Source organism: Streptomyces sp. NPDC060366 (genome assembly GCF_042725135.1).
Taxonomy (GTDB): Bacteria; Actinomycetota; Actinomycetes; order Streptomycetales; family Streptomycetaceae; genus Streptomyces.
This window is the reverse complement of the sequence record NZ_JBHXDC010000002.1, coordinates 204,312-250,082: the sequence shown is the minus strand read 5'-3', so window position 1 is coordinate 250,082 and position 45,771 is coordinate 204,312. Positions and strand designations below refer to the sequence as shown.

Annotated in this window: 32 protein-coding genes, 1 tRNA gene and 1 pseudogene; 17 read left to right on the top strand and 17 right to left on the bottom strand. The window is 70.5% G+C overall.

The features are described 5' to 3' along the window. The first annotated feature begins 222 nt into the window (after positions 1-222). Positions 223-612, top strand: a complete 390-nt coding sequence (locus ACFWHU_RS05845) for a ribonuclease domain-containing protein (RefSeq protein ID WP_385801900.1) — start codon at positions 223-225, stop codon at positions 610-612. Between the two features lie 43 nt (positions 613-655). Then, complete coding sequence (locus tag ACFWHU_RS05840) at positions 656-1,042, top strand: barstar family protein (RefSeq protein WP_385801902.1); 387 nt, start codon at positions 656-658, stop codon at positions 1,040-1,042. A 55-nt stretch (positions 1,043-1,097) separates the two neighbouring features. On the opposite strand, the gene ACFWHU_RS05835 is transcribed toward ACFWHU_RS05840, so the two are convergent. Both ACFWHU_RS05835 and ACFWHU_RS05830 read right to left on the bottom strand, forming a co-directional pair. Next, positions 1,098-2,636 carry an ankyrin repeat domain-containing protein gene (locus tag ACFWHU_RS05835; RefSeq protein ID WP_387224100.1) on the bottom strand — a complete coding sequence of 513 codons (1,539 nt, stop codon included), beginning with the start codon at positions 2,634-2,636 and terminating at the stop codon, positions 1,098-1,100. A gap of 94 nt (positions 2,637-2,730) precedes the next feature. After that, positions 2,731-3,642: a hypothetical protein gene (locus ACFWHU_RS05830; protein ID WP_385801906.1), complete on the bottom strand. Its 912-nt coding sequence runs from the start codon at positions 3,640-3,642 to the stop codon at positions 2,731-2,733. A gap of 310 nt (positions 3,643-3,952) precedes the next feature. Between ACFWHU_RS05830 and ACFWHU_RS05825 the strand changes: the two genes are divergently transcribed. The 3 genes from ACFWHU_RS05825 to ACFWHU_RS05815 all read left to right on the top strand — a co-directional run bounded on the left by ACFWHU_RS05825 (position 3,953) and on the right by ACFWHU_RS05815 (position 9,203). Then, the gene (locus ACFWHU_RS05825) at positions 3,953-4,735 is read left to right on the top strand and encodes a S1 family peptidase (RefSeq protein ID WP_385801907.1); all 783 of its coding nucleotides are present in this window, start codon (positions 3,953-3,955) and stop codon (positions 4,733-4,735) included. Between the two features lie 447 nt (positions 4,736-5,182). Next, positions 5,183-5,947, top strand: coding sequence for a serine protease (locus tag ACFWHU_RS05820; RefSeq protein ID WP_385804769.1), 765 nt, complete (start codon positions 5,183-5,185; stop codon positions 5,945-5,947). A 148-nt stretch (positions 5,948-6,095) separates the two neighbouring features. Then, positions 6,096-9,203, top strand: coding sequence for an endo-alpha-N-acetylgalactosaminidase family protein (locus ACFWHU_RS05815; protein WP_387224099.1), 3,108 nt, complete (start codon positions 6,096-6,098; stop codon positions 9,201-9,203). Positions 9,204-9,415: 212 nt separating this feature from the next. Here ACFWHU_RS05815 and ACFWHU_RS05810 read toward each other — a convergent pair whose 3' ends face one another. Beyond that, positions 9,416-11,167 (bottom strand): beta-galactosidase family protein, encoded by a 1,752-nt coding sequence (locus tag ACFWHU_RS05810; RefSeq protein ID WP_387224098.1) that lies wholly within the window; start codon positions 11,165-11,167, stop codon positions 9,416-9,418. Positions 11,168-11,313: 146 nt separating this feature from the next. Between ACFWHU_RS05810 and ACFWHU_RS05805 the strand changes: the two genes are divergently transcribed. The 4 genes from ACFWHU_RS05805 (at position 11,314) to ACFWHU_RS05790 (ending at position 16,893) form a co-directional block, all read left to right on the top strand. Beyond that, positions 11,314-12,201, top strand: a complete 888-nt coding sequence (locus tag ACFWHU_RS05805) for a helix-turn-helix domain-containing protein (RefSeq protein ID WP_387224097.1) — start codon at positions 11,314-11,316, stop codon at positions 12,199-12,201. Positions 12,202-12,245: 44 nt separating this feature from the next. Next, a complete protein-coding gene (locus ACFWHU_RS05800) occupies positions 12,246-12,575 on the top strand; it encodes a chorismate mutase (RefSeq protein WP_385794899.1) in 330 nt (109 codons plus the stop codon). Positions 12,576-12,750: 175 nt separating this feature from the next. Beyond that, entirely contained in the window at positions 12,751-15,282 is a 2,532-nt protein-coding gene (pepN, locus tag ACFWHU_RS05795; RefSeq protein WP_387224096.1) for an aminopeptidase N, read from the top strand. 198 nt (positions 15,283-15,480) lie between these two features. Further along, the gene (locus ACFWHU_RS05790; RefSeq protein ID WP_387224095.1) at positions 15,481-16,893 is read left to right on the top strand and encodes a lysine N(6)-hydroxylase/L-ornithine N(5)-oxygenase family protein; all 1,413 of its coding nucleotides are present in this window, start codon (positions 15,481-15,483) and stop codon (positions 16,891-16,893) included. A gap of 84 nt (positions 16,894-16,977) precedes the next feature. On the opposite strand, the gene ACFWHU_RS05785 is transcribed toward ACFWHU_RS05790, so the two are convergent. Continuing rightward, on the bottom strand, positions 16,978-18,795 hold the full coding sequence (locus tag ACFWHU_RS05785) for a bifunctional metallophosphatase/5'-nucleotidase (protein WP_387224094.1): 1,818 nt from the start codon (positions 18,793-18,795) through the stop codon (positions 16,978-16,980). Positions 18,796-19,003: 208 nt separating this feature from the next. Here ACFWHU_RS05785 and ACFWHU_RS05780 point away from each other — a divergent pair, with 208 nt between their 5' ends. Both ACFWHU_RS05780 and pyk read left to right on the top strand, forming a co-directional pair. Beyond that, positions 19,004-19,714 carry an SIMPL domain-containing protein gene (locus tag ACFWHU_RS05780; RefSeq protein ID WP_385794890.1) on the top strand — a complete coding sequence of 237 codons (711 nt, stop codon included), beginning with the start codon at positions 19,004-19,006 and terminating at the stop codon, positions 19,712-19,714. Between the two features lie 194 nt (positions 19,715-19,908). Further along, positions 19,909-21,342 carry a pyruvate kinase gene (pyk, locus tag ACFWHU_RS05775; protein ID WP_385794888.1) on the top strand — a complete coding sequence of 478 codons (1,434 nt, stop codon included), beginning with the start codon at positions 19,909-19,911 and terminating at the stop codon, positions 21,340-21,342. A gap of 18 nt (positions 21,343-21,360) precedes the next feature. Here the strand turns inward: pyk and ACFWHU_RS05770 are convergent, their stop codons facing one another. Beyond that, positions 21,361-22,104: a helix-turn-helix domain-containing protein gene (locus tag ACFWHU_RS05770; RefSeq protein WP_387224093.1), complete on the bottom strand. Its 744-nt coding sequence runs from the start codon at positions 22,102-22,104 to the stop codon at positions 21,361-21,363. 111 nt (positions 22,105-22,215) lie between these two features. Next, a tRNA-Leu gene (locus ACFWHU_RS05765) sits at positions 22,216-22,288 on the bottom strand. A gap of 100 nt (positions 22,289-22,388) precedes the next feature. Between ACFWHU_RS05765 and ACFWHU_RS05760 the strand changes: the two genes are divergently transcribed. Then, positions 22,389-23,039: an ANTAR domain-containing response regulator gene (locus ACFWHU_RS05760; protein WP_385794883.1), complete on the top strand. Its 651-nt coding sequence runs from the start codon at positions 22,389-22,391 to the stop codon at positions 23,037-23,039. A gap of 86 nt (positions 23,040-23,125) precedes the next feature. On the opposite strand, the gene ACFWHU_RS05755 is transcribed toward ACFWHU_RS05760, so the two are convergent. The 8 genes from ACFWHU_RS05755 to ACFWHU_RS05720 all read right to left on the bottom strand — a co-directional run bounded on the left by ACFWHU_RS05755 (position 23,126) and on the right by ACFWHU_RS05720 (position 32,907). Next, positions 23,126-23,842 (bottom strand): ABC transporter ATP-binding protein, encoded by a 717-nt coding sequence (locus tag ACFWHU_RS05755; protein WP_385794881.1) that lies wholly within the window; start codon positions 23,840-23,842, stop codon positions 23,126-23,128. Continuing rightward, positions 23,839-24,741 (bottom strand): ABC transporter ATP-binding protein, encoded by a 903-nt coding sequence (locus ACFWHU_RS05750; protein WP_385794879.1) that lies wholly within the window; start codon positions 24,739-24,741, stop codon positions 23,839-23,841. Before ACFWHU_RS05750 ends, ACFWHU_RS05755 begins: the two co-directional genes overlap by 4 nt. Positions 24,742-24,745: 4 nt before the next feature. Continuing rightward, positions 24,746-26,542 (bottom strand): branched-chain amino acid ABC transporter permease, encoded by a 1,797-nt coding sequence (locus tag ACFWHU_RS05745; RefSeq protein ID WP_385794876.1) that lies wholly within the window; start codon positions 26,540-26,542, stop codon positions 24,746-24,748. A gap of 5 nt (positions 26,543-26,547) precedes the next feature. Beyond that, positions 26,548-27,477, bottom strand: coding sequence for a branched-chain amino acid ABC transporter permease (locus ACFWHU_RS05740; RefSeq protein ID WP_147872277.1), 930 nt, complete (start codon positions 27,475-27,477; stop codon positions 26,548-26,550). Between the two features lie 104 nt (positions 27,478-27,581). After that, positions 27,582-28,826 carry a branched-chain amino acid ABC transporter substrate-binding protein gene (locus ACFWHU_RS05735; protein WP_385794871.1) on the bottom strand — a complete coding sequence of 415 codons (1,245 nt, stop codon included), beginning with the start codon at positions 28,824-28,826 and terminating at the stop codon, positions 27,582-27,584. A gap of 270 nt (positions 28,827-29,096) precedes the next feature. After that, a complete protein-coding gene (locus ACFWHU_RS05730) occupies positions 29,097-29,693 on the bottom strand; it encodes a Tat pathway signal sequence domain protein (RefSeq protein WP_387224092.1) in 597 nt (198 codons plus the stop codon). Positions 29,694-29,964: 271 nt separating this feature from the next. Then, positions 29,965-30,468, bottom strand: coding sequence for a PaaI family thioesterase (locus ACFWHU_RS05725; protein ID WP_385794867.1), 504 nt, complete (start codon positions 30,466-30,468; stop codon positions 29,965-29,967). Positions 30,469-30,591: 123 nt separating this feature from the next. Next, the gene (locus tag ACFWHU_RS05720; protein ID WP_387224091.1) at positions 30,592-32,907 is read right to left on the bottom strand and encodes an FdhF/YdeP family oxidoreductase; all 2,316 of its coding nucleotides are present in this window, start codon (positions 32,905-32,907) and stop codon (positions 30,592-30,594) included. 146 nt (positions 32,908-33,053) lie between these two features. Here ACFWHU_RS05720 and polA point away from each other — a divergent pair, with 146 nt between their 5' ends. Beyond that, a complete protein-coding gene (polA, locus tag ACFWHU_RS05715) occupies positions 33,054-35,765 on the top strand; it encodes a DNA polymerase I (RefSeq protein ID WP_385794862.1) in 2,712 nt (903 codons plus the stop codon). Between the two features lie 45 nt (positions 35,766-35,810). On the opposite strand, the gene ACFWHU_RS05710 is transcribed toward polA, so the two are convergent. Further along, positions 35,811-36,719 (bottom strand): DUF4184 family protein, encoded by a 909-nt coding sequence (locus ACFWHU_RS05710; protein ID WP_387224090.1) that lies wholly within the window; start codon positions 36,717-36,719, stop codon positions 35,811-35,813. Positions 36,720-37,017: 298 nt separating this feature from the next. Between ACFWHU_RS05710 and ACFWHU_RS05705 the strand changes: the two genes are divergently transcribed. Beyond that, entirely contained in the window at positions 37,018-38,688 is a 1,671-nt protein-coding gene (locus ACFWHU_RS05705) for a lytic transglycosylase domain-containing protein (RefSeq protein ID WP_387224089.1), read from the top strand. Between the two features lie 74 nt (positions 38,689-38,762). Here the strand turns inward: ACFWHU_RS05705 and ACFWHU_RS05700 are convergent, their stop codons facing one another. Then, on the bottom strand, positions 38,763-41,486 hold the full coding sequence (locus tag ACFWHU_RS05700; protein WP_387224088.1) for an ATP-dependent RNA helicase: 2,724 nt from the start codon (positions 41,484-41,486) through the stop codon (positions 38,763-38,765). Positions 41,487-41,490: 4 nt separating this feature from the next. Next, a complete protein-coding gene (locus tag ACFWHU_RS05695) occupies positions 41,491-42,306 on the bottom strand; it encodes a class I SAM-dependent methyltransferase (protein ID WP_387224087.1) in 816 nt (271 codons plus the stop codon). A gap of 384 nt (positions 42,307-42,690) precedes the next feature. Here ACFWHU_RS05695 and rpsA point away from each other — a divergent pair, with 384 nt between their 5' ends. From rpsA to ACFWHU_RS05680, 3 genes and pseudogenes are all read left to right on the top strand, one after another. Then, the gene (gene rpsA, locus ACFWHU_RS05690) at positions 42,691-44,214 is read left to right on the top strand and encodes a 30S ribosomal protein S1 (protein ID WP_023542473.1); all 1,524 of its coding nucleotides are present in this window, start codon (positions 42,691-42,693) and stop codon (positions 44,212-44,214) included. A gap of 292 nt (positions 44,215-44,506) precedes the next feature. Next, on the top strand, positions 44,507-45,445 hold the full coding sequence (locus ACFWHU_RS05685) for a PAC2 family protein (RefSeq protein ID WP_385794849.1): 939 nt from the start codon (positions 44,507-44,509) through the stop codon (positions 45,443-45,445). 94 nt (positions 45,446-45,539) lie between these two features. After that, positions 45,540-45,653, top strand: a pseudogene (locus ACFWHU_RS05680) (dephospho-CoA kinase); the annotation flags it as partial. Positions 45,654-45,771 lie beyond the last annotated feature (118 nt).

Sequence of the window (45,771 nt, the reverse complement as noted above, 5' to 3'; positions counted from 1 at the left end):
ACTCCCCCACCCCTCTGCCATTTTTGTGGGGGGGGTGTGTTTTTTTCTATCCCCCCGGGGGGGGGGGGGGGGGGGCGCTCCGCCCCCACCCCCGCCCCCCCCCCCGACGACAAACCGGCCGCGAAGGGCGGATGTCGTGCCCGTACCGGCCGGTTAACTTCCCGAAAACTCCACGGACTTGGCATTGACGTGCTCACGTCTACGCGCGTCATCATGGTGGGCATGCGAATCCCCCCACGAATCGCCCTCATCGGCGGCGCAGCCGCCCTCCTGTCCACCCTCCTCGTCGGCGGCACGGTCGCGACCGCGGCCACCGCCGCCCCGCTCGCGGTCGGCGACATCTGCTACTCCGACCTCCCGTCCCAGGCGCACGACACCCTCGACCTGATCGACGCGGGCGGCCCCTACCCGTATCCGCAGGACGGCGGGGTCTTCCAGAACCGCGAAGGCATCCTGCCGCAGGAGTCCACCGGCTACTACCACGAGTTCACCGTGGAGACGCCGGGCTCTCCCGACCGCGGCGCGCGCCGCATCGTGACCGGTAACGAGGAGCAGGACTACTACACCGCCGACCACTACGAGTCCTTCGACCTGGTCGACCACGGCTGCTGATCCCGCACGGCCGCCACGACGACGGACAGGTAGCCTCCGCCCCATGACTGTGACGTATGTGATTCCTGGGGCGGAGGTCACCGACCTGGAGCGTTTCTGGCAGGTGACGGGCGAGGCAGTGAACGGACCGGACGGCTACTTCGGCCGTAATCTCGACGCGTTCGCCGACTGTCTCAGCGGCGGCTACGGGACGCCGGACGACCGGGACTTCGTCATCGAATGGCGCGACCACGAACTCTCGCGCCGCGCGCTCGGCCACCAGGAGACGGCGCGGCAGCTCAGGCTCCGGCTCGCACGGGTGCCCGAGGTCAACAGGGGCTTGGTCCAAGGCCAGTTGGACGAGGCGCAGGCAGGCCGTGGCCCCACGGTCTTCGACTGGCTCACGGAGATCATCGACGAACGCGCGCCCGGCACCCTGCGGCTGCTGTGACCCCGGCGGCGCCGGGCCGTGTCCTCGAAGTCCCGCCCGGCCCGCGGCGACCGGGTCACCGGCCGCGCGGCAGCAGGCCCGCCAGCCTGCGCCGGACCGCCGCGTCCGGCAGCCGGCCCACCGCGTCGGCCGCCGTCTCGCGCGCGTAGCCGGTCAGCGACCCGTCGGCGAGCATCCTGGCCAGGGCGTCCACCGCCCGCGGGTCCTGACGCGCCACCAGCCCCCGGGCAGCCTCGGCGGCCGTGACCGCCACCGGGTCCGTCAGCCGCGCCGCCAGGGCCGCGCGGATCGCGGGCGTGTCGGCGTCGACGCCCGCCAGGGCCGTCGTCGCCCGTTCCCGCACCGAACCGTCGGTGTCCGCGCTGAGCGCCGTCAGCGCCGCCAGCCCCTCCTCGTGGTCGCCCGGCACGAGCCCGGTCAGCGCGACGGCCACCCGGCGGCGTATCGCGGCGTCCGGATGGCCCGTGTGCCGCAGGATCTCCGGCAGGGCGTCCGCCGCACCCTGCTTTCCCAGCGCCGTCACGCTCGCGCCGATCAGCTCCGGCGTCTTCGCGCCCGCGCACAACTCCCGCAGCGGCGACAGCGCCCGGTCCGCGAAGATCCGCCGGTCATCCCCAAGGCCCCCAAGCCCCCCGAGCACATCCGCCGCGAACGCGCCACGCAGCGGATCGTCGCTCGCGCACCAGGCGAGCGCCGCCTCGAACGACTCCTCGTCACCCCGCCTCCACAGCGCGGCCACCGGCTCCCGCCAGTCGTCCCGGCCGGGCACCCCGCATCTCAGCGCCCGCCCCGCCAATTCCTCGAACGGCGTCCGGATGCCCAGCGATTCCTCCAGGACGGTGCTGATCGCCCCGTGCCCGGTCTGCCGCTCCAGGCTCGCGACCGGCACGCCGTCCTTCAGCGTCTCGACGACGATCGTCACCCCGCCGTCCTCCTCGATCCGGCGCACCACCGTCTCGTCGCCCCCGCCCTCACCGGCCATCGGCAGCAGTTCGGCGTGCAGTTCGTGCTCCACCGCCTCGGGCGCGGTCCACCGCCGCGCCTCGGCCAGCGCCTCCTCGCGCGCGCCCGCGCCGTGCCGCAGCAGCGCCCTCACGGTCGACGGCGAGCCGCGCCGGGCGGCCGTCACGAGCGGCGGCTCACCGTCCGGGACGCCGCCGCCGGGACCGGGGAGATCGGGGTCGGCCCCGTGCGCCAGCAGCGCCTCCACCGTGGCCGCGTGTCCCTGCCCGACGGCCCAGGCCAGCGCCGTGAATCCGTACGCCTCGCGCCGGTCGGGGCGCGCGCCCGCCGCCAGCAGGGCCAGGACCACCTCCGTATGACCGCCGCACGCCGCTCCGCACAGCGGCAGGTCTCCGCCGTCCACCCCGCTCGCGCGCTCGGGGTCGGCGCCCGCCGCCAGCAGCACCCGGACCGCGCCCGGTTCGTCGCTCACCGCGGCGGCGTAGAGCGCGCTCTGGCCGTCCCGGTCGGTCGCCTCGGCGGGGACGCCGGAGCGGAGCAGCGCGACCACGGCGTCGTCCCGGCCCTCGTACACGGCCGAGAACAGTTCGTCCCGCGCGCGGTCGGAGCCCGCTGTCCGCTCATTCGTCATACTTCGACCTTCGCCCGAGAAGGTCATTCACGCCAAATCGACAGAACGTCGACCATCTGCCTGTTCGGTGAAGTCCCTTGCTGGGAGGGGCAGTTCAGGTGTCGCAGTCGAGAACCGTGTGACAGAGCTGGCACCGCGCCCGCACCCGGCCCCTGACCGGCACCCGGATCCGCTGATGGCACGTGGGGCAGGGGAACGACACCCGCAGCCCGTCGGCGAGCGTCTCGAAGGCGTACGGGCGTCCCGCGTCCCCGGCCTCGCCGGGGTGGTCGAGCGCGTAACGCCGGTCCTTGGCATAGCGGTGCCGGCCCGACCAGCCCGCCGTGGTCAGCGGGGGCTGCTGCTCGTCCCGTACGGCCTGCGCCTTGCCCTTCGTGTACGCGGTGTAGCCCTGCGGGCTGGTGAACCAGATGCCGGGGTCCTCGTTGAACACGATGGCGCGCTTGGCCAGCACGTAGCCGAACTCCTCCGGCGTCAGATAGCCGAGCTTCTGGCTGGAGTCCCGGTCCTCCCGGAACGCGTCGAGCAGCAGCCAGCCCGCGCCCAGATAGGTCGTCACGGTGTCGGTCAGGATCTCGTTGTCGCGCGTGCCGGGGAAGCTCAGCCCGAGCCGGTGCAGCAGGACATGGGTGATCTCGTGCGCGAGGGCGGCGCCGATGTCCCTGCGGTGCCGCCGGAATCGGTCGTTGAGCTCGATGAAGTACTCCGGACCCGCCGTCAGCTCGACGCTCGCCGCGTGCTCCATCTCGCGGAAGCTGACGATCATCCGGGCGTCCGGCAGATGCAACTGCTGGACCAGCGCGCGGGCCACCCGCTGCACCCCGAGATGGAGGTCGTCGTGGTCGGCGAAGGCGACGTCGGCGGGCGCGACGCTGGTGTCGTACCGGCGGATGCCGTCGTCCGACATGCGCCGGTAGAGGGCCGTGACGGCGGCCCGCACGGTGTCGAGATGCGGGTAGCCGTGTACGACCGGGCTGCCGCCGTTGGTCCCGTCTCTGTCCGTCACGCCACTACCCCTTCGTAGGACGGTCGACCGCTCTCAACTGTACGGGGGCCCGCCCGGCGGGCGGCGGATGGAGCCCGACCGTTCGGTTGGCCGAAACCCATGTCTTGTGCCACGGCTGATTTCCTCCCCATAATCCGGATCACGCTGTGGCGAGCGGATACAGGCGATCTACGTTTCATCGGGTCGTCGGTCGGCTTCGCCATGCGTACGGCACCCCCACGTGCTGAGCGTCATCCGTACACAGCTTCACGCACGACAGCCCCACGCAAGACAACGAAATGCACTGTTTCCCCCCACGAAAGGCAGTCAGTTGAGCTTCCTGCGTGCCCTCAAAAGATGTGCCGTCGTCGGCGCGGTCGTCCTCGCCGGTGTCAGCCTTCAGCCCACCTCCGCTTCGGCCACCCCGCCCCCGGGCCCGCTGGTCGTCGGCGGCACCCCTGCCGAGCAGGGTGAGTTCCCCTTCATGGTCCGCCTCTCCATGGGCTGTGGCGGCGCGCTCTACGAGCAGGACATCGTCCTGACCGCCGCCCACTGTGTGGACGGTTCGGGCCCCGACACGAGCATCACCGCCACGGCGGGCGTCGTGGACCTCGAAAGCCCGGACGCCGTCGAGGTCAACTCGACCGAGATCCTCCAGGCGCCCGGCTACAACGGCACCGGCAAGGACTGGGCGCTGATCAAGCTCGCCGAGCCGATCGACCTGCCCACGCTGGACATAGCCACGGACGACTCGCTCAACAACGGCGAGTTCACCGTCGCCGGCTGGGGCGCGGCCACCGAGGGCGGTGCCCAGGAGCGGTACATGCTCAAGGCCAACGTGCCGTTCGTCTCCGACGCGGACTGCGAGGGCGCGTACTCCGGCAGCCTCGTGCCGTCCGAGGAGATCTGTGCCGGCTTCATCGACGAGGGCGGGGTCGACACCTGCCAGGGCGACTCCGGCGGCCCGATGTTCCGTGACAACGGAAACGGTGGCCTGATCCAGGTCGGCATCGTCAGCTGGGGCCAGGGCTGCGCGCAGCCCGGCTTCCCGGGCGTCTACACCGAGGTGTCCACCTTCGCCGCCGACATCCAATCGGCAGCGGCGGGTCTCTGACGCGGCCGTCCGCCGCGCGCGCTGACGCCTCTTCAGAAGGCGTGCCGGGCGCGTGACGTGACATGAAGGCGGAGGGGTGGTTGCCGGACCGGTCGGTCCGGCAACCACCCCTCCTTCTCGTTCCCCGGGGCGCCCGCGACCTTCGTCCGTGTGGGCGCTCTGTCGGTCGCCGCTCGCGCGGCGGCCGGGGGTGAGGGTGGGTTCCGGTGTTCGGTGGCCGGACGACGACCGGAGGCCGACCGTTCGGTTGGCCGAGATTCGTATCTTGTGGGGCTGCTCCCGCCCTCCGGATAATCCGGATCGCGTTCCTGTCGGGCTCATGCCAATGGGCGTGCGACGCGCGTCGACCCGTGTGCCCTACAGGGATAAATCCCTCAAGCCCCCACGAAAGGCAGACCGTTGAGCGTTCAGGGTGTTCTCAAGAGATGTATCGCCGCCGGCGCCGTCATGCTCGCCGCCATCAGCCTCCAGACGACCTCCGCCGCCGCCGCGCCCGTGCCGGACGCGCCCAAGACGCAGGCCGCGGCCCCCCTCGCGCCGCCCGTCGTCGGTGGCACGCGCGCCGCCCAGGGTGAGTTCCCCTTCATGGTCCGCCTCTCGATGGGCTGCGGCGGCTCGCTGTACTCGTCCACCATCGTGCTCACCGCCGCGCACTGCGTGAGCGGATCGGGCAACAACACCAGCATCACCGCCACCGCCGGTGTCGTGGACCTCCAGAGCACCAGCGCCATCAAGGTCCGGTCCACCAAGGTCCTCCAGGCCCCCGGCTACAACGGCGCGGGCAAGGACTGGGCGCTCATCAAGCTCGCCCAGCCCATCAACCTGCCGACCCTGAAGATCGCCACCAACACGCAGTACAACACCGGCAACTTCACCGTCGCCGGCTGGGGCGCGGCCACCGAGGGCGGCGCCCAGCAGCGCTACCTCCTCAAGGCCACCGTCCCGTTCGTCTCCGACGCCAGCTGCAACTCCTCGTACGGTGGCCAGATCATCACCAGCGAAGAGATCTGCGCCGGCTTCGCCGCGGGCGGGGTCGACACCTGCCAGGGTGACTCGGGCGGCCCGATGTTCCGCAAGGACAACGCCGGCGCCTTCATCCAGATCGGCATCGTGAGCTGGGGCAACGGCTGCGCCCGGCCCAACTACCCCGGTGTCTACACCGAGGTCTCCACCTTCGCCTCCGCCATCGCGTCGGCCGCCTCCACACTCTGATCGACACGTGTGACCCGCAGGGCGGGACAGGCCGCGGAGACGCTTCGGCGCGTTAGTCCAAGACCTGTCCCGCCTTTGTCCATGGGCGCACCCGCTCCCCGCGACGCAAATTGACGTGCACGGAACACCGTGGACGAAGAGGAGCGACGTGTACGCCAACGCAAGTGACCGAGGCCCCCGCCGCAGAACCGTCGTTGCCGCCACCGCGCTCGCGGGGGCCGGCGCCGCCCTCGCCGCTCCGGGCGGCGCCTTCGCGGCCGGTACGAGGCCCGGAGGCGGCCCCGCGCCCGCCCCCGGCACCCGCGAGAGCGTCCTGCGCTCCCGCCAACTGGAGGTCCGCGTCGACAGCGGCTTCCCGCGCGTCGTGTCGTACACCGACCGCGGCACCCGCGCCGTCCTGCACGGCCGGAGCACCCCGGTCACCGACGTCCTGATCGACGGCACGCCGCACACCCCGCGGGTCACCACCAGGCCCGCCTCCCGCGGCCGGATCTCGTACACCCTCGCCTTCGACGGCGGCACCGAGATCGACGCCGAGATCACCGTCGACGGATGGCGCGTCGACTGGCGTATCACCCGCGTCGCCGACACCGAGACCCTGCGCGTCGGCACGCTGGAGCTGCCCGAACTCGCCCTGCTCTCCGTACGGAGCGACCAGAGCGGCGCGACACTGCTGGCCGCCCGTGTCGAGATCGACAAGGCCAAGAGCGGCGACACCCTCGTCCGCGTCACGCCCGACACCCCCGCGAAAGCGCCGGCCGGCTGCGCGTACGCCGTCGTGGCACACGACCGGCTCGGCGGCGCGATCGAGACCAACACCGTGTACGACCGGCCAGGCACCGGCACCACCTGGGACAACGGGCGGCTCTGGCACCGCACCGAGCGCCGCGACGGCGCCGTCGAGGCCCAACTGCGCTGCGGGCAGTGGACACACCGCGCGGACACCTCACCCGTGGACGCCACCGAACCGCTGCCGTACGCCACGGTGATCGTCACCCGCGACCGGGGCGGCGACGGCACCGTCGACTGGCAGGACGCCGCCATCGCCTTCCGCGACATCATGGTCAACCCGCTCGGCGCCGACGAGCAGCACCTGCGCGTCGTCCCGCACATCCCCTTCAACTTCGCCAGCCAGGCCACCAACCCGTTCCTGGCCACACTCGACCAGGTCAAGCGGATCTCGCTGGCCACCGACGGGCTGCGCCAGTACACCCTCCTCAAGGGCTACCAGTCCGAGGGCCACGACTCCGCGCACCCCGACTACGCCGGAAACCACAACACACGCGCCGGCGGCCTCGCCGATCTCAACACCCTCCTGAAAGAGGGCGCGAAGTGGCACAGCGACTTCGGCGTCCACGTCAACGCCACCGAGTCCTACCCCGTCGCGAACGCCTTCTCCGAGACCCTCGTCGACAAGACCGACGAACAGTGGGACTGGCTCGACCAGAGCTACCGCATCGACGCCCGCCGCGACCTCGTCTCCGGCGACATCGTCCAACGCTTCCAGGACCTGCGCGACGAGACCCACCCCGCGCTCAACACCCTCTACATCGACGTCTTCCGCGAGTCCGGCTGGAACTCCGACCGGCTCCAGCGCGCCCTGCGCGACCAGGGCTGGCACATCACCACCGAATGGGGCCACGGCCTGGAGCGCTCCGCGCTGTGGTCGCACTGGGCGACCGAGACCGACTACGGCGCCGACACCTCACGCGGCGTCAACTCCCAGCTCATCCGCTTCATCCGCAACCACCAGAAGGACGTCTTCGCCGACAAGTGGCCCACACTGCTCGGCATCCCGCGCACCGGCAACTTCGAGGGCTGGGTCGGCAAGACCGACTGGAACGTGTTCCACGAACTGATCTGGACCGAGTCGCTGCCCGCCAAGTACCTCCAGGCGTACCCGATCCGGCGCTGGACCGAGCACGAGATCAGCTTCGACGGGCCGACCGGGACCGTCGTGAGCGACGCGGACGGCACCCGGCGCATCACCACCGACGGGCGCCTCGTCTACGACGGCGGGTCCTACCTGCTGCCCTGGGAGCCCCGCGAGGCCAGGAACCCGGCCAAGCTCTACCACTACAACCCCGAGGGCGGCACCACCCGGTGGCAGGTGCCGCGCGGCTGGGCCACCCGCCCCCGCACCGCCCTGTACCGCCTCACCGACCAGGGCCGCCAGCACGTCGCCGACCTGCCCGTACGAGGCGGCAAGGTCACCGTCGACGCCGAGGCCGGGCAGCCGTACGTGCTGTACCCCGACCGCGTCCCGGACACCCCCGACCCGCACTGGGGGCAGGCCACGCCGCTCCACGACCCCGGCTTCAACTCGGGCTCGGCGGACGGCTGGCGGGTGAGCGGCCCGGCCCGCGTCGAGCTGAGCGCGCTCGGCGACTACGAGCTGGTGATCGGGGCGGGCGGCGCGGCCTCCGTAGGACAGCGCCTCGAACGCCTCGCACCGGGCACGTACGCCGCGTCCGTACAGGTCGAGGTCGGCAGGACGGCGGGGGAGCGGCGCAGGGCGGCCCTGGAGGTCCGTACGTCCGACGGTGTGACGGCGGTCAACTGGACGGAGAACTCCACGGCGGGCAACCACGTGGCCGCCGACCGCAAACACGGCACCCGCTTCCAAAGGATGTTCACCCACTTCACCGTCCCCGAGCGCGGCGGCCCCGTCGACCTCCTGCTGACGGCGGCGGCGGGCGAGGCACGCGTGCGCTTCGACAACGTCCGCGTCGTCGGCGCCGGGCGCTCCACCAGGCGCGGCGCACTCGCATACGAGGACTTCCAGCACGTCCCGCAGGGCTGGGGCGTCTTCGTGAAGGGCGACGCGGGTGGCGCCACCGACCCGCGCACCCATATCGCCCAGCGGCACGCCCCGTTCACCCAGCGCGGCTGGAACGGCAAGGTGATCGACGACGTCGTCGATGGCACCGAATCGCTCAAGTCACGCGGCGAGAACGACGGACTGGTGTACCGCACCGTCCCGCACACCGTCCGGTTCGAGCCGGGCAGGCGCTACCGCGTCACCTTCCGCCACGAGAACGAGAAAGCCGGCCAGTACGCCTGGATCACCGCGGTCGACGAACCGGGGGAGCGGGAGCTGTCCCGTACGGAACTGGCCGTGGCGACCGAACCGACCGTCCTGAGCTACGAGTTCACCGCCCCGGACGACGGGGACGCGTGGGTGGGACTGCGCAAGGTGGGGGACGACGGCACGGCGGAGTTCGTACTCGACGCGTTCGAGGTCCACGAGATCTAGGGCCTGTCGTTTGGATCTTGCCGGGCTCGCGGTCCCTGGCACGCACGCCCGCCGCGTTGTCGTCGGTCGCCAACGCTCCGCGTTGTCTCCCTCCTCCGCCTTGCGCTCGCACGCACCAGACCCCGCTCCCTGATCCGGCCTGATCCAAACGACAGGCCCTAGCAGCCGCCGCCGGGCGGGCCGCGCGCACGCGGACCGCCCGGCGACCGGTCTCACGCCAGCCGTACGTGCCCCTCGCCCGCGCCCTCCAGCTCCAGCACCCACACCTCGTTGCGCCCCGCGCGCAGCACCGGCCCCGGCACGAACAGCGACTCCTGCGGGCCCACCGCCCAGTAACGGCCCAGACAGAAGCCGTTGACCCACACGAAGCCGCGCGTCCAGCCCGGCAGGGAGAGCCGGGCGTCCCCCGGGGACGCCACATCGAACGCCCCCCGGTACACGCCCCGCGCGCCCGGCCAGGCCGGGAGGCGGAACGGCAGCGCGGCGACCGCCGCCGCGTCGTCGAAGGCGTCCAGCCGCAGCCCCCGCGCCCGCACACCGTGCAGATACTGCCGCTCGTGCAGAAAACCGCCCGTGATCCCCTTCGGCTCACCCGTACGGGGCCCGTAGTTGACCCGCCCCAGGGACTCCACCCACGCCTCGACCACCGCCGGCCCGGCCACCGGCTCCGCCAGCACCGGATCCTCCTCGCCCAGCACCCCGGCCCGGACCCCGTCGACCTGCACGACCGCCAGATCACGCAGCCCCGACAGCGTGAGCGGATACGGCCGCCGCGGCCCCGGTACCGCCACGCGGTAGCGCACCAGCCCCCGGTCCACGCCCAGTTCGTCGAAGGTCGGCGGCATCGGCGTCAGCGTCTGCGGCCCGCCGAGCGCGTCGATCACCTCGTCCAGCGACGCCCACCCCTCCAGCTCCACCCGCACCGGCCCGTCACCCAGCACGGGCGGCGCTGGCGGCACCTCGGGCAGCGGCCCCTCCCGGTACGCCGCCAGGACCTCCCGGAACAGCCAGAACTTCTCCGTCGCCAGCCCCGCCTCGTCCACCGGCGCGTCGTAGTCGTACGACGTCACATCCGGCTCAAGAACACCCTCGTGCAGCACACCGGCGCGATTGGCGCCCGCCCGGCCCGCGAAGTTCGTGCCGCCTTGCGCCATGTAGATGTTCACCGACGCCCCGCACTCCAGGATCTCGCGCAGCGCGTCCGCCGCGTCCGCCGGATCACGCACCACGTGCGGCGCGCCCCAGTGGTCGAACCAGCCGCACCAGAACTCCATGCACATCAACGGGCCCCCGGCCCGGTGCTCGCGCAGCGTCGCGAAGGCCGCACGGGCCCCCGAACCGAAGTTCACCGTCGCCAGGACACCGGGCACCGAACCGCCCGTCAGCATGTGGTCCTCCGGGCCGTCGGAGGTGAACAGCGGCACATCGATCCCGCAGCTACGGAGCAGCGCGGCCAGAGTGGAGAGGTACGGCAGGTCGGAGCCGTAACTCCCGTACTCGTTCTCCACCTGCACCATGATCACCGGGCCGCCGCGGCCGATCTGGCGGGAGACGACCTGCGGCAGCAGACGGCGCAACCACCGCTCCACCGGCCCCAGATACGCCGGGTCGCCCGTCCGTACGCGCGAACCCACCGCCGCCGTCAGCCAGTACGGCAGCCCGCCGTTGTCCCACTCCGCGCAGATGTACGGACCCGGCCGCACGATCGCCCACAACCCCGCCCCGGCGGCCGCGTCCAGGAACCTGCCCAGCGCCCCCACATCCACGAACCGGCCGGGCGCGGGCTCGTGCAGATCCCACGGGACATACGTCTCCACACAGTTCAGACCCATCGCGCGCAGCATCCGCAGCCGGTGCGGCCACTGCTCCTCATGGACCCGGAAATAGTGCAGCGCCCCCGAGAGCAACCGCACCGGGCGGCCGTCCACCAGGAAATCCTTGTCACCTACAGTGAAATCGGCCACCGCCGCTGCCCTTCGGTTCGATCATCCGCCAGGGTCACCCTCACCCCCTGGTCACGGACGGGTCCATGGACAAAGATCAGCGGTGCATGGACGTACCGGGCGCGCGGACCTGACCGGAAGCGGCCGGGAGAGGAGAGCGGCAACGGATGTACCACACCTGGATGCGGTACTTCACCCCCAGCCCCGTCCACCACCGCCTCGGCCTCGTCTGCCTCGGCGTCGGCCTCCAGCACGGCCGGCTGCCGACCGTCGGACCCCGCGTCCTCGACCACCACGTCGCCGTCGTCATCGGCGCGGGCAGCGGCTGGTACCGCGACGCCGAAGGGCACCGCACCACCGTCACCGCCCCCGCGCTGCTCTGGCTGATCCCCGGCGTACCGCACCACTACGGCGCCGACCCCGAGACCGGCTGGGACGAGAGCTTCGTCGACTTCACCGGCCCCGCCACCGCCACCTACACCGAACTCGGCTACATCGAGACGGACCGCCCCGTCGTCCCCCTCGCCGACGCCGCCACCGCGCGCGCCGCCGTCGGCCGCATCGTGCGCGCCGCACGGCGGGGCAACCCGCTCCTGGAGGTCGAGACCGGCGCCGCCGTCCACGAACTCCTCGTCGCACTGCGCCGCGACCGCGCCGATACCAACGCCGAGGGCGACCTCGTCCTCCAGGCCCTCGCCCGTGACGCCTTCCTGCCGCTCTCCGTCGCCGAACACGCGGCACGGCACGGCATGAGCCCCGCCGAACTGCGGGGCGCCGTCCGCAGAGGCGCCGGATGCAGCCCCAAGGACTATCTGCTCGGCATCAGACTCGGCCGCGCCAAGGAACTCCTCGCCGCCACCGAACTGCCCGTCGCGGCCGTCGCACGCCGCGTCGGCTACGACGACCCCGCGTACTTCTCCCGGCTGTTCACACGCCGCGTGGGCATCGCGCCGGTCCGCTTCCGGGAACGCCAGGGCCAGGCCGTACCCGGCGGCTGGAGCGACAGCGTCCCCGACCCGGACCACCCCCCGACGATCACGACGCCCTCTCCTTGAGACGCTCTCCATGATCCGCGCGACACCCCCTAAGCTTCCGCACCATGACCACGAGCGACAACGGCGGCATCGACCAGTCCGTCCAGGCCGAGCTGGACCGGCTCCGCGGGAGTATCGACAACATCGACGCGGCCGTCGTCCATATGCTGGCCGAACGGTTCAAATGCACCCAACAGGTCGGCTTCCTCAAGGCCGAACACCATCTGCCGCCCGCCGACCCGGCCCGCGAGGCCCGGCAGATCACCCGGCTGCGGCAGCTCGCCGAGAGCGCCAGGCTCGACCCCGCCTTCGCCGAGAAACTCCTCAATTTCATCATCGCCGAAGTCATCCGGCACCACGAGACGATCGCCGACGGCTCCGGGCCCAGGCCCTGACCGGATCCGCCCGGTCCGGCCCCCGATCGCCGGACGGGCCCGACGGCCTGCCGGACGGCCGGGAAAGACGCGCTCCGCCGCGCCCCCGCGCCACGCTCCCGTGACCCGGCCCGTGCGCTGACAGCGCAACCCCCACCTGCTGCGCCGCCCCCGGCCCATCGGGCAGCATGGCCCCATGTCCGTACTGATGCGCGACGAAGCGCAGACCCGTGCCCAGCTCATCGACGTCCACCGGTACACGGTCGCCCTCGACCTGACCACCGGCGACGAGACCTTCGAATCCCGTGCCGCCATCCACTTCACCGCCCGCGCGGCCGGCGACACCTTCGTCGAGCTGAAGCCCGCCCTGCTGCGCTCGGTCACCCTCGACGGACAGCCCCTGGACACCGCCGGACTGGCCGAGAACCGCCTCGCGCTCCCCGGACTCACCGCCGGCGAGCACGAACTGCTCGTCGAAGCCACCATGCGCTACTCCCGCACCGGCGAAGGCATGCACCGCTTCACCGACCCCACCGACGGCGAGACCTACGTCTACACCCAGATGTTCCTCGAAGACGTCCAGCGGGTCTTCGCCGTCTTCGACCAGCCCGACCTCAAGGCCGTCTTCGAACTCGACGTCACCGCCCCCGAAGGGTGGACCGTCCTCGGCAACTCGGTCGCCACCGACGAGGGCGACGGCCGCTGGAGCCTCGCGCCGACCCCGCCCATCTCCACCTACCTCGTGGCCGTCGCCGCCGGCCCCTGGCACTCCGTCCGCACCGAACACGCGGGCCTGCCCTTCGGCATCCACTGCCGCCGCTCCCTGGCACCCCACCTCGACATCGACGCCGACGAGATCCTCACCATCACCCGCGCCTGCTACGACCGCTACCACGAGAAGTTCGAGGAGCCGTACCCCTTCGACTCCTACGACCAGGCCTTCGTCCCCGAGTTCAACGCCGGCGCCATGGAGAACCCGGGCCTCGTCACCTTCCGCGACGAATTCGTCTACCGCTCCGCCGTCACCGACACCGAGCGGCAGACCCGTGCCATGGTCATCGCCCACGAGATGGCCCACATGTGGTTCGGCGACCTCGTCACCCTCACCTGGTGGGACGACATCTGGCTGAACGAGTCCTTCGCCGAGTACATGGGCTACCAGACCCTCACCGAGGCCACCCGCTACACCGACACCTGGGTCGCCTTCGGCATCGACCGCAAGTCCTGGGGATACGACGCCGACCAGCGCCCCTCCACCCACCCCGTCGCGCCCGACCCCGACAGCGTGCCCGACACCGCGGCCGCGATGCTCAACTTCGACGGCATCTCCTACGCCAAGGGCGCCTCCGCGCTGCGCCAACTCGTCGCCTGGCTCGGCGAGAAGGACTTCCTCGCCGGCATCAACACACACTTCGCCCGGCACAAGTTCGGCAACGCCACCCTCGCCGACTTCATCGACTCCCTCGCCGCGTCCACCGACCGCGACGTGCACCGGTGGGCCGAGCAGTGGCTCCGCACGACCGGCGTCGACACCCTCACCCCCACCGTCGCCAACGTCAACGGGGGTGGGAACGGGACCGGCAACGGCAACGGCTCCGAGAACGGCTGGACGCTCCACGTCACCCAGCACGGCAACCGCCCGCACCGCATCGCCGTCGGCGCCTACGACCGCGACCTCGTCGACCCCGGCCGCCTCGCCCTCCGCGACCGCTTCGAGATCGACATCCCGCAGCAGGACGGCCCCACCGTCCGCGCCGGCCGCCGCCCCGACCTCGTCGTCCTCAACGACGGCGACCTCGGCTACGCCAAGGTCCGCCTCGACGACCGCTCCTGGGCCACCGCGCTCGACTGTCTCTCCGGCATCCCCGACCCGCTCACCCGCGCCGTCGTCTGGAACGCCGCCCGCGACATGGTCCGCGACGGCGAACTGGCCCCCACCGCCTACCTGGAAGCCGCCCGTACCCACCTCCCGCACGAATCCGACCTGGCCGTCGTGCAAGGCGTACTCGGCTTCGCCGCCACCCAGATCGCCGACCGCTACCTCGCCCCCGACGACCGGCCCGCCGCCCTCGCCGGCCTCACCGCCATCTGCCGCGCCCTCATCCGCCGCACCGAGGACGGCAACGCGCCCGGCCTGCGCCTCACCGCCGTACGCCACTTCATCTCCGCCGCCACCCAACCCGACGGCATCCAGGACTGGCTGGGCTCGGACAGCGTCCCCGGCGGCCCCGAACTCGACCCCGAACTGCGCTGGCGCATCCTCTACCGCCTCGCCGTCCTCGGCGCCGTGGACGACTCCGCCATCACCGACGAACTCGCCCGCGACCCCAGCGCCACCGGCCAGGAAGGCGCCGCCCGCTGCCGCGCCGCCCTCCCCGACGGCGACGCCAAAGCCGCCGCCTGGGAACGGCTGTTCCTGACCGACGACCTGTCCAACCACCTCTTCACCGCCACCGCCCAGGGCTTCTGGCAGCCCGAACAGACCGACCTCGTACGCAAATACGTCCCGCGCTTCTACACCGACGCCGTCGAACTCGCCAAGCGCCGCGGCCCCGCCATCGCCGAGTTCGCCGGACGCCACGCCTTCCCGGTGCACGCCGTGGACCCGGAATCGCTGCGCCTGGGCGAGGAGTCTCTGACCGGCCCGGACATCCTGCCCGCCCTGCGCCGCAAGCTCGCCGACCAACTCGACGACCTGCGCCGCGCGTTGCGCGTACGGGAGGGCTGACCCGGCCGCCTTCCCACGGAGGACGGGCCGGCACCCCCACGGGGCGCCGGCCCGTCCTCCGTAGAGGGGCACAAGCGCCAACTCTCCTTCAGGGCACGCCGATACCCCTTCGGGCTCCGGATCGTTGTGCACCGTGGGCACCACCCCCGACCCCGGGCACCCCGGTGCAGCTGCCCCACGCGCCCTGAAGGACCCCCAATGACCGACCTGTCAGCAGACGATCACCACCGGCCGCACGATCTGGTCGGCATCGGCATCGGCCCGTTCAACCTCTCCCTCGCCGCGCTCGCCGACGGCGTCCACGGAGGACTAGCCGCCACCTTCTACGAACAGCGCCCCGCCTTCCACTGGCACCCCGGCCTGCTCCTCGACGGCGCCACCCTCCAGGTGCCCTTCCTGGCCGACCTGGTGACCCTCGTCGACCCGGCGAGCCCCTGGTCCTTCCTCAGCTACCTCAGAGCCCGCGAGCGGCTCTACCCCTTCTACTTCGCCGAGCGCTTCCACATCCAGCGCGCCGAATACGACGCGTACTGCCGCTGGGTCAGCGAACAACTCCCCGGACTCCACTTCGGCCACCAGGTCGACGCCGTCCGCTGGAACGCCGAACGCGCCCTGTTCGAGGTCGACTTCACCCAGCTCGACCACGACGGCGAGGTCGAGGCCCTCGGCCGCGCCTACACCCGCAACGTCGCGATCGGCATCGGCACCGAGCCGTACATCCCCGAACCGCTCAAACCCCTCGCCGACACCCCAGCCGTCCCCGTGATCCACTCCGCCGACTACCTCGACCACCGCGAGCGGATCCTCGAAGCCGAACACATCACCGTCGTCGGCTCCGGCCAGTCCGGCGCCGAGGTCTTCCTCGACCTGCTCCGCGCCCGCCCCGCCGGCGCCGAGAAGCTCCACTGGCTCGCCCGCACCGAAGCCTTCTCACCCATGGAGTACTCCAAGCTCGGCCTGGAGCAGTTCACCCCCGACTACACCTCCTACTTCCACGCACTGCCCGAACACGTCCGCGACGAACTCGTCCCGCGCCAGTGGCAGCTCCACAAAGGCATCGACGCCGACACCATCGCCGCCATCCACGACGAGCTCTACCGCCGCACACTGCACGGCGGCTGGCCCGACGCCGTCCTCACCCCAGGCGTCCTCGTCCGCACCGCGGGACGGGTCGGCGCCACCAGGATCGAACTGCACCTGGAACACGGCCGGCAGTCCGGCCGCTCCCGGCTCACCACCGACGCCGTCGTCCTCGCCACCGGCTACCGCGAGCGCCCGCTCAGCCGGCTCCTGGCCGGACTCGACCCGTACATGTGCCTCGACAAATCCCAGCGCCCACGCGTCGACGAGCGCCACCGGCTGGTCCTCGACCCCTCGGTGACCGGCTCCGTGTACGTACAGAACGCCGAACGCCACACGCACGGCGTCGGCGCCCCCGACCTCGGACTCGCCGCCTGGCGCAGTGCCACCATCCTCAACTCGCTGACCGGCGCCGAGCCCTACCCGCTGCCGCGCCGGACCGCGTTCACCAGCTTCGGCCTGGACGGACGGGAAAGGCACCGGCCGGTGCCGGTGCCCAGGGGCCTCGTGCCGCTCTCCGAGGTGCGCTGACACGGCGGCCGTGCCGGTCGTGAGGGGTGCGCCGGTGTGGTGCCGAGGGGACGGCACCACACCGGCGCGTCATCGCGCGACGAGTCAGAAGACCGGGGTGCCGTCGCGCGTGAGCTTCCAGTCCACCGAGGCGAACCGAGTCGGGTCGACGGTCTTCTCCGCCTGCACCCACGTGATGATCGTGTTCCGGATCTCGTCCGGGTTCGCCCACAACTGCTGCGCGCCCGCGACATGCGGGAAGTTCCCGCCGCCGCTCGCCCGGTAGTTGTTCACCGCCAGCACGAACCGCGCCGCCGGGTCCAGCGCCTTCCCCTCGAAGGAGAGATTCACGATCCGCGAACCGGCCGGCTTCGCGATGTCGATGTCGTACGTCAGACCCGACACCACGTCGTAGTTGTAGTCCGGGATGTTGTCCGCGTTCGTCAGCTTCGACGTGTCCACCGGCGCACCCGCCGCCGTCCGCACGTAGTACTTCGCCGAGAACTCGAGATAATCCTTGATCTGAGCACCCGTCAGCAACCGTGCCTCCAGGGTGTTCTCGAACGGATACAGCCCCGCCGCGTCCTTGATGGTCACCTCGCCCGCCGGGATACCCGCCGTACGCGAGAAACACGAAGCCTGCGACAGCAGCGGCAGCGCCGCCCACTCGCCGCCCGCGAGACCGGCCCTCACCGTCTCCGTCTGCACATGGTTGATCAGATCGATCAACGGCTCGTCCCGCCACGGCGCGTCGGCCGTCGTCATGGCGGCCGTCGACGTCCCGATCACCTGGTTGACGTAACTCACCACCTTGCGGTGCTCGTCCACCAGCAGCCCGGTGATCTTCGGATCCTCCTCCACCGTGTTCGAGTTGAGGACCTGGGCGCCCACCTTCTCGACCGACCAGCGCCCCCGCTCCCACACCAGGTCGAAGTCGAACAGCGTCAGCCGCTGCCCCCACTTCAGCGGCTCGGACAGCACCACGTCCTCGCCGGTCTCCTTGTTCGTGACCCGGTACTCGGCGATCTCGGTGTGCGCGTGCCCGACCAGGATCGCGTCGATGCCCGGCACCTGCTCGGCCACCAGACCGGCGGCGTTCTCGATGTGCGGAAGCTGATCTCCGTAGGACGACGTGCCGCTCGACCCCGAATGCGCGGACACGATCACCACATCGGCGCCCATCGACCGGAGCTTGGGCACCCACTTCGCCGCCTGCTCCTCCAGCCCCGGGAACGTCATCTTCCCCTGGACGTTCGCCTTGTCCCAGATCGCGATGCCCGGATTCGTCAGACCCAGCACCGCCACCCGCACATCACGCCCGTGCGGCGTGCGCAGCCGCTTGATCACATACGGCGGGAACGCGGGCCGCAGCGTCTTCGCGTCCAGCGCGTTGGCACCGAGCAGCGGGAAACGGCACTGCTCCTCGAACTTCCGCAGCACCGGGATGCCGTAGTTGAACTCGTGGTTGCCGAGCGCCGCCGCGTCGTAACCGATCGCGTTCATCGCCTGCGCCATCGGGTGCACCGGGCCGCGCTTCGCCGTGATCGGGTCGATCTTCGCGTAGTAGTAAGAGAGCTGGGTGCCCTGGATCGTGTCGCCCGCGTCGATGAGCAGCGTGTTGCCGCGGCCCTTCTCCTTACGGATGCGGTTCACCAGCGTGGAGATCTTGGCCAGACCGACATCGTTGCGGTCCTTGTCGTCGAACTCCTTGTCCGTGAAGTAGTCCCAGTTGAAGACGTTGCCGTGCAGGTCCGTGGTGCCCATCACGGTGAACGAGTACCGCTTCGGCGGACGTCCGTGGCCATGCCCGTGGCCGTCGCCGTGCTCCCGCGCCTGCGCCGGGACGGCGGCGCCCCCGGCGATCGCCGCACCGGCTCCGGCCGCGGCCGACCGGCCCAGGAACGTCCTTCGGTTCAGCGGCATCGCTACTCCCTCGATCTCGTCACCCACACGCACAACGCGCGTAGATAAGGCGGCTAGATTCTGACGCAGGAACGCCCGACGGAACACCCCCGCAGGGTTTCGATCCGATGACCGCCGAAAGTCGTGCCCCCGACGGAGCCGGATGGGAGAGTGGCCCAGACGCCCCCGCCACCCCACAACTCGCCGCCGCACGAGGGAGAACCCACCCGTGACCACCGACGTCCCCACCGCCGGCTCCGCCCCCTACGGCACCCCCGAGACCCCGAGGGTCGCCGTCCGCGGCGAGGCACGCCTGGAGTTCGACCCGGAGATCGCCAGGATCGGCGTCTCGGTCGGCGCGCGCGGCACCGACCGGCGCACCGCGCTCGAAGACCTCACCCGCCGCAACAACGAGGCCCTGACGCTGATCAAGTCCTACGCGGACGCCGTCGAGAAGCTGGAGACCGGCTCCTTCTCCATCAACCCGGAACTCACCCGGCACGGCCGCGGCGAACGGATCCGCGCCTACCACGGCCGGGTGGCCATCAGCGCCGAACTCTCCGACTTCACCGCACTCGGCGAACTCACCACCCGCCTCGCCGACCTCGAACTCACCACCGTCGACGGCCCCTGGTGGGCCCTGCGCCCCGATTCGCCCGCACACGGTGAGGCGCGCAGGCAGGCGGTCCGCGAGGCGGTCCAGCGGGCCCGCGAGTACGCCGGGGCGCTCGGCGCGAACCTCGCGGCGCTCGTCGAACTCGCCGACATCGGGGCGGAGAACGCCGTGCCGTACGCGACGCGTGCCCCCGCGTACGCGAGGGGTTACGGCGGAGCCCCCGAGGCCGCGGGCGCGGCGCCCGCCCTGGATCTCGAACCGCAGCGGCAGACCGTCTACGCGCAGGTGAACGCGCGCTTCACGATGACACCGCCGGTTCTCTGAGCACGGGCTCCGAGTACGCGCTCCGAGCAGGGGCCCGGCCCCGGCCGGGCCCCACTGCCGACAACCTCCGAATAACGCTCATCAGAGCGGCCGTGCGCGCACTTCAACACTTGTCAACAACCCTTCACGCAAAGGTTGTTGAGTAGTCATGTGAGACCAATTACCTACCCGGCGGTAAGGTTTAGTCTCGAACCATGCGCCGAGCGAAAATCGTCTGTACCCTGGGGCCCGCCACCGACTCTTACGACCAGATCAAAGCACTGGTCGAGGCCGGAATGGACGTCGCCCGCTTCAACCTCAGTCACGGCAGCTACGCCGAACACGAGGAGCGCTACCAGCGCGTACGCAAAGCCGCCGAGGAAACCGGCCGCAGCGTGGGAATCCTCGCGGACCTTCAAGGTCCGAAGATTCGCCTCGGACGCTTCCGCGAAGGCCCCGTACTCCTTGAACGCGGCGACGAATTCACCATCACCGTCGAACCCCTCGAAGGCGACCGCCACACCTGCGGCACGACCTACGAGGGACTCGCCGACGACGTGACCACCGGCGAACGCATCCTCGTGGACGACGGCAAGGTGACCCTCGAGGTCACCGGGGTCGACGGACCCCGCGTCCGCACCACCGTCGTCGAAGGCGGCATGGTCTCCGACAACAAGGGCCTCAACCTCCCCGGCGTCGCGGTGTCCGTCCCCGCGCTGTCCGAGAAGGACATCGACGACCTCCGCTGGGCCCTGCGCATCGGTGCCGACGTCGTCGCCCTCTCCTTCGTGCGCAGCGGACGCGACATCGAGGACGTCCACCGCGTCATGGACGAGGAGGGCCGGCGCGTCCCCGTCATCGCCAAGGTCGAGAAGCCGCAGGCCGTGGAGAACATAGACGACATCGTCGCCGCGTTCGACGGCATCATGGTCGCCCGAGGCGACCTCGGCGTCGAAATGCCGCTGGAGCAGGTGCCGATCGTGCAGAAGCGCGCGATCAAGCTCGCGAAGCGCAACGCGAAGCCGGTCATCGTCGCCACGCAGATGCTCGACTCGATGATCGACAACTCCCGGCCGACGCGCGCGGAGGCGTCCGACGTCGCCAACGCCGTCATCGACGGCACCGACGCGGTGATGCTCTCCGGCGAGACGAGCGTCGGCAAGTACCCGGTCGAGACGGTCCGGACGATGAGCCGCATCGTCGAGGCGGCGGAGGAGGACGTCCTGGCCAAGGGCCTGCCCCCGCTCACCGAGCGGAACAAGCCCCGCACCCAGGGCGGCGCGGTCGCCCGCGCGGCGGCCGAGATGGGCGACTTCCTCGGCGCGAAGTTCCTGGTCGCGTTCACCCAGTCCGGCGACACGGTCAAACGCCTCTCGCGCTACCGCTCACCGATCCCCCTGCTCGCCTTCACCCCGGACCCGGCGACACAGGCGCAGCTCAACCTCACCTGGGGTGTGGAGGCGTTTCTCGGCCCGCACGTGGACTCGACGGACGCGATGGTCGACCAGGTGGACGAACACCTGCTGCGGATCGGCCGCTGCAACAAGGGCGACATCGTGGTGATCACGGCGGGTTCCCCACCGGGAGTCGCGGGCTCCACGAACCTGGTCCGGGTCCACCACGTGGGCGAGGACGACAGCCCGAAGTAGCGCGCCTCGGGCCGGAGTTCAGTACTTCGGCCCGACGTGGGCGTCCATGAGCACGACGGACGCCTTGCGGGCGACGGAGATGTTCTGGGCGTTGGCCTTCCTCCAGGCGATCCCGAGAGTGTCGAGGGTGTCCGTGAAGAGCCGCAGAATGTCGGCGGACTTGTTCGTGAAGAAGTACCGGGGGTACTCGTAGCGCTTGGTCACGCCGCCCACGGTGCGGGTGGTCCGGTTCGTGGTCCGGCAGCCGTCGGAGTGGATGAGCCCGCGTACGAACTCCCACCGGTGGGTGTCCACGATCTTTCGCTGCCAGTCGGCGAGCACGATGGGCCGGTCGTGCTTCCTGCCGGGACCGTGCTGGGGGAACAGACAAGGCCAGTGCCGGTCGTAACTGCTCACCATGACGCATCCCCGCTTCTGCACGAGAGCCACGGAGACACCGGGCCGGACGGCGGGAACGGCCGCCCGGCACAGCTCGATCAGACCGGGCCAGGCATCCGCGCAGGCGATGCGCAGGTAGTAGCCGCCTCGGGAGTACGTGCTGATGCAGCCGTCACCGAGATAGAGGCCGAGGAGATAGGCGTAGGACGCGTTGTCGGCAGGTCCGGACGGGCACTCCTGCGCCATGCGCGGCAGGGGCTCGACGCGAGCCTGCCAGGCGCGTATCGCGGCACGCGACACACCGGTCTGCCTGCTCACGGAATTGAGGCTGCGGCCTTGGGCGATGAGCGCCAGCGTGCTGCGGCGCGTCTCCATGTCGTACATACGAACGAGCTTGACGTGATCTTGTGGGAGCCGAGCCGGAAACGGTGTCCGTGTCACACGTTCACATGAAGATCGACAGAATCCACGTCAACCTTGGAAACGAAGGGAAAGTGCCCCGAGTCGGATTCGAACCGACGCTGTATGGGTTTTGAATCCATGGCCTCTACCGCTGGGCTACCGGGGCTCCTTCGAAACGAAGGAAGGGGCAGGCCCTCCGTGCTCCAACCATACCGTAGCTAGGTAGGCTCAGGGACAGCAGTATCTGCCAGTTACGAGGAGCCTCAGTGACCGCCCCCGAGTCGCCCCAGCCCGTCGACGACGACAAGTCGCACGTCCCGCCCCTCACGACGCGAGTCGTCATCGCCGAGGACGAGGCGCTCATCCGTCTCGACCTGAAGGAGATGCTCGAAGAAGAGGGCTACTCCGTCGTGGGCGAGGCCGGTGACGGTGAGCGTGCCGTCGAGCTCGCGCGGGAGCACAAGCCCGATCTCGTCATCCTCGACGTCAAGATGCCCGTCCTCGACGGCATCTCCGCCGCCGAGCGCATCGCGGGGGAGTCCATCGCCCCCGTCCTGATGCTCACCGCCTTCTCCCAGCGCGATCTCGTGGAGCGCGCCCGGGACGCCGGCGCGATGGCGTATCTCGTGAAGCCGTTCAGCAAGAGCGACGTCGTGCCGGCCATCGAGATGGCCGTCTCCCGATTCAACGAGCTCAAGGCCCTCGAGCAGGAGGTCGCCGATCTGACGACCCGGCTGGAGACGCGCAAGCTCGTGGACCGCGCGAAGTCGATCCTGCAGACGCAGTACGGCCTCACCGAGCCCGCCGCCTTCCGGTGGATCCAGAAGACCTCGATGGACCGACGGCTGTCGATGCAGCAGGTCGCCGAGGCCGTCATCGAGGACGCCGAGGAGAAGAAGGCCGCGAAGGGGCAGTAGGCGCCCCGTACGGCGAACACGTACGCGTACGCGAGAAGGCCCGCAACCCCTCGGGGGCGCGGGCCTTCTCGTATCCGTACCGCGGCTCAGTCCTCGCCGAGGTATGCCTTCCGTACCGACTCGTCGACCAGCAGGTCCTGCCCGGTGCCCGAGAGCACGACCTTGCCGACCTCCATCACATGGCCCTGGTCGGCCAGTGACAGCGCCGCCTGGGCGTTCTGCTCGACGAGGAGGATCGTCGTGCCCTGCGACTTGAGTTCGGCGATCGTCGCCATGATCTTCTGCATCATGATCGGCGAGAGTCCCATCGACGGCTCGTCCAGCATGAGCAGCTTGGGCTGCGACATCAGCGCCCGGCCCATGGCGAGCATCTGCTGCTCGCCGCCGGAGAGGGTGCCCGCCGCCTGCTTGCTGCGTTCGCCGAGGATCGGGAACAGTTCGTAGGCGCGCTTGATGTCCTTCTCGATGCCGGCGGTGTCCTTCCGGAGGAAGGCGCCGAGCTTGAGGTTCTCCGCGATCGTGAGCCGCGGGAAGATCCTGCGGCCCTCGGGGGAGTGCGCCAGGCCCATCGCGACGATCTTGTGCGCGCCGACGCCGTTCAGCGGTTGCCCGTCGAAGGTGATCCGGCCCCCGGAGGGCTTGAGCAGCCCGGACAGGGTGCGCAGTGTGGTCGTCTTGCCCGCGCCGTTGGTGCCGATGAGCGTGACGATCTGACCGGCTTCGACGCTGAAGGAGATGCCCTTGACGGCTTCGATCTTGCCGTAGGCGACCTTGAGGTCCTCCACCTCCAGTAGTGCGGTCACTTGGTGTCTCCTTCTGTGCCTGCCGTGCTGTGTGCCTCCGCGGCCTCCACCTCGGAGACTTCCTCGGCGCCGGGGGCGCCCTCGTAGGGGGTGCCGAGATAGGCGGCGACGACCCGCTCGTCGGCCTGGACGACCTCGGCGGTGCCTTCGACGAGCTTCTCGCCCTGGACGAGGACGGAGACGCGGTCGCACAGGTTGAAGATGAAGCGCATGTCGTGCTCGATGACGAGTACGGCGATGCCCTGGTCGCGGATGGCGAAGACCAGGTCCTGGGTGGTGCGGGTCTCCTGCGGGTTCATGCCCGCGGTGGGCTCGTCGAGCAGGAGGAGGCCCGGGTCGCTGGCGAGGGCGCGCGCGATCTCCAGTTTCCGCTGTTCTCCGTAGGGGAGGTTGCGGGCGAGGTGGTCGCGCTTGCCGGCGAGTCCGGTGAACTCCAGGAGTTCCATGGCGCGTGCCTCGGACTCCTTCTCCGCCTTCTTGAAGCCGGGGCCGCGCAGGAGCGCGGACCAGAGCCCTTCCTTGGTCCTGGTGTGGCGTCCGACGAGGACGTTCTCCAGGACGGTCATGTTGGCGAAGAGGCGGATGTTCTGGAACGTACGGGCGATGCCCGCCTTGGTGACCAGATGGGACTGGTGCGGCAGGACGGTGCCCTTGTAGCGGACGGTGCCCTCGGTGGGGACGTACAGACCGGTGAGGCAGTTGAAGAAGGTGGTCTTGCCGGCGCCGTTGGGGCCGATGAGACCGACGATCTCGCCGGAGTTGACGCGCAGATCGACGTTCTTCACGGCGGTGAGTCCGCCGAACTTCTTGGTGACGCCGGTGGCTTCCAGAACGGCCGTTCCGGTGGCGGTGCCCGGTCCGGCGGCGCCGGAGTCGGTGGGCTGGATGTCGGTGGTCATTGGGTCACACCCCCGCCTTTTTGAGGCCGATATCGCCCTTGGGGGCGTCGAGTTGCCCGGTCTCGTGGAATTCCAGCTGCTTCCTGCGGTCGGCGATGAGGCCTTCGGGGCGGAAGCGCATCAGGAGGATGAGCGCGACGCCGAAGAGCAGGAGCTGGTAGTCGGCCATGAACTGGAGCTTCGCCGGGATGAGGTAGAGCAGCGCCGCGCCGATGAGGGGTCCGCTGACCGTGCCCATGCCGCCGAGGATGACGGCGGCGAGCAGGAACGCGGAGTTCGGCGGTACGGCCTCGACGAACTTGTACTGGGCGGGTGTGACGGTGAAGGTCACGTGGGCCTGTACGGTGCCGGCCATGCCGGCGAGGGTGGCGCCGAGGGCGAAGGCGAGCAGCTTGAGCCGGAAGGCGTTGATGCCCATGGCCCTGGCCGCGGTCTCGTCCTCGCGGATGGCGACCCAGGCGCGGCCGATGCGGGACTGGTCGGACCGGCGGAAGACGGTCACCACGATGATGGTGAACAGGAGCATGAGCAGGTAGTAGTTGGAGAACCTGCCCAGCTCCATCCCCAAGATCGTATGGGACTCCCCGAGGTTGAACCCGAATAGTTCGAGGTCCGGGATGTTGGGGATGCCGTTGGATCCGTTGGTGACGTCGGGGCCCGAGGAGCCGTCGAGGTTCTGCATCGTGATGCGGAAGATCTCACCGAAGCCGAGGGTGACGATGGCGAGGTAGTCGCCGTGCAGTCGCAGTGTCGGTGCGCCGATGACGACACCGAAGATCAGCGAGGCGCCCGCGCCGCACAGGACCGCGGCCCAGAACGGCAGGTGCAGGCCGATCGTGGAGGAGGGCGAGCCGGAGACGAGGGCGGCCGTGTAGGCGCCGACGCCGAGGAACGCGACGTATCCGAGGTCGAGGAGGCCGGCGAGGCCGACGACGACGTTGAGGCCCAGGGCGACGGTGGCGAAGATCAGGATGTTCGTACCGATGGTGGCGTACGCGTCGTTGCTCTGGGTGAACGGGAAGGCGAACGCGGCGACGAAGGCCGCGGTCACGGTCACGTTCTTGTGCTTGGAGGTGAGGCCCGCGAGGCGGCGGTTGAGGCCGGCGCGGGAGATCGCCGTGGCGCCGAATCCGACGAGGATCAGGAAGCCGATGAACAGCTGGGGGTTGTCGGAGTCGATGTCGATCCCGTACGTGAAGACGTACAGGCCCAGGCCGAACGAGAAGGCGATGATGAGGATCTCGGCCCAGCCGGGGAGCGTCGCCGCTTCCTTGGGCGTGGGTGCCTTGAAGCAGTGGACGAACCGCTGCCAGACGTTGGCCGTGGTGTTGTCGGCCGCGACGTCGGAGGGGAGTCCGAGCGCGGCGACGAGGGCGATCAGTGAGGCCACTGCCGCGACGTAGGCGCCGGGTTCGAGGTTGGCGAGTCCGCCGAGGTCCACGGTGATGGCGATCACGGTGAACCAGGTGGTGACGAACGTGCCGAGGGCGAAGAGAAGGGCGGGCCCGTTCTTGCCGGCGGGTGAGAGCCAGCGCAGACCGCGGATCTCGTAGCCGGCGAGTACGAACAGGAGCGTCAGGATCGCGCCGGTGAGGGTGAGTACCTGGAGGCCGCCGGGGTATCCGGTGACGCTGAGGTCGCCGGGGAACGCCGCGGTCCAGGTCCAGGCGAGGAAGGTGCTCGCGAAGGTGGCGATCGCGCCGATGCCGGTTCCGGCGCGGGCTGCCGACAGGGGCAGGCCGATGACCGGGGGGTTCGGGCCCGGGGCGGGGGTCGCGGTTTTGTCGATTGTCGTGGTCATCGGTGTCACGCCCTATCCGAGACGCGTGCGCCGAGCAGACCCTGGGGCCTCAGCAGCAGGACGAGAATGAGGAGGACGAACGCCCACACGTCCTTCCAGGCGCCGCCGCCGAGCTGGGACATGCCGGGGATGTTCTCGATGTAGGCGGTGGCCATGGCCTCGGAGAGGCCGAGGACGAGTCCGCCGATCATGGCGCCGTAGATGTTGCCGATACCGCCGAGGACCGCGGCGGTGAACGCCTTGAGTCCGGCGATGAAGCCCATCTTGAAGTTGACCTCGCCGTACTTGAGGCCGTGGGCGACGGCCGCGATGGCGGCGAAGGCCGCTCCGATCGCGAACGCGGTGACGATGATGCGGTCGGTGTTGATGCCCATCAGCTTGGCCGTGTCCGGGTCCTGCGACGTGGCCTGCATGGCGCGCCCGGTGCGGGTCTTGGAGACGAAGAACCCGAGGGTGATCATGCACAGAGGGGCCGCGATGAGCAGGAAGAGGTCGCCGCGGCTGATGGCGAAGGCGCCGAAGTCGAGCCTGCCGCCTTCGAATTCGGGGAACGGCCTGGACTTCGTGGCGTCGGGGTAGAAGGCCCAGACCGCTTGCTGCAGTGCGATGGAGAGGCCGATCGCGGTGATCAGTGGTGCGAGCCTGGGTGCGTTGCGCAGGGGCCGGTAGGCGAAGCGTTCGGCTCCTACGGCGACGAGCACGGAGCAGGCCATCGCCATGAGGATCATGAGGGGCAGTGCGATGAGCAGGCTGGTGCCGTCGGGCAGCCAGAGGAATGCTGTCAGCGCACCGAAGCCGCCGATCATGAATATCTCGCCATGGGCGAAATTGATGAGCTGGACTATGCCATAGACCATCGTGTAACCGATTGCGATGAGTCCGTACAGCGCGCCGAGTAGCAGGCCGTTGGCAAGTTGCTGCGGCAGATCGTTCACCGCGGGGCCTCCGAATGAGTGGGGTCAGATACGGCCGCGGGGGGGCGCTGTGGCGCCCCCGCGCGGTGGTAGGTCCTATATGGAGGGAGGGCTGGTCAGCCCGGTCAGCCCTCGAACACGCCCGTCTTGACGGGGACGTGCTTGCCGCCCTTGACCTCGTAGAGGGAGAGCTGCTTGTTCACGGTGTCGCCGAACTCGTCGAAGCCGACCGATCCGGTGACTCCGTCGAACTTGACGTCCTGCATGGCCTCGGTGATCTGCTTGCGCGCGTCCTTGACGTCGCCGGGCAGCTTGCCGTCGTTCTTCTCGACGACGGCCTTGACCGCCTGGATGATCGCCCAGGTGGAGTCGTAGGCGTAGCCGCCGTAAGCCTCGAAGGCGCCGTCGTAGCCGCCGGCCGAGTAGTCGGCTATGAACTTCTTGGCGGTTTCCAGGGTCTCCAGGGGCGCGCCCACGGAGCTGGCGAAGTCGCCTTCGGAGTTCTTCTTGCCGAGCTTGATGTACTCGGCGCTGAAGAGAGCGTCGCCACCGACGGTGGGGATCTTGGCGCCGGCGTTCTTGATCTGGCTGGCCAGCGGGGCGCCGGCCGGGTACTCGCCGCCGTAGTAGACGAACTCGGCGTCGGTCTGCGCGACCTTGCTCGCCACGGACGAGAAGTCCTTGTCGTCCGGGTTGATGTGGTCGGTGCCCACTACCTTGCCGCCGAGCTTCTTGAACTCGGTGGAGAAGGTGGCGGCCAGACCGGCTCCGTAGGTCTTCTTGTCATCGATGACATAGACCTTCTTGAGCTTCTTGTCGTTGAACATGTACTGCGCGGCGTACGGGCCCTGGATGGCGTCCGTGGTCGACGTGCGGAAGTACGTGTCGAAGCCGCGGACCTTCTTGCCGGCCTGCCAGTCCTTGCCCTGCGTGAGCTCGGGGTTGGTGTTGGCGGGCGACACCTGGACCAGGTTGTCGTTGGCGAAGACCTTCTGCATCGACTGGCCGACATCGGAGTTCAGGGGGCCGACGACACCCATGACCTCGTCGTCGCCGACGAGCTTGGTGGCGTTCTGCTGACCGGTCGCGGCCTGGGCCACGTCGTCGAGCGCCTCCAGCTTGAAGGTGACACCGTCGACTTCGTTGTTCTTGTTGGCCGTCTTGACGGCGAGGTCGGCGGAGTTCTTGATGCCCTGGCCGAGCGCGGAGAGGTCTCCGGTCAGCGGCGCGTCGAGGCCGATGACGACGGTCGTCTTTCCGCCGCCGCCGCTGCCTCCTTCGCCGCTGTCGTCGCGGGAGCCGCAAGCAGACAGCGTGAGGGCTCCTACGGTGACCGCAGTGGTGACTATGAACAAGGAACGGTGACGCACGATCAGTCCTTTCCCCTGGCACGGCTGTCCCTGATTGGGAAGCCGGGTCGAGCGCTGGAACCGAACTGATAAGTAATCCGGTGGCGCGGTGACTGGCCGTGACTCTAAGCGCGCTGGTGGGGGTGGTGCAGAGGTGCGGCCCATGATGTGACGCTCTTGTTATGACGGGGGCGCGGTGAAGCCCGGCCGGGAAGGGAAGGGCGTGTGATTTGAGACCGTTCGGAAGTCCACATAGTGAGAACCAGCAGGACCGCGACGGTAGTCGGTCGGTTACGGAGCGGGACGGTCGCAGGCTTTTTCGATGGCCGCGCCGAGGTCTTCCGGGTAGCCGCCGCCGAGGATGCGGCTCTGTTTCTGGACCGCCCGTTCGTTACGCAGGGTGACATCCAGGAACGGGAGTCCGGCGTTCCGTGGTACTTCCCCGCAGTCGAGCACGTAGACGGTCACCAGTACCTCGCGGGAATCGCCGGGCTCCACGGTGAACGGCGTGGACGGCTGTGTCGACACGGCGAGCGCCGCCGACGGCTGGGTGACGGCGTCGATCGTGACCCGCCGGCCGGGTTCGGTGGAGATGCTGATGCCGAAGGTGAACGCGCCGGCGCGGTCGGCCTCGGCAGAGGCTCCGGCGTAGTTGAAGCCGACGACCTGCGAGGGCCAGGGCGGTGGTGGCGCGGGCGGCGGCTCGGGGGCGTTGAGGGCGTACACGCACACGCCCGTGGTGAGGGTCGCGGCGGCGGCCAGCACGGCCTTGCGGCGGTGGCGCGCGGGCACGGTGAGACGGACATGGACCGGCGCCGCCCCGGTGAGCGGGGCCTCCGGGTGGTGATAGGTGTCCTCGCCCGGTTCGACGGGGCCGATACCGCTCATGTGCCGAAGCTAATGCGCATCGGGCGACAGGACAATGGATCGCACCGTAAGGCGTTACATAACGTCACCATCGGGGTTCCCACCTGGCTCTCCCGTGTGGGGTCCGGCGGGCGGCGGGCGCGCCGCGGCGCTCTCGGCGAGCCCCCGTTACCGCCGTGTTTCGCGGTGGCCCGACGGCCGTCGCGCGTCTCACCTGTTGGTCACCCCCCACCGGGGGAAGCCCGTTCGGCACTTCCCCCGGCCCGCTTGAGGTCCCCTTGAGGTTCGCTCCTCAAGCCTCTTTTGTCGGGATGAAGGAGGTGCCGTCGCCGCTCTGGAGCAGACATGTCAGCCGGGCGGTGCATACCCGTTTGTCCCGTGCGTCGGTGATCACGATCTCGTACGTCGCGGTGGACCGGCCGCGGTGGATCGGGGTGGCGACGCCGGTCACCACTCCGTCGCGTACGGCGCGGTGGTGGGTGCAGTTGAGGTCCACGCCCACGGCGACCTTGTTGCGCCCGCCGTGGAGCATCGCGCCGATGGATCCGAGGGTCTCGGCGAGTACGGCGGAGGCGCCGCCGTGCAGCAGCCCGTACGGCTGGGTGTTGCCCTCGACGGGCATGGTGGCGACGACGCGGTCTGCGGACGCCTCGGTGACCACCAGTCCCATACGGGTGCCGAGGCTCCCGGCGGAGAAGAACGACGTCAGGTCCATGTCGTACGGCGCGTACTCGTCGATGACCTCCTGCGGGAACGTCGGCGCTGTCCGCCCGTTCTCTTTGGACTGTTCACCCATGGGGTCCGGCTCCGATCGGCTGCGTGATGCGATACATGTTCAATGCACCTTGTTCGGTGCGCTGGTCCGCACCGTCTTATCAGATGACTGAGCGAACGCTTAGGCAGGTCGGGGTCTGTTCCGTCAGCGGTGCTCGAAGCGCACCACGACGGACTTGCTCGCCGGGGTGTTGCTCGTGTCGGCCGTCGAGTCCAGCGGCACCAGCACGTTCGTCTCCGGGTAGTAGGCGGCGGCGCAGCCGCGGGCCGTGGGGTAGTGCACCACCCGGAAACCGCGGGCCCGCCGCTCGACGCCGTCCCGCCACTCACTGACCAGATCCGTGTACGAGCCGTCGGCCAGGCCCAGTTCACGGGCGTCGTCCGCGTTCACCAGGACGACGCGACGACCGCCCTTGATGCCCCGGTAGCGGTCGTCCAGGCCGTAGATCGTGGTGTTGTACTGGTCGTGCGAGCGCAGCGTCTGGAGCAGCAGCCGGCCCGCGGGCAGCTCGGGGTACTCGACGGGCGCCGCCGTGAAGTTGGCCTTGCCGGTGGCGGTGGGGAAGCGCCGCTCGTCGCGCGGGGCGTGCGGAAGCTGGAACCCGCCCGGTTTCGCGACGCGTTCGTTGAAGTCCTCGAAGCCGGGGACGACGCGCGAGATGCGGTCGCGGATCGACCCGTAGTCCTTCTCGAACTCCTCCCAGGGAGTCATCGACGCGGGACCGAGGACGGCCCGCGCCAGCCGGGCGACGATCGCCGGCTCGGACAGCAGGTGCGGGCTCGCGGGGGCGAGGTTGCCGCGCGAGGCGTGCACCATGCCCATGGAGTCCTCCACGGTCACGATCTGCCTGCCGCCCGCCTGCACGTCCTTGTCGGTGCGGCCGAGGGTGGGAAGTATCAGGGCGCGCGCGCCGGTCACCGCGTGCGAGCGGTTGAGCTTGGTCGAGACGTGCACGGTGAGCCGCGCGGTGCGCATCGCCGCCTCGGTCACCTCGGTGTCCGGCGACGCCGAGACGAAGTTGCCGCCCATGGCGAAGAAGACCTTCGCGTCGCCGTCGCGCAGGGCGCGGATGGCCCGTACGACGTCGTAGCCGTGGTGGCGCGGCGAGGTGATGCCGAACTCCCGGTCCAGGGCGTCGAGGAACGCCGGGGCGGGCCGCTCGAAGATGCCCATGGTGCGGTCGCCCTGGACGTTGGAGTGTCCGCGTACGGGACACACCCCGGCGCCTGGCCGGCCGATGTTGCCGCGCAGCAGGAGGAAGTTGACGACCTCGCGGATGGTCGCGACGGAGTGCTTGTGCTGGGTGAGGCCCATCGCCCAGCAGACGATGGTGCGCTTCGACGCCAGCACCATGGCCAGCGCGCGCTCGATGTCGTCCCGGTCGAGCCCTGTCGCGGTGAGGGTCTGGTCCCAGTCCGCGGCGCGCGCGGCGGCGGTGAACTCCTCGAAGCCGTGGGTGTGTTCGGCGACGAACGCCTCGTCGACGGCGGTCGGGTCGCTCTCGGCCGCGTCGAGGATCAGCTTGTTGAGCAGCCGGAAGAGGGCCTGGTCGCCGCCGATGCGGATCTGGAGGAAGAGGTCGTTGAGCGCCGCGCCCTTGACCATGCCCTGCGGGGTCTGCGGATTCTTGAACCGCTCCAGGCCGGCCTCGGGCAGCGGATTCACCGAGATGATCCTGGCGCCCGCCGACTTGGCCTTCTCCAGGGCGGAGAGCATCCGGGGGTGGTTGGTCCCCGGGTTCTGCCCGGCCACGATGATCAGGTCGGCCTGGTGCAGGTCCTCCAGGGACACGCTGCCCTTGCCGACGCCCAGGGTCTCCGCGAGCGCCGAACCGGACGACTCGTGGCACATGTTGGAGCAGTCCGGCAGGTTGTTCGTGCCGAACTCGCGGGCGAACAGCTGGAGAAGGAAGGCCGCCTCGTTGCTGGTGCGGCCGGAGGTGTAGAACAGCGCCTCGTCGGGGGAGTCCAGCGCGGTCAGTTCCTCGGCGATGATCGAGAACGCGCGCTCCCAGCTGACCGGTTCGTACCGGTCCCCGCCGTCGCCACCGCCCGCGGCGCCGTCGCCCGCGCCGCGCTCCAGGAGCATCGGCTGGGTGATACGGCCCTGCTGGCCCAGCCAGTAGCCGCTGCGGGTCGCCAGATCGGCCACCGGGTGCGCGGCGAAGAAGTCCGGCGTCACCCGGCGCAGCGTCGCCTCCTCGGCGACCGCCTTCGCGCCGTTCTCGCAGAACTCCGCCGTGTGCCGGTGATCGCCCTCCGGCCAGGCGCAGCCCGGACAGTCGAAGCCGTCCTTCTGGTTGACCTTGAGCAGTGTCCGCGCCGCGCGGGTGACACCCATCTGCTGCTGGGCGACCCGCAGCGAATGCGCCACGGCGGGCAGCCCGGCGGCGCTGTGCCGGGGGGCGGCGACCTGCGGTGCGTCCTGGACCGGGTCACCCGAGGGCGGCTTGCTGGCCATCACGCTCTCCCAAGTTCGTACGTCGGGACTCGTCCCGCGCGTCCTGTTGCTGTCCTGTCCCTCGATCCTGTCACGCACCGCCGACAGCCCGTCGCGGCGGAGTGCGCCGGTCGGGATTGTCAGTGGGGCGTGGCAGGATCGGGTACGTGGCTGAGACAGCATCGAAGAAGACCGCAGACAACCGTCCTCGCCTGCTCCTCATGGACGGGCACTCCATGGCGTACCGGGCGTTCTTCGCGCTGCCCGCGGAGAATTTCACCACCAGCTCCGGCCAGCCGACCAACGCCGTCTACGGCTTCGCGTCGATGCTGGCGAACACCCTGCGTGACGAGGCGCCCACGCACTTCGCGGTGGCCTTCGACGTCTCGCGCAAGACATGGCGCTCGGAGGAGTTCCCCGAGTACAAGGCGAACCGCTCCAAGACGCCCGACGAGTTCAAGGGCCAGGTCGAGCTGATCGGCGAGCTGCTGGACGCGATGCACGCGCACCGGTTCGCGATCGAGGGCTTCGAGGCGGACGACGTCATCGCCACCCTCGCCACGCAGGCCGAGGAAGCCGGCTTCGAGGTCCTCATCGTCACCGGCGACCGGGACTCCTTCCAGCTCATCACCGAGCACACCACGGTGCTTTATCCCACCAAGGGCGTCTCCGAGCTGACCCGCTTCACCCCGGCGAAGGTCCACGAGAAGTACGGGCTGACCCCGGCGCAGTATCCGGACTTCGCCGCCCTGCGCGGCGACCCGTCGGACAATCTCCCCAGCATCCCCAAGGTCGGCGAGAAGACCGCCGCGAAGTGGATCAATCAGTTCGGTTCCCTCGCCGATCTGGTGGAGCGTGCCGACGAGGTCAAGGGCAAGGTCGGCGAGAGTCTGCGCGAGCACCTGGACTCGGTCAGGCTCAACCGTCATCTCACCGAGCTGGTGCGCACCGTCGAGCTGACGAAGACCCCGCAGGACCTGGAGCGCTCCCCGTACGACCGGACGGCCGTCACCGGAGTGCTCGAAGTGCTGGAGATCCGCAACCCGAGCCTGCGCGAGCGGCTGCTCGCCGTGGACCCCGGCGCCGTCGAGGACGAGGCCCCGGCTCCCGCGGCGGGCATCGAACTCGACGGCAAGGTCCTCGCCTCCGGCGAGCTCGCGCCCTGGCTGGCCGAGCACGGCGACGAGCCGCTGGGCGTCGCCCTGGTCGACACCTGGGCGCTCGGCACGGGCAGCATCGGCGAGGTCGCGCTGGCCGCCGCCGACGGCGCCGCCGCCTGGTTCGACACCACACAGCTCGACGAGGCCGACGAGAAGGCCTTCGGTACCTGGCTCGCGGCGGCGGACCGTCCGAAGGTCCTGCACAACGCGAAGAGCGCCATGCGGGTCGCCCCGGAGCACGGCTGGCAGGTCGGCGGCGTGACCATGGACACCGCGCTCGCCGCGTATCTGGTCAAGCCCGGCCGCCGTTCGTTCGCGCTCGACGCCCTCGCCGTCGAATACCTCGGACGTGAACTCGCCCCGGCCGCCGCCGCCGACGGACAGCTCGCCTTCGGCAGCGACGACCAGGCCGAGGCGGACGCGCTGATGACCCAGGCGCGCGCCGTCCTCGACCTCGGCGAGGCGTTCACCGGGCGGCTGGAGGAGGTCGGGGCCACCGGACTGCTCCAGGACATCGAGCTGCCCACCTCCGCGCTGCTCGCCAAGCTGGAGCGCAACGGCATCTGGGCCGACCGGCCCCATCTGGTCTCCCTGGAGGAGCAGTTCGCCGCCGCCGTCCAGCAGGCGGTGAAGGAGGCGCACGCCGCGGTCGGGCACGAGTTCAACCTCGGCTCGCCCAAGCAGCTCCAGGAAGTCCTCTTCGGCGAGCTGGGTCTGCCCAAGACGAAGAAGACCAAGACCGGTTACACGACGGACGCCGACGCGCTCGCCTGGCTCGCCGCGCAGACCGAGCACGAACTGCCGGTCGTGATGCTGCGCCACCGTGAGCAGGCCAGGCTCCGTGTCACCGTCGAGGGCCTGATCAAGATGATCGCGGCCGACGGCCGCATCCACACCACCTTCAGCCAGACGGTGGCGGCCACCGGCCGGCTCTCGTCCACCGACCCCAATCTGCAGAACGTGCCGGTGCGCACCGACGAGGGCCGCGCGATCCGCCGCGGTTTCGTCGTCGGCGAGGGCTACGAGTCGCTGATGACCGCCGACTACAGCCAGATCGAGCTGAGGGTCATGGCTCATCTGTCGGAGGACGCGGGTCTGATCGAGGCGTTCACCTCCGGCGAGGACCTGCACACCACCGTCGCCTCCCAGGTGTTCGGCGTGGAGCGCGCGGCGGTCACCGCCGACATGCGCCGCAAGATCAAGGCGATGTCGTACGGACTGGCGTACGGGCTCTCGGCGTTCGGCCTCTCCCAGCAGCTGAACATCGAGGCGGCCGAGGCGCGCGGCCTGATGGACACGTTCTTCGAGCGCTTCGGCGGCGTACGGGACTATCTCCAGCGGGCGGTCGAGGAGGCCAGGGCCACGGGCTACACGGAGACGATGCTCGGCCGCCGCCGCTACCTCCCGGACCTCAACAGCGACAACCGCCAGCGTCGCGAGATGGCCGAGCGGATGGCGCTCAACGCCCCGATCCAGGGCACCGCCGCCGACATCGTCAAGGTCGCGATGCTCCGCGTCGACAAGGCGCTGACCGAGGCGGGGCTGACGTCGCGCATGCTCCTTCAGGTCCACGACGAAATCGTGCTGGAGATCGCCCCCGGCGAGCGGGAGCGGGTGGAGGAGCTGGTGATCCGCGAGATGGCCGCGGCGACCGAGCTGCGGGCGCCGCTGGACATCTCGGTGGGTGTGGGCCCGGACTGGGACTCGGCCGCGCACTGACGGCGGTCGGGGCACCCGTGCCCCGACCCGGCCCGTGCACCGGCCTCAGTCGCCGGACGGGCCGCGTGTCGTCTCCTCAAGTGCCGGAGGGGCCGTGTTCGAGGCCCGTACGGCACTTGAGGCGCGTCCGGGGCTCGCGGTGGGACCCGTCGCCGTACGGGCACCACGCAGCCGCATGCCCGCGCCGTACAGCACCAGTCCCACCGCGAGCCCCGCCCCCGCGCCGAAGCAGAGGGTCGGGATGACGTCCAACGGAGTCGACACCTGCCCGTGGTAGGCGTACCACCGGGTGAACCGGTGCGCCATGCCCAGCAGTACGCACACCGCGAGCAGTGCGTGGGCCAGCGCGCGCTCACGCGGCGCAAGCACGGGCACCGACGCCGGCGCGGGAGTGCGGGGCAGCCGGCGCAGCGCGGTGACCGTGAACCAGCCGAGCGCCACCAGGGCCACGGCCGAACTGCCGTACTGCGTGTACGTGTACATGGGAAAGCCCGCGACCTCGTCCCGCAGCGCGGGCACCATCCGGGTCCCCCACCGGTCGAAGTGCGTGAACGCGTCCCACAGCACATGGGTCGATGCGCCGAGCACCGCGGAGACGTAGAAGCGCGCGGCGAGCGCCGCCGGCTGGCCCTCGCGCCGGTCCGGTCCTCGTACGAAGGTGTGCGCCCGCCCCTGCCAGGCGGCAGGCAGCAGCGCGAGCAACGGCTCACGCAGCATCAGCCAGAGGCCCACCAGGGCCGCCGCGATGACGACGTCGACGGTGAACAGACCCAGCGGGCCGTGAGTCACGTCGCCGAACTCCATCGCTGCCGGCACGGCGGTCGCGGCGAAGTACGTCATGTCGGGTGCCATCGAGCCGGCGACGAGCGCGGAGGCGAGCAGGACCCCGCGAGACGTGCCGTCCCTCCGGATGCCCGGCAGCACCGCCGCGGCATGGCTCAGCGTGAACGGCATGGCAGTCTCCCTGGGGCGTGTGGTCGTTCGATCGGGCAGGGGCCACGCCACCTGGCACGGAGTCAGCAGAAGGCGGAAGGGGTCGGCCGGAACAGGCAGTCAGTATGGACGACGTCATGAAGGACGTCGGTTCTCGGCCATCGGTTCTGCCTACGGCTCCGCCCAGGGAAGCCGGGAGGTGGCGAACCGGTGAAAAGCGGTCACGGACCCGTGTGCGTACACAGGTAGTTGCCGTAGGGTCGCCTGAGTCCTCGCGCTGGGGAGCGCGAACAGCCGTTCACCGGGAGGGACCAGACGTATGGCAGCGCAATTCGGCCGTCGGCTCCGTAGAGGGGCGACCACCACAGCGGTCGCCGCGCTCGCGGTCGCCGCACTCTCCGCCTCACAGGCCCCCGCGATCGTTCCCGGCGGTGGTGACAGCGGAAAGCAGGCGTCCGGATCGAGCGTGCCGGACGAGGGCTCGGCCTCCGGTGACTCGTCGTACCACACGGACCTCCCGCCGCTGAACACCCCGGACAAGCCGGGCACTTCGATCGATCTGCCGGGCTCGGGCGAAGCGGAAGCGGGTATACCGGCGTCGGTGCTGGCCGCGTACAAGCAGGCCGAACAGACCATCGCGAGCAGCAACCCCGGCTGCAACCTCCCGTGGCAGCTCCTCGCCGCGATCGGCAAGGTCGAGTCGGGCCAGGCGCGCGGCGGCCGGGTCGACGACAACGGCACCACCTTCTCGCCGATCCTCGGCCCGGTGCTGAACGGTGTCGGCTTCGCCAACATCTCCGACACCGACAACGGCGAGTACGACGGCGACAAGACGCACGACCGTGCCGTGGGCCCGATGCAGTTCATCCCGTCCACCTGGGCGACCTGGGGTCAGGACGCCAACAACGACGGCCGCAAGGACCCGAACAACATCTTCGACGCCGCGCTGGCCGCCGGTCGCTATCTTTGCGCCAATAATCGCGACCTGTCGGTGAAGGCCAATCTCGACCAGGCGATCCTCAGTTACAACCGCTCGCGGGAGTACCTGGCGACGGTCCTGTCCTGGCTGGAGTACTACAAGCGCGGCAGCCACGAGGTGCCGGACGGCACGGGCGTGCTGCCCTCGGGCCCCGGCCCGCTGAACCCGGGCGGCCCCAGCAGCTCGCCCAGCCCGAACCCCGGCAACTCCACGAGCCCCTCGCCGACCCCGAACCCGCCGAAGCCGGGCGGCTCGCCTTCGCCCAAGCCCCCGAAGCCCTCCGACCCTCCGAAGCCCCCGACGACGCCGCCCACCACTCCGGCGCCGACCGTCCAGCGGCTGGAGAACGCCGGCACCGGCAAGCTCTCCGCCACGGCCGGCGGAGCGTTCGCGGAGCGCGTCGCCGTACGCGGCGAGGACGCCAAGGGCAAGGTCGTCGGCAAGGTGGCGGTCCAGTTCCTGATCGTCGGCGACACGGACACGAAGTTCGCCGGCGGCGGTAAGAAGGCGGTCGTCACGAGCGGCACCGACGGCACCGCCACGGCGCCCGCGCTCCAGGCGGGCGAGAAGACCGGCGAGTTCACGGTGCGGGCGAGTGTCGTGAACCGTACGGTCCCGGCCGTCGACTTCACGGCGACGGTCACCGAGCGCCAGGCGGACGCGGTCGTCAGGACCGGCGACAAGGAACTGACGGCGGCGCCGGGCACGGAGTTCGCCGACGCCGTGGAGGTCAAGGCCACCAACAAGGGCGAGATCGCCCGCGGTGTGGCGGTCAAGGCCACCTTGATCAAGTCCGCCGACGACGCGTCGCCGGCCGACAAGGGCCCGCACTTCAAGGACGCGGACGGCGGGCCGCTGCGCTCCCTGACGGGTCTGAAGACGAACGACCAGGGCGTGCTCGTACTCCCGAAGATCTTCGCGGACGACACGACAGGCACGTTCCTGCTCCAGATCGAGACTGCGGGCGGAGCGAAGGTCACCATCGAACTGAAGGTGGCGGCCCCGGCCTAGGCCCTGTCCGGCGGATCGCCGGGCAAGTGCCGCCCTCTCCACCACGGTGGAGAGGGCGGCACTTGCTCGTGCCCTCAACGCCGGTTGTTCAGCCTCCGCGTCGCCACCGCCCGCGTGGGGTCCTCCGGCCACGGGTGCCGCGGATAGCGCCCGCGCAACTCCGCGCGCACCGCGCGGTAGCCGTCCCGCCAGAAGGACGCCAGATCCGCCGTGACCGCCGCGGGGCGCCCGGCGGGGGAGAGCAGATGGACCAGCACCGGCACCCCCGCGACCGTCGGCGTCGCCGTGAGGCCGAACAACTCCTGGAGTTTCACCGCCAGTACGGGCTGCTCCCCGCCGTAGTCGACACGTACGCGCGACCCGCTCGGCACCAGGATGCGCTCGGGCGCCAGCTCGTCCAGCCGCCCCGCCTGGCCCGAGGACCACGGCAGCAGACGCCGCAGTGCCTGGCCCGCCTCGATCCGGGCCAGATCCGCGCGGCGCCGGGCCTTCGACAGCTCGGGCTCCAGCCAGTCGTCCGCGCCGTCGAGCAGCGCGGCGTCCGAGACGTCCGGCCACGGGGCGCCCAACGCCCGGTGCAGAAAGCCCAGTCGATCCCGCAGAGCCTCCGAGTCCCGCGTCCAGCGCAGCAGCGCGCCGGGGCCCTCGCGGCGCAGACCGTCCAGCAGCGCCGCCCGCACCAGTGCCGGGTCGGGCTTGCGCAGCGGCCGCGCGGACAGTTCGACCGCGCCGAGCCGCGTCACGCCCCTGGCGACGACGTCACCGTCCTCCCAGCGCACCTCTTCGCCGGAGACGAGCAGATGCGCGGCGGCCGTGCGGGCCGTGTCCTCGTCGATGACGGCGGCCAGCCGCACCCGCGCCGACGCGGCCGTCGCGGGCCGGTCCGCGACGGCGACGGCCAGCCACGGCGCACTGCGCAGCGCGGACCCGTCGCCCAACTCCGCGCCGGTCCCGGACACCATGAGGAACGCCCCGGCGCCCCGCGCCCGCGCCACCCGCTCGGGAAACGCGAACGCGGCCACGACCCCGACGACACTGTCATCGGCCAGCCCGGCCCGCTCCCCACGGTCTCCACCGCCAACGCCGGGTGGCCGCCCATCCCTTCCGGTCCCGGCCCGGTCGGCACCGCTGACGGCGCCGACTCCGCCGGCGCCACCGTCGTTCCCGACTTGTACGACTCCGCCGCCCCGTGCGTTACGGCGCGCATCCTCACCGCCCCGGGGTGTGGGTTCGTGCCGGCCGGTCCCGTCGGCCTCGCCGGCCGGGCCCCTCGGCAGGGCCGAAGCCAGCCTTCGGGACTCCTGGCGCCAGCGTGCCGCGTAGCCGTCGCCGCCGCGTTTCGCCGTGCGCCAGGCGGACGCCAGGTCGTCCCCGTACGCCCTCGGCGGTTCCTCGCTCAGCAGTGCCACCACCTCCGCCGCCCGGCGTGCGCCCACCTCCTGCGCGCCGTCGAGCAGGGCGCGGGCCAGACGGGGGTGCAGGCCCAGGCGGGACATCCGGACGCCACGGTCGGTCACCCGGCCCTCCGCGTCCACCGCGCCGATCGCGGTCAGCACCGCGCGCGCGGCGGCCAGCGCCCCAGGCGGCGGCGCGTCGAGCAGCGCGAGGCCCGAGGCGTCCGGGTCGCCCCAGCACGCCGCCTGCAAGGCGAACGCCGCCAGATCGGCGACCTTGATCTCCGGTGCGGGGAACCGCGCGAGCCGCGCGTCCTGCGCCTGGTCCCAGCACCGGTACACCGCGCCCGGCGCCTCACGCCCCGCCCGTCCCGCGCGCTGCCGTGCCGCCGCCTGCGAGGCGCGCACCGTGGTGAGCGCGCTCAGCCCCCGCGCGTGGTCCGTACGCGGCTCACGCGCCAGCCCCGAGTCGACCACCACCCGCACGCCCGGCACGGTCAGGCTCGACTCGGCCACCGAAGTCGCCAGTACGACACGGCGGTTGCCGTCCCCCGACCCCGCGAGCACCGCGTCCTGCACCTCCGCCGGCGCCCGCCCGTGCACCTGAAGGACCTCGGCGCCGAGTTCGTCCCGGCCGCCCAACTGCCCCGCCACCCGGCCGATCTCGCCGACGCCCGGCAGGAACACCAGCACGTCGCCCGCGCGCTCGGCCAGCGCCCCGCGTACCACCGAGGCCACATGCGTCAGCAGCGCCGGATCGACCCGCATCCCGTGCGGGGGACGCACCGGCCGCGGCGGCGGTGACCACACGACCTCCAAAGGATGCGTCACCCCGCGTGCCTCTACCACGGGCGCGTCCCCCAGCAGCCGCGCCCACCCCTCGGCGTCGGTCGTCGCGGAGGCGGCCACCAGCCGCAGTTCGGGACGGAGCGTGGCCCGTACGTCCAGCAGGAACGCCGCCACCGTGTCCGCGTCCAGATGCCGTTCATGGCACTCGTCGATGATCACGACGTCGACGCCGCCGAGCTCCTGGTCGCGCTGGAGCCGCTGGAGCAGCACCCCGGTGGTCACCACCTCCACCACCGTGTCGCGCCCCACCACCCGCTCCCCGCGCACCGTGAAGCCGACGCTCTCGCCGACGCGCTCGCCCAGCAGCCACGCCATGCGCCGGGCCGCCGCGCGTGCGGCGATCCGGCGCGGCTCGGCGACGATCACCCGCCGCCGTGGCCCCCGCGCGCCCCCGCCGGGCCGTACGAGCCCTGCCAGCACCAGCGGTACCAGCGTCGTCTTGCCCGTGCCGGGCGGCGCGCACAGCACGGCGCACCCCGGCCCGTCGAGGGCCGCCTCCAGCGCGGGCAGGGCGGTACGGACGGGCAGACTGCCGAGGACGTCGTCGCGGATCACACCCTCAGTCTCGTACGCAGACGAAGATCGCCGACCCCGGGATCAGATTCCCGCGCAACGGCGACCAGCCGCCCCACTCCTGGGTGTTCCAGGCCGGCCACTGCGGCTCCACCAGGTCGACCAGCCGGAAACCGCCCGCCACCACGTCCCGCACCCGGTCACCCACCGTCCGGTGGTGCTCCACGTACACCGCGCGCCCCTGCTCGTCCTGCTCCACGTACGGCGTCCGGTCGAAGTACGACGAGGCCACCGACAGGCCCTCGGGCCCCGGCTCGTCCGGGAACGCCCAGCGGATCGGGTGCGTGACCGAGAAGACCCAGCGCCCGCCGGGCCGCAGCACCCGCCGTACCTCGCGGAAGACCCGCACCGGATCGGCGACGAAGGGAATCGCGCCGTACGCGGAACACGCCAGGTCGAAGGAGCCGTCCCGGAACGGCAGCGCCCCGGCGTCCGCCTCCACAAGAGGCACGTCGTCGCCGATGCGCAGCGCGTGCTGGAGCTGCCGGTGGGAGAGGTCGAGCGCCACCGGGCGCGCGCCCTGCCTCGTCAGCCAGCGCGAACACTGCGCCGCGCCCGCCCCGATCTCCAGGACGTCGAGGTCCTTGAGGGACTCGGGCGGCCCCAGCAGCTCCGCCTCCACCTCGTCCAGGCCCTCCGGTCCCCAGACGAACCGGTCGTCGCCGAGGAAGGTGCCGTGCTCGATCTGGTAGTCGTCCGCGTTCCGGTTCCACCAGCCCCGGTTGGCGCGGCTGCTCTCGTCGCTGTCGCTGTCGCGGCGGGTGGCTTCCGGCTCCTGCTGCACTGTCTGCTCTTGGCTCATCGTGTCCGTCGTCGTAGTGTGCGGAGAGGTGTCACGAACTGTGCCGTCCCGTAGCCGGCCGGTAGCGGCACTGGGCTGCGGCGCGGCCGTCGTGGCCTCATGAAACGCTTGTTGTGCCGGGTATGGGGCGTTCCGCCCCGGGTGTGCGCCTTCGCGCATTGACCCTGTCCGGCTGCCCCCGTATGCTAAAGGTTGCGCTGCGGGCTTGCGCGCCTCAGACGTAGCAGGCCGCGCTCGCATCTGTTGTGGGTCCCCTCGGCTGTCGAGGCGCCTTCCTCTCGGGAATGGCGCTTCCTTGGCTGTCCGGTTTCCGGCAGATGGCGATACGGGCTCTCGGCGTGGCAGTACCTACGACTCAATGTCCGTACCGGAGCCTTTACCCACATGACGAGCAGCACCGAGACCACCGCCACCACCCCGCAGGTTGCGGTCAACGACATCGGTAACGAGGAAGCATTCCTCGCCGCGATCGACGAGACGATCAAGTACTTCAACGACGGCGACATCGTCGACGGCGTCATCGTGAAGGTCGACCGGGACGAGGTCCTGCTCGACATCGGTTACAAGACCGAAGGCGTCATCCCGTCCCGCGAGCTTTCGATCAAGCACGACGTCGACCCCAATGAGGTCGTCGCCGTGGGCGATGAGATCGAGGCCCTCGTCCTCCAGAAGGAGGACAAGGAAGGCCGGCTCATCCTGTCCAAGAAGCGTGCGCAGTACGAGCGCGCCTGGGGCACGATCGAGAAGATCAAGGAAGAAGACGGCATCGTCACCGGCACCGTCATCGAGGTCGTCAAGGGTGGACTCATCCTCGACATCGGCCTCCGTGGCTTCCTGCCGGCCTCTCTCGTCGAGATGCGCCGCGTCCGCGACCTCCAGCCCTACGTGGGCAAGGAGCTCGAGGCCAAGATCATCGAGCTGGACAAGAACCGCAACAACGTGGTCCTGTCCCGCCGCGCCTGGCTCGAGCAGACCCAGAGCGAGGTTCGCCAGACCTTCCTCACGACCCTGCAGAAGGGCCAGGTCCGCTCCGGCGTCGTTTCCTCGATCGTCAACTTCGGTGCGTTCGTGGACCTCGGCGGTGTCGACGGTCTCGTGCACGTCTCCGAGCTCTCCTGGAAGCACATCGACCACCCCTCCGAGGTTGTCGAGGTCGGCCAGGAAGTCACCGTCGAGGTTCTCGACGTGGACATGGACCGCGAGCGTGTCTCCCTGTCGCTCAAGGCGACGCAGGAAGACCCGTGGCAGCAGTTCGCCCGGACGCACCAGATCGGCCAGGTCGTTCCCGGCAAGGTCACCAAGCTCGTTCCGTTCGGCGCGTTCGTCCGCGTCGACGAGGGCATCGAGGGTCTGGTCCACATCTCCGAGCTGGCCGAGCGCCACGTGGAGATCCCGGAGCAGGTCGTCCAGGTCAACGACGAGATCTTCGTCAAGGTCATCGACATCGACCTCGAGCGCCGTCGCATCAGCCTCTCGCTGAAGCAGGCCAACGAGGCGTTCGGTGGCGACCCGGCCTCGGTCGAGTTCGACCCGACGCTGTACGGCATGGCTGCCTCGTACGACGACCAGGGCAACTACATCTACCCCGAGGGCTTCGACCCCGAGACCAACGACTGGCTCGAGGGCTTCGAGGCTCAGCGCGAGGTGTGGGAGACCCAGTACGCCGAGGCGCAGACCCGCTTCGAGCAGCACCAGGCTCAGGTCATCAAGTCCCGCGAGGCCGACGAGGCCGCGGCTGCCGAGGGCGCTGCCGCCCCGGCGGGCGCTGCTCCCGCAGCCTCGGGTGGCAGCGGTGGCGGTGGCGGCGGCGGTTCGTACTCCTCGGAGTCCCAGGACAACTCCGGCGCCCTGGCGTCGGACGAGGCCCTGGCCGCCCTGCGCGAGAAGCTGGCCGGTGGCCAGAGCTGACGCTCCGACCCCGTAGTAGCCGGTAGACAGTTCGACGTGAGGCCCGTTCCCTTCGGGGGGCGGGCCTTACGCGTGCCCTCAGGGCTGGGGCGGGGCCTGAGGACCGGCGGCGGCCGAGGCATCTGTGGTGTCCGAGGCGCCAAGTACCGTACGTGGTCGGCGTCTTGCTCTCGTACCACCGGCGCGGGTTCTTCACCGACCGTGCGCCCGGCCGGATGCCGAGCGCGCCGGTGGGGAATGCTCACGCCCGGAGGCGCGTTCTTCCTGAGGAACACGAGGAGGACCGGTAATCGTGCTTGATCCGCAGGATTTGTACGAGTGGGAGCCCAAGGGCCTGGCAGTCGTCGACATGGCGCTCGCCCAGGAGTCCGCGGGTCTCGTCATGCTCTACCACTTCGAGGGCTACATCGACGCGGGGGAGACCGGCGACCAGATCGTCGAGAACCTGCTGGAGTCGCTGCCGAACCAGGTGGTGGCGCGCTTCGACCACGACAGGCTGGTCGACTACCGGGCCCGCCGCCCGTTGCTGACGTTCAAGCGCGACCGCTGGTCGAGCTACGAGACGCCGACGCTGGAGGTGCGGCTCGTCCAGGACGCCACGGGCGCGCCGTTCCTGCTGCTGTCAGGCCCCGAGCCCGACGTCGAGTGGGAGCGCTTCGCGGCGGCCGTGGGGCAGGTCGTCGAGCGCCTCGGCGTACGGCTGGCCGTCAACTTCCACGGCATCCCGATGGGCGTCCCGCACACGCGCCCCGTCGGCATCACACCGCACGGCAACCGCACGGACCTGATGCCGGGCCATCGCAGCCCCTTCGACGAGGCGCAGGTCCCCGGCAGCGCCGAGGCGCTGGTGGAGTACCGGCTGATGGAGGCCGGGCACGACGTGCTCGGCGTGGCCGCGCACGTCCCGCACTACGTGGCGCGGTCCTCCTACCCGGACGCGGCGCTGACCGCGCTGGAGGCGATCACCGCGGCGACGGGACTCGTCCTGCCGGGCGTCGCGCACGCCCTCCGTACGGAGGCGCAGCGCACGCAGACCGAGATCGAGCGCCAGCTCGGCGAGGGGGACGAGGAGCTGGTGACGATGGTGCAGGGCCTCGAGCATCAGTTCGACGCGGTGGCCGGCGCCGAGAGCAGGGGCAATCTGGTGGCCGAGCCGGCGGAGCTTCCGTCGGCGGACGAGATCGGGCGCGAGTTCGAGAAGTTCCTCGCCGAGCGGGAGGGCGACGCGTAGGGCGTCGGGCATGGGACCTGCGGATTGCGGCGTCGGTGTGTCCCGTAGGGACGACGTCTCGTAAGACGCAGGTCCACGGCCTAAGCTGCCAGGCATGCTGAAAGTGGGCCTGACCGGCGGGATCGGTGCCGGAAAGAGTGAAGTATCCCGACTGCTGGTCTCGTACGGCGCGGTGCTGGTGGACGCGGACAAGATCGCCAGAGAAGTCGTGGGGGCCCCGGCAGCCCCGCGCCACCCCCGGGTGGGACACGGCCGGGGCCCCCGGCAGAACCCCCCCGGGGGGGCCCCACCCCCCCAGGCGCCCCCCCCCCCCCCACCCCCCCACC

What these genes read in the sequence shown, in the direction of transcription:
- ACFWHU_RS05845 (WP_385801900.1), top strand. Translation starts at nt 223, where the DNA reads ATGCGAATCCCCCCACGAATCGCCCTCATCGGCGGCGCAGCCGCCCTC.
- ACFWHU_RS05840 (WP_385801902.1), top strand. Translation starts at nt 656, where the DNA reads ATGACTGTGACGTATGTGATTCCTGGGGCGGAGGTCACCGACCTGGAG.
- ACFWHU_RS05835 (WP_387224100.1), bottom strand. Translation starts at nt 2,636, where the DNA reads ATGACGAATGAGCGGACAGCGGGCTCCGACCGCGCGCGGGACGAACTG.
- ACFWHU_RS05820 (WP_385804769.1), top strand. Translation starts at nt 5,183, where the DNA reads ATGCTCGCCGCCATCAGCCTCCAGACGACCTCCGCCGCCGCCGCGCCC.
- ACFWHU_RS05805 (WP_387224097.1), top strand. Translation starts at nt 11,314, where the DNA reads ATGTACCACACCTGGATGCGGTACTTCACCCCCAGCCCCGTCCACCAC.
- ACFWHU_RS05800 (WP_385794899.1), top strand. Translation starts at nt 12,246, where the DNA reads ATGACCACGAGCGACAACGGCGGCATCGACCAGTCCGTCCAGGCCGAG.
- pepN (WP_387224096.1), top strand. Translation starts at nt 12,751, where the DNA reads ATGTCCGTACTGATGCGCGACGAAGCGCAGACCCGTGCCCAGCTCATC.
- ACFWHU_RS05790 (WP_387224095.1), top strand. Translation starts at nt 15,481, where the DNA reads ATGACCGACCTGTCAGCAGACGATCACCACCGGCCGCACGATCTGGTC.
- ACFWHU_RS05785 (WP_387224094.1), bottom strand. Translation starts at nt 18,795, where the DNA reads ATGCCGCTGAACCGAAGGACGTTCCTGGGCCGGTCGGCCGCGGCCGGA.
- pyk (WP_385794888.1), top strand. Translation starts at nt 19,909, where the DNA reads ATGCGCCGAGCGAAAATCGTCTGTACCCTGGGGCCCGCCACCGACTCT.
- ACFWHU_RS05770 (WP_387224093.1), bottom strand. Translation starts at nt 22,104, where the DNA reads ATGTACGACATGGAGACGCGCCGCAGCACGCTGGCGCTCATCGCCCAA.
- ACFWHU_RS05750 (WP_385794879.1), bottom strand. Translation starts at nt 24,741, where the DNA reads ATGACCACCGACATCCAGCCCACCGACTCCGGCGCCGCCGGACCGGGC.
- ACFWHU_RS05745 (WP_385794876.1), bottom strand. Translation starts at nt 26,542, where the DNA reads ATGACCACGACAATCGACAAAACCGCGACCCCCGCCCCGGGCCCGAAC.
- ACFWHU_RS05730 (WP_387224092.1), bottom strand. Translation starts at nt 29,693, where the DNA reads ATGAGCGGTATCGGCCCCGTCGAACCGGGCGAGGACACCTATCACCAC.
- ACFWHU_RS05725 (WP_385794867.1), bottom strand. Translation starts at nt 30,468, where the DNA reads ATGGGTGAACAGTCCAAAGAGAACGGGCGGACAGCGCCGACGTTCCCG.
- ACFWHU_RS05720 (WP_387224091.1), bottom strand. Translation starts at nt 32,907, where the DNA reads ATGGCCAGCAAGCCGCCCTCGGGTGACCCGGTCCAGGACGCACCGCAG.
- ACFWHU_RS05710 (WP_387224090.1), bottom strand. Translation starts at nt 36,719, where the DNA reads ATGCCGTTCACGCTGAGCCATGCCGCGGCGGTGCTGCCGGGCATCCGG.
- ACFWHU_RS05705 (WP_387224089.1), top strand. Translation starts at nt 37,018, where the DNA reads ATGGCAGCGCAATTCGGCCGTCGGCTCCGTAGAGGGGCGACCACCACA.
- ACFWHU_RS05695 (WP_387224087.1), bottom strand. Translation starts at nt 42,306, where the DNA reads ATGAGCCAAGAGCAGACAGTGCAGCAGGAGCCGGAAGCCACCCGCCGC.
- rpsA (WP_023542473.1), top strand. Translation starts at nt 42,691, where the DNA reads ATGACGAGCAGCACCGAGACCACCGCCACCACCCCGCAGGTTGCGGTC.